The organism is Paenibacillus sp. JCM 10914 (genome assembly GCF_001315105.1).
Classification (GTDB): domain Bacteria; phylum Bacillota; class Bacilli; order Paenibacillales; family Paenibacillaceae; genus Paenibacillus_AQ.
In genome coordinates this window covers 1-57,671 of the sequence record NZ_BAZR01000028.1, presented here as the reverse complement: position 1 = coordinate 57,671, position 57,671 = coordinate 1, and the positions used below count along the sequence as shown (strand labels likewise).

Sequence of the window (57,671 nt, the reverse complement as noted above, 5' to 3'; positions counted from 1 at the left end):
TTTCCATCCATATACTGAATTAGAAGCGGTGCATAATCCGTTATATCCTCATCTATTTCTTTGTCATGAGCTCCCCCCGGCTCTATATGTTGATATGGAATGAGACGCAATGGCAATTTGACGACGCCAATATAATGAGGATCATCACTCGTAAATTCATGTAAAGGAAGCGTAGCCTTTCGAGTAAGGAGCAGATAACATTGAATCCATTCTTCGAGCATTCCGACACTCGCATAGTTAACTGCTGAACGGACAGTAGGTGCATATGCAAATTGCTTGTCATTTTTCTTAGAGTAGATAATTTTCTTAATGGAATCCAGAGACAAGTAATATTCGTCAGCAAGTTCTGAAATCGTCATTCCGTTCGTGTACTTATTGCGAATCATGATGTTACGCCGCTGCAGTTGATCCCTGTATCCCGACATTTCGCCCCAGGCTTTTTTATCCTCAGTTGGAATATACAGCAGCTTCCCCGCGGCATATTTCTGGACTTCCTTTAGCAACTTCTCTGGCAATATATCATTAGCATTTTCGTAATTCATACGATTATCCTCTATAACGCATATATACGATCCTTCAGTTCACGGATGGAGATCATGATCGTTCGGCAGGACTCCGTGTCATCAATCGACGCATGCCACCGCAGGACATCGATACCCTTATAATAAGCCATGCATAAGAAACGTTCTTTGAAGTCTGGAATGATGATACCTCTCTTCTCACCATACTGGAATAACAATTCCGGTATCTTCAGGTAAGGCTTATTCAAGTCCATAATCACAAAATCCAAGAGAAAGTCGCAAATGCCGGACCGACTCCAATCGGGAAAGCCAACCGTTGTCTTGCCATCGGTAATCATGAGTTCGAAGAACGTATTGTTGTTGACCAAGTAACGTCTTCCTTCGCAGTAATCTATTCTCTCGTTCATCTCCTGCAAGTAGTGCTCCACAAAATCACGATCCAACATGGTCGTATCGTATAATTCCGTCCAGTTCAACCAATATCCTTCTCGATCTTCCGCAAACGTATCATTCAGGTACTCCCTGCAGGTGTTGTAGCTTGTTCGCCCCCCTTCATCGAAGTCACCATAACCTGCTATCCCTGTAATATCAGATGCACTAATTTGTAATACTTTGTCAAAAAACAACTCGTGGCAGTCTGCAAACTGTGCTGGGTTTAATTGATCAGCAACAAATCCTTGTGGTGTAATGCTTACGCGATCAGCAACCATCGATCTGATCATATCGTCTTTGCTCATGTTTAATATCCCCTTTACTTGGATTGATCGTTTACACATCAGTTGCGCACCTGATATATCGTCATGATAGCATGGGTAAAAGAGTCCGATATAGGTAATGAATAGCTTAATTTAAGATTACATACGTAATAGAGCCGCATGGTATGCGGCCCTATAGTCAATTCATAGAACGATCTCAAACCCTATTCGCTTAACGCAATGAAGCCGGTATTTTCACTCCGAGGAGTTTGCCTTCCGCTTGGACGATCAGCATATCTCCCGTCTTCAAGGTTGACTCGTGCAGATCTGCCCCTGTTGTTACTCTAAAGGCAGGCTTCGCCGTCAGTATGTTAATGCCAAGCAACGTGCCGTTGCGCTGCGCTCGGTACATTCCTTTACCGTATACGTCAAGCTGCGAGATCGGAGCGTCACCGCTCAACTCCACCGGCTGACCGTTTGCCAGCTTAACGCCCGTCATTTCTCCTGTTTTATAATCCCTGTACATTAATCTTTCCTGGACCACGCCAAGCAATATCCACTGTTCGCCGTAAGGACGCCGCAAGATTCTCAGTGGAGCTTCGCCCGCTTTGTAATCGTCAAAACGATACTCTGCACCTGATTGCCTTGTTCGATATATAACTTACCGCCGCTTAAAAATACGCCAGAGTGGCCGTGCTCGTACGGTGGTTCCTGCTCCAACTTCCAGGTGAATTCGCGGCTTCCCTTCTGAATCCCGCTCTTGAGATTATACGCGTTCACGATCACTGTGCGATCCGGCACGGACTGATAATCGAGTAACAGAGGAGAATAGTAATCGATCGAATACACGAGGCCGTCTTTGATTGTCAGCGCTTCACCCTGACCGAAATGTCCCCAAAGCTTCTTGCCCGACTTCTTGTCATACGCATTCAACTGAACGGATGTGAGCGCTCCCTGAACCATAAACGTACGCAGAATGGCACCATCCGCTTCTTCCAAATAAGCGGTTCCATGTCCATCGGCTAACGGCTCGTTGGCCTTCCATCGTAGTTTGCCTGTCGCGCGATCAAATGCAAATGTCATGCTGCCATTAATGGCATAAAGCGTGTCGGATGTTGGAATCATTACCTCAGTGCGCAAACGTGTATCGATGAATGTGGATGTGCCGGACTTCCATTGCAGCTTTCCAGTCTTGGCATGAAGAGCAAACGCTTCTGATCAGCAGACAGCCCATATACGACGCCATCCCCATACGTCACATAAGGCAGCAGATCCTTGCCATAACTCCATAACCGTTTCCCTGTCTTCGCATCGATAGCAACCAGTTGTTTGCCGGCGAACGTAAATATTTTCCCTTCCTCAGCGATGGCATGGTGACCTTCATAGGTATCATACATATTCAGATAATTGTCTACCTGCATCGTCCAAGATGGCTTTATCGTCGGTACAGAGATATGTGAGGAAGAATGCCAGTTTCGGAGCGATAAATCGGCGGTTTCCGCATGGACTTGTGGCGGCACTAGAGCCATGATTCCGTGTAAAGTAAGTATGCTAGCGACAATACCCGATACAAGACGCTTGCTTAGTCGCTTGCTCGGATGTTGGATCCATGATTTCTTCTTGATCAACATGGATTGTCCTCCCATCAGTAATAGTATATTGTCCTTCGACAATATAACGTGTAATGGCAGGAAAATGTTTCAAGTAAACAGGTGAATACATAACCAGGAAATCGCAATCACACACGATTTTTTTGTCGCCTGATATAGATCAGTTTGTCGGGATTAACCGTTGCATAGATGGCTTGAATGCGGTCGTTGTGTAGCTGAAAAGAGAATACATACAAAATGTCCGCTCCCAATGACAGGACAAGCCCCCATTGCCCGTTGACCTGTTCGATTTCGGTAATCATGCCCGTAGGCACGAAACCGGATGTTTTCATGAGAAAACGGGCGGTACGCTCAGCCGTACGTACAGGAACCAAAGAACCGGGTACTTGCCCTCCGCTGTCTGCGGCAAACACAATATCATCGGCTAGCAATTCCATCAGTTTAGCTATATCGCCGTTTTGCAGCGCATATACGAATTGTTCGATCAGCAACCTCGTTCGAGTTGGATCAGGCATGGAACGTAGCTCGATCTGTCCAATCGATTGTTTGGCACGGCGATAGATTTGCCTGCAATTTGCTTCGCTTTTTTCGACAATATAAGATATTTCCGCATAATTGAAGCTGCCCACTTGCCTAAGCACGAATATCGATCGTTCTGTCTCCGATAGTTGCAGCAGCAGGATCAAATAAGCTGTCGCCAGAGATTCTTGAAACAGAACTCGCTCGGCGGGATCCTCGGTCAGCATCGGCTCTGGCAGCCATGGACCACGATAAGCTGAACGCGCCCTTGCGGTCTTGCTCATGTAATCCTTACACTTGTTATACACGATTTTGCATAGGTACGCTTTCTCATCTTTCACGTCCCGTCGAAAGCCTGCTTGCTGCACATCAACAAAAGTGTCTTGCACAATATCTTCAGCATCGTTGGCTGTTCCGAGCATTCTATAGGCAATTGCAAATAACAGGTCCTTATGGGTTTGGAAAAGAGTCGTCGAATCGATATGTACCATGCCCCCATTCTTAACCATAAATTATAAGGGATCGAAAGATTCGTGTCACATTTTCGTCCAAGTTTCGGACTTTATATGTATCAAACACGAGAAGAGGCGATTCTATGACTGAACCAAGACCGATCATAAAAGTGCTGCGTTACCCGGACGGACAAACCGTTACTTGTCTGGAATGGGATGAGGATGGTGCATATTTAATAGTTGAACACCGAATACATCGGGAGGGAGCGATTAACGGTCCCCACTGGCATCCGGATTTAACGGAAAAATTCACCGTCGTGGAAGGTACGATGCGATTCATGGTGGACGGTAAAGAGACTTTGGCCGGACCCGGTTCGTCACTGGTTATATCACCAAGGCAGATACATCAATTCTGGAAGGTAAATAAGGGTCTGCTTGTGATGTTGCACGAGGTCCGTCCACCGGGCAACCACTGGCAGATGTTCGAGTTATTACATAAGCTCGAAACGGAAGGGAAAATGAACCCACGGGGAATTCCTTGGAATCCACTTTGGATCGGTTTGGTCTGGGCGTCGATGGACGGTTATATTGCCGGCCCTCCAAAGCTTTTGCAACAAATTGTTCTAGGTGGCTTGGCTCGATTAGCCAGATTGCTGGGTTATAAGTTGTGATATTGTCCCCCATTTCTGACAGCGCAAAACTACGGCGCGCTCTATGAGCGCAGCCGCTTCTTCTTTCTTGTTTTGCCATCGGTTGGCTCCGAGCGCCTCCATTATTCTTTTAGCATGTGCCCCTGATCATTGGCGTTATTTTCTTTAAAATAGATATCATTCAGCACGTTCACGCGCACGTTTATTTGTTGCTCCAAGCTCGGAAACCATCTGGTCTTCCAATCCTTGATCTTCTCTTCTGTTAATTCGGGACGGAAGATCAGACCGACTCCGAGTACATCCGATTGCAAATCGTGTATCTTCTTGACGGTTTCGTTAAATTGCCCGCTCAGTTGCTTCTGCATCTCTTGCTCAATCAACGTCTTGCCTTTTCCTTCGGGGCTTTCGGTAATGACGACGTTGAGGAGAACATCCGTCAGGAGCACAGGTCCTTCGTCCGACCACTTGGTATGGTGTTTGATTTTGGTATTTTGGATTAGCACACTTGTATTCTGCGCTACTTCGATCGTTCCGCCTGAATATCTGCCTTTGAATAAATTAAATAACAAGGTCTCGTCCTGACTCAGTGTGCCAACCATCCGATCCTCGTCCATTATGGCCGTACCTTTAAAGGTAAACAAAGTCCGCTCCCCGTTCTTAAGCATCGGAATCGCCATGTCTTCGGAATAGGAGTTTTGACTGCGATAGGCTTCCCATATTCTGACGATCGACTGATTAGGAGTCCATCCCGCTTCCTCACTAAAAAAATCGTACGAAGATATTTCAGGTGTCGGTGAAATTTGATGATACATCGTCTTTTCAAAATCACCGTCTATGATTCCCACCATCCCCTTAATCGAGATATCGTTGGCTCTGACGGCAAAATTAATAATGTTGCCAATCCCCTTTTCGGCGATCTGCTTATCGATCAAGAGCAATCTCAGATGCACCATCTCAATGCTTTTCTCGGAATCCGTTCGTATCAAATCAATGGCTTTGCTGATCGATTTGGCCTCTTTATCAATAATTTGTGTTCTGCCTGAAGCATCCGGGATCTGCATCACGATTCTGTACTTCTGAGTTGTGCCTTTCCCCACCCCCATAACGACAGGGAGATACTGCTTGTTAATATCCTTCGTGTCCCAGCACCCCGCAAGCAACAAACTCATGGCCAGGGTTGCTATCATGATCTTTATCATTCGGTTGTTCATGCGCTCACCTTCTTTCGTCGCCATTGAGCTGCAACGAACACAATAATCGGAAACACTATGACACTGTATAGACAAAAGTAAGTATTCAGATTCAAATAGGAGTCCAGGACACTGACGTTCGGTATCCACAACGATATCAGGTACAGAGAGACACAGACCAAAGATATTACCCATATTCTGTTGATTCTCGGCGCAAATAACTGATGCACCAGCTCCACCAGCATCCAGAGTAATACGGATACCTTCAATACGCCCAGCGCACTGGAAGCAACCACATAAAAGCTTGGCAGCCAGTCAAATACAACCCACTCCAAATCAATCGTATCTGATGCCATCAACATCGGATATTGCAGATTGGCTACCGTTTCTTGTCCAAAAACGAGCAGCGGAACATACACCGATCCCAAAGCAAATACAAAAATGATACCGACAGCCAGCGCAACTTTACGAAACTGATCCCCCTGTTTGGCGGGGATCATGCCCAGGAACAGGAAGCCTGCTAAAATGACTGTGCACACATAAAAATCCGTATGGGAGAAAAATGACAGCTTGCTGTCCCATATCGGAAAAATATAACTGAATTTATAGTTTTTGATACTAATCAGCATGGAAAACAAGATGAATGGCATCAACAGTATACATAATCCAACGCTGGCCCTGACAAGTACCGTGAGTCCCTTCCATGCTGCATAGAAGCAGAGTATGATGAAGACAGCCGATGTTGCCGATGTCGGCGTTCTCTGAAGCAATACGGCTTTGATTTCTACGGACTGAAAATACATTAATAAGAGAAGCTCTATATAAAGAAAAATCAGCAGCGGCACAGCGATCAACCTTGTCCCCCATTTGCTTACCGCGCCATTACAGATATCCAACACCGTTTGTCCCGGGAACTTGGATAGTGCTTTTAAATACAACCACAGTACCAGTAACTCTACTAAAAAAAGAATCGCGACGGGGATCCAGTGCCCTTGGGAAGTGGCCGAGATGATGCGCTCGGGAAAAATGGAAAAGATCGAAGCAAGATGCAGTAGGATAAACAAGGTAAGGACTTGTGTTCTATTCATCCGGAAGCTTTCCTTTCACGCTGAAACTTAAATAAGGAACCGAGCACGTGGTCAACGAGGCAAAGTAGATTGTAATCCAGATCAATGCCGCTTCCAGCCCCCATATTCCGAATAAGGAACTGACTAGCATCACAACGTACTTATACATTCGAATTCCCGTTGTATTCATATATCCGGCCAACACAAAATTAGCAATCGCAGAGGCAACCAGAATAATAATCAATAGATTACTGACAAGTTTGGCCTGGACAATGGCTTGTCCTAACAGGATGCCGCCGATCATCGTAATCGTAGGACCGATGTTCTTGGGAAGGCGAATGGTCGCCTCGATGATCATCTCCAGTAACAGCATGACCAGCAGCATCTCAATCAATGAAGGATAGGGTACCCCTTCCCTGTTCTTGGCTACCGTAATAGCTAATTGGATCCGCAGTAGTTCCGGGTTAACGGAGTTAAGCACGACATACATGCCTGGAAGCGTCATGGCCAACAGTGCACCAATCGCTCGTATTGTCCGCAAGAACACTTGAAACAGATAAGGATAGTTGACATCCAGCGTGGTTGACCACAGATCGGTTATGATCGCCGGGAACGAAAAGGCAAACGAGAACTGGTCAATCAGGATGACGACTTTTCCGTTCTTCAGATTCTCTACCATTTCTCCCGGGAGCTCAGAGGAGACATAAGTAGGCGTGAGCGCGAATTTCGGATGTCCCAGAATACGCAGCAAATCCCGGACCGTGGTAAGCTCCTTGTCTTTATTTTGTTCCAGCTTTTCCTGAATCGATTGCACGACTTTCGGTTGGGCAATTCCCTCCAGATAGACGACGGCCATTTTCTTCTTCGATTGGACGCCCGTGGAACGGCTTTCAATAACCAAACGGTCAGACCTTAATTTTTTGCGGAACAATGCAATATTCGTATTAATATCTTCCGTAAAGGCGTCGTATGCGGACTGAAGCGGGTTCTCGCTTTCCGGAGAAGTTACCGGCCGGGATATATCGTGCTTCTCCGATTCAAGGACAGCGATTGACTTCCGGGCTAAACAAGATAAGCTTGCCTTGCAGCAGCTCATTGGACAAGCCGTCTAGAGACATGGATGAATCGCCCTCAAACGGCTTAAACTTCTGAATTAGGGAATCATCTTCATGCTCGATAGCCGCTTGATTAATGGCAGAAAGCGTCGTTGGGAGATTAACTAAGCTTTCCAGATAATAAGCTGCGAATTCCTCGACGCCAATTATTATATTCTTGCAGACGAAATCCGAGCTCTTCTTGAATCGTTCACTCAGTTGCTTTTCAATCTCACGAAGGTTCAACTTATCCGATTGCTGCAAATTTTACCACCTCTTGCGAAGTAGTATGTCGTTGTGCGAATAATTTATTCGCCCACGTATAGACCTAAATAAAAAAGCTGCATTTCCTGCAGCTTTTAGAAACTGAATCCATTTTTTATTTTTGTGAAGTCATCGGGATATAAACACTTTTATCGTAAGATTTAATATAGTGGAATTCGTCCAGCAAGAGCAGCTCCGGCCGCTCGGTAGTCTTGAACGAATACGTCTGCTCCCAGAGGATATTGCCGTTCTTCAGATCCCATGTTCGTGATTGGGATATTGATGATACAGGTACCGTCTTGCCCCCCGCCTGTACGGATACATGTTCCTTCTGCAAGAAGGTGAATTGTTTTCTGGCAATCACGATATCGTAACCAGTCGCGGTTCGGGTAACGCTGCGAATCCACAACTTCTCATCGCCAATCCGGATGGAATGATCGGATGGTGTGGCCAGAGAGATTGCATCTTCTACCTTCTGGTATCCGCTGGCATTTTTCAGAACAAGCTCAATGCTCTTGATATCGTCTGTCGGAAGCACGTCAAATTCAAGCTCAAATGCCGGAACGCCATGGGGGCCGGAATGATCAGACCGCATTCCCCATGACTTTACTTCCATGCCATTCACATAGAGACTCGTCTTGCCTGGGAACCTCGGGAATCCCTCATACTCCATTTCGAAATGCCCTTTCACGATGGTTGACGTTGGTGAAGCGATAATGGAGTCATAGTGGACAGATCCCCGATCGACTGAAACGGATTTGGCAATATCCTCTTTAATGATGCTTTTCATCGCTTTATTCGCCTCAAATTTGAAGGAGACCGGGTAAGTAGCTCGCTCTCCATTCTCCAGCCACTCACTGAAAGTGACGGTTAACGTTCGCGAGAACGGACTGACAGGCTCAAATTTATATACGCCCTCGAACTGAGTCTCGTCTGCACTATGGTTGCCACCTCCCTCTTTAATAGTTGAATTCGTCATGAAGCCTTGTATGCCGTTCACGTTATAACGAAATGATCCGTTGTCCATAAATACAGAGCCGTCGCTACGATTGATGGTGTAATACATCAACAGTGCATTATCATCCGCAATCACCCCATTGATCGTGATGACCGTACCATCGGCCAATGTTTTGCTTTTGTTGACGGACTGACCATAGCCTTGTTCCGCCAATTCCGCGAAGCTGAGCGAGCTGAGTTCAATTTTGTTAAGCAACATTCCTCCGTAATAAGCAAATGCCGGATATTGATAGGCCCCAACGAGCAGCAGGAGTGCCGCGGCCGATGATAATCCCCACGTAACCACCCGATTCATTTTTTTCTTACGCGTAGGAACAGCAGTCAAGGCCAGTCGAAGTTTGACTTCAAGTCCGGGCGGGGCCTGCACCGTATTCCGGTTCTGCTTGTGTTCCTCTAATCTCTCCTCGATCGTCTTCATAACGATCACCTCCGATCATGGCTTTCAGTTTAAGTATGCCTTGCGAAATTCTCGATTTGATCGTGCCCATCGGTGCACCGGTCATGTCCGCAATGGTCTGATAAGGCAGATCATGAACATAACGAAGTTCGATTGCTTCCCGCTGTCTTGGGTTCAGATGAGACAGTAACTCCTGCATATTCATATCCGACTCCGTCCAGCGGTATGGATTAACCTCGGTTAATGCAGGTAACGTGGATTCTTGCTCGTCCCCGAGTGGAAGAAATCGCTCCTTCTTGCGGAGTAGCGTTTTGCAGCGATTAACCAGAATGGTCTTGCTCCAACTGTAGAAAGCCTCCCCCTTATGCAGTTGACCCAGTTTCTCATACAACGTCACGATCATGTCCTCCATCGCATCCATCGCATCATGCTCGTTCCCCATGTAGCTGTAAGCTAGACGATAATAAACGTCCTGTTCGGCCAGGATGAGTTGCAATAATGCCTCTTTGTTGCCTCTTTGGGCTTGTCTGACAAGACGACTTACATTCATGTTGTCCCCCCTCTTCGTAGATAAGAGATCGCTGCGATGACAAAAGTTCATTTCGCACAAAAAAAACCTCCACACCCCATGTCGACAGGAAAAATCATCCTATCCCCAAGAGGTTGCGGAGGTCTTGAATCCATCGGTGCTCAAATTATGCGCTTAATGCAGCTTGGACGCATTCTGCTGTTGCGTTATTCTCAGTTTCTCCGGGGTTACGTCGTCACCGTTCGGATCTACAACTTTCAGGGTAGACATGGTGGATAACACTTGCCCTCGGATCGCTAATAAATATTCCTGACGAAGCTGCTGCTGTTCGTCTTGTTCGGCTTGGGTCAGACCTTCGTTTTTTTGCTTGCGGCTAAGCTCGTTAATTCTATGCAATGAAGGAATGGTCATCGTTATCATTCATCCTTCCTTAGATCAGGTTGTACCTGTCAGTTTACTGTAAAATAGCGATACGTGCAATAGACGCATTCTTTCAGAGCTTTATAGCCATCAAAGAACCTCTCATCATGGACGTGGATAACATCCATACCTGAGAGGCTCTTTAACTAGAACATGAGTTATGGAGTAGAAGGCCTGGATAGTTCTACGACCTTGGTGGCAACGTTGTTAACAAATTCACTGTCATGTTCAACGAACAACAGCGTCGGCTTGTATTCGAGCAGCAGCTCTTCAATCTGCATCCGCGAAATGACATCCACGAAATTAAGCGGCTCATCCCAAATATACAAGTGGGCTCTTTCGCTTAAGCTTCTGGCAATTAAGACCTTCTTCTTCTGACCACCGCTATAGGTAGACATATCCTTCTCGAATTGAAGCCTGGAGAAATCAAGCTTGCGCAAAATAGATTTAAACAGGCTTTCATCGATTCCGTGGCTCTTGGCGTAATCGGACAAATCGCCATGAAGATGGGACGTATCCTGGGATACGTAAGATAGCTGAAGCTGGGCGTCTTTCTGGAACCCTCCGTCGTACGAAATATCCTCGCCGCAGATCAGCTTCATGATGCTGGACTTGCCGGAGCCGTTCGCACCGGAGAGTGCAATTCGCTCCCCTTGCCCGATCTCAAGCGACACATCCTCACATACTCTGTTCCCATCGTAGAAGATCGCTACATGATCCAGCTCAACGAGACGCTCCTTGTGAAACGGCAGCGGCGCAATGTGCAAACTCTCCGCACTCTCAATATTCTTGAGGAGCTTACTCTTCTCTTCGATCGCGGATTGCTGCCGCTGTTCAATAGCTTTGGAGCGTTTCATCATTTTGGCTGCTTTATGGCCGATATATCCTTTGTCAACTTTGGAGCCTGAATTTCTCGTGCCGTTCTTGGTGCTCTCCACTTCATGCGACCAGCCGCTGGTTCTTTTGGCCGATTCCGACAGGCGATGTACGTCTCGCTTCAACTTCTCATTCTGCGCCAGCTCGAATTGATCCTGGCGGTGCTTGTTCTCCCACCACGTCGAGAAATTCCCCTTCTGGATTTCAATATTCGTCTTGTTAATGGATAAGATATGATCCACGCACCGATCCAGGAAGGCACGGTCGTGCGAGACCAGAATATACCCGCTTTTACGACCAAGGTAATCGGCAACCAGCTTTCTTGCATGCATGTCGAGATGGTTCGTCGGCTCGTCAATTAGCAAGAAACGGTTCTCCTTAATGAATAAGGTGGCCAGAAGCACCTTCGTCTGCTCGCCGTTAGACAGCGTCTCGAACGGACGATACAGCACATCCTCCGAGATTTTCAACCAGTTAAGCTCTCGAACCAGCTTCCAATGCAGGTAGTCCGGGTATACCTCTTCGATTACGTCAATGGTGAGATTTTCTTTATGCTCGACCTCAAACGGGAAATATTCGAATTCAACGCTTGCGGAAATCGTCCCACTGTATTCAAGCTCTCCTAACAGGAGACGAAGGAATGTAGTCTTACCTCTGCCATTCCTGCCTGTAAATCCCAATTTCCAGTCGGTATCAATCTGAAAATGGACATTCTCAAAAATATTATCGTAAGTGCCTTCATAGGCAAATGTCAGGTTTGAAACATGAATCTGTGACATTTAATATCGACCTCCTGCTGAGTATTGGCGAGAATGCACGCATACGATCTCGCCTGTTACACGGAAGTCATAAAAAACGCCGGAGAGCACTCATTCAACCAGTGCTTCCCGGCGCTTACGCAAATCCAACCCTATTACAAATAAACCTGAGCGGACAGTCAACTAGATTGCTAGGCCATTATCGATATGGGGGGATAAAGTTCCGGTAACTGATTGTTTATCAAGTGAACCATGCCAAATAATCGCGGAGCTGACAGGTTCACAAATACATCCACAACCTCTAATTCCGTCATCGTTTTATCCCTCCCTTTAAGTTTCATTATTATGAACACAACTTAGCATATCCTTTGATGAAGGTCAAGATTATGGCTGGTAACAAGATAGGACAAACAAAAACCCGCTTGGTTACAAGAGGGTTTTTGGTTTGTCTGCGAATATCAGGGCTATCATCCAGATGGGTACGTATAGTAATCTTGTGCATGCACCACTTTGAATCCTACCGATTTATATAAACCTAAAGCGTGTTCATTCTTCGTTTCTACTTCCAAGTGTACCGAATATCCGGCGGAGCTTTGTTCTTTGGTGACTTGACGCAGCACCCGTCTGCCTATTCCTTTGCCTTGATGTTCTGGCAAGATTGAAAATCCATAAATCCAGGCTTGCCCTTCTTCTCGGGTCACCCGCAGTTTACCTACTGTTCCTTCATCGTCAACGTCTATCATGAGGATAACCGTATTATCTGGTTCGATGTTGCTTTCCATCACGCTTGCATCTTCTTCGTCCAAGCCGAACGCCGTAACGGATAATCGTACACGCATTTCGTAATCTTCCGGCGTTGCTTGCCTTAGGACAATTCCGCCCATGTCTTCAAGAAACCTTTCTTGCCACTCCATTTGAAACTCCGAGAATGAGTACTCGGCCCCCTGTTTGCTCAAAAAACCTTTTGCCGTGTCGGATCCCGCAGGCGCGTTCAACAATATTTTCTTGTATCCGTCGGTTTTTATTTGTTCCATTCCTTGCCCGAATAATCGATGGAAATGCCCCTTCCGCCGTTCGCTAGGTTTCACCATGCCGCATACTTCGACGGTAGATCCAAAGGGATACAAACCCAAGAATGCTGCTAGTTTCCCATCTTCGTAATGAAAGAAATCCAATTGATCCGATTTGCGGTCTCTAAGCATTTCCCAGTTAAGTTTCAGTTGTATACCATCATAATTTTCACATGTGGCTTGCAATTGTGCTATATCTTCTAATTGTTGTGTTGTTAACATGAAGTCTCCTTTTAGAAAAAGCCGGGGGTTACACGGCTCTAATATCTATATGTACCGTCTAGCCTGAGCATTAGCAGCCTTCAACGATTCATATTATTCTATTCTACCCACGTTGCTTCCGAAAGCTTCAATCTGGGTTAATGCGGGAAATAGCGCCTCATCGCCTTTGATCAAGCGTTTGAGCACCAACCATTCTACTTTACGGGGCTGGATGTCAAAATACTGGATGCTGCGGTTTTGCTGCGGATAAAGTTGTTCCTCTGAGCCGTCGGAGAAGGCAACCGTCACTTCTCTCCACCAACTATCATGAGGAAAATCGCCGCGTAAAACGAGACCTAACCGACCCAGTTCTACCTTCCTCCCGAAATCCAGCGTCAGCTCCGCATCGGCTTGCTGATTAATCCCCCAAGATTGATACGGGTATTCACCATGGCTGAAATTGGCATACACGCCATCAATCGCATTGCGAGCGAAGAAGGTGGGGTTATTCCTGGTTTCGACATTCGCATGGGCATGCGGGTAGGCACTGGAATCATGCTTCTGGTCGTGAGGATTCAATGCCAGATTACGATACTGCGTTACCTCACTCTCCATTGCATACCTGGCCGTGACATAGTGTTTCCTGCCGGTAAAAGCCTTCTCGGGATAGGCCTGCTTAAACGATAACGGAAGCTCATATTCCCAGACTTCACCTTTTACATAGATCAGTGACGGACTAAGCGCTTCATCCATCTGAACGACCAAATACGATTCTGGAGCTTCTGTCGTAATTCTATATTTGTCGCCAGCATTGTACTCCAGATGCTGACAAGCCAGATGCGTAAATCCTTCTGCTTCCCGTTCCATGACGTAACGATTAGAACTGTGCGAATCTTGATACTCTTCTACTCTTACCTTGCCGTCGCTATTCAATAATTCAATCTTGATGGTTGGCATTGTCCTTCACTCCTCACCCATGATTAAATGAACTCAAATGGATTAATATGAACCCATAAGAACATTATAGGCCTGCGGAAGCGAAGGATAAAGCGTTATTTGTGACAAACCGAATATAGATTGCTTGATATGCCTCCGTGTCAAGTATTGTAGGCCATACTCCTCTCTCAGATAAAGCCATCCCAATTATGATGCCTCCTAGTTAAATTACTCTGAGTGTATCACCAACTAATTAATAAGAAGCAATAAAGAATAGTTATAACTGTTCTTTATTACAAATCTTCGATTAATAAATGATCATGTATTGGATCATACAGAAAAAAGGCTTGGAGACCATCTCCGCGCCTTTTTTCTAGCCCTCGATTCCCTCTTTTACCAAGTACTAAGTTCTGTTCTTTTCCACTGATTCTCCGTAACGCAGACATATACATGTTCGTCATCCCATGCCATCTGCCCTTGACTGCACGCATCTGTGGATGAAGCAGGCGTGTATTTCTCACGGATTCGAAGTTTGTCGCCGTTGACATCCAGCTTCGTGTCAGGGTCATTCGTCCCAACTCCAATATTACCGCTGCTGCGTTGGATGGTAAGCGGGGAGTCGATGACTTCGCCATTGTCATCATAACGAACAAACTGCATATTCGCACCGGAATTGTCACCCGGTTCTTCCGAACTATCTGCCCGTACGGCCCATCTCGTTGATGTCTCATTATCTTCCCCAGCTACACTGAACTGAAGATCCCGGTTCGTCCCGCGTTCTCCTGCCACTCGCAAGATTCCGCTCATGACGTTGAAATTAGACGAATGCGTTCGGATTTCGCTGACATCGGTATCGAAAGGAATTTCAAACCGGGTGAACAATTGGTCCGGATATTCACCTTCCGGAGACATCGTAGTCTCGAAAGAGATATGCTTATGGTCACGCTGCTCAGGGTTGTTGGCTTTGTCGTGCGAGATGATCGCTGATTTATTCATCCCCTTCTCATCAACCCAGACGATGGCCGGTTTAGCTCTGTCTGCCGTCCATTGCAGCCGAATCAGATCCGACTGATGCCCTTCATCCTTGATCCATTGCTGATCAGTAGACAGATGCAGCCGTTCATTATGTGGAACGCGGATATTATTATCGGATTGTTCGAGCTCGCTAAGGTTGAACTCTGTATCTTGCTTCTGATCTGCACAGCCCATGCCCATCAAGCAGAATGCGCCTACAATCATCATGATCGTCCTGAATAGTTTCACTTACGTTCCCTCCATCAACTTAGATTCGAATCATGTCTGATCGTATATGATTCGACAGCGATCGTATACCCACTTCCACAACAATCCCGGAAAAATGATTCTTTCCGTCTATACCGTAAATGGCGTGTTCAACCAATCAAGATAGTCCTAAAATGCAAGAAACAGAAAAAAGCCGCCGATACGGCGACTTGCACATGCATATGTTCATACTAACATGACATGATCATCAGGACCCAATTCAGCATCGGTTTCAACCCGTTTCATCGGACACAAGCCCCATCTTAAGCTTAAGCTCCGGTATGGTTCCTTTTGAATACATTTTCTCCTTTTAACCACAGTTCGCTATCCCGCAAATTACTTCATTATTTGTTCGGCTAAGCCCACTTATCAACGGCATCCAGCAAATTCGAATGGGATACCAATCCTTTTTGCAGAAGCGGATTCGGCACGGTGCGATTGTACTTCATAATCTTCTCGTTAATGTCGTCTAACTCTGCGTCTGAGAAGATGTTATCTGGTCGATCCAGCAGACGCTTAATATCGGCTACGATTTCTTTTCGCAGCACGATCCATGGCGGTTGATAGTTCGCATTCTTCATAATTCCAGTCAACACATCGCCATCTTCGATCTTAATCGGCTTCCCTTTGAGCGGTAAATCATCAAAGCCGCCTTTTCTGGCGAATTCGTCAATGGCTGATTCCAGCAGCTGACCACTTGTCGACGTCGAACGTCTCTCGTTGTCATCCTTCTCATCCATACCCGTCACCTCTTTCATTAGGACTGCATTTCGTCCTCGACCCGCTTCATAAATTCCTCGGCTGCGCTGTAACCGAGTTGCTTCAAATACCAATTATTAGCCGCTGCTTCGATCAAGCTGGCAACATCACGGCCCGGTTGTAACTGAACTTCGATATGCGGGATTTGAATACCAAGGTATTCCGTGAATTGAGGAGCTGCTTCCAGCTCATTATTTAATGAGTTATCCTGCCATGGTGATAGCTCAATGTCCAGCACGATACGCGTCTCATCTTGAAAGGCCGAACGCCCATACTGCCGTACAACGTTGATCAGCCCGATGCTCCGCAGCGCCAGAAACTCGCGAGTCGTCTCGTTATGCGTGCCGAGCAGCGTTGATGGCCCCAGCTTCTTGAGCACAACGATATCGTCAGCCACGAATCGGTGACCTTGACGGATCAACGTGTGCGCTGTCTCGCTTTTACCAATTCCGGATTTCCCTCTGAGCAAGATTCCGATACCTGCCACATTCACGCATACGGCATGAATGGACATCTCCGGCGCTAAAGCTTTTATCAAATATCCGTCAAGCTTGGCAATAAAATCGGTTGTCCGCTCCTTCGTCCGCAGTAACGGAATGCCTTCTTGATCACAGAAGAGCTTCAAATAAGGGATCTCTTGTTGTCCAGAGGTCACAATAAAACACGGCGGATGATATTTAACAATATTTCCGATATGAAGCTTGCGTTCATCTACGCTCAGCGTTAACAGATAGTTAATTTCCTTGCGTCCGAGTATCTGCACGCGCTCCATTGGAAAAAAATCAAAATACCCTACAAACTCCAGTCCCGGCCTGTGTGTCTGAGAACGGGTAACTAAACGATCCATTCGATTGGATCCAGCAAGCACTTCTAATTGAAAAATATCCGTAAGGTTTTGAACGGTGATCGATTTCAATGTTTGTTTCCCCCCTAGCGACTAAGGAGTACCCATACCCCTGATATATTGCAGCATTCGGATATATTCAACGATTACTACTCGCTTTCCTGCAACTGTTTATAATCTTCTACCCAATGTAGGCCATTTTACGCTTGTTATGATTTGGTTGTGGCTTCATATAGCCGCTGTAATATCGTAGCCGCTTCGGCTCTTGTCACTAACGCTTTAGGGCGAAGGTAACCGTTATTGCCCGTCATGACGCCCATGCTCGTTAATGTAAAGAATGCATCAGCCTTAAATTCCTGGGAATCCCCGTCGTAGAAATACTCATTATCATACCCTTCGTTGTACTGGTCGATGTATAGTACGGGATAATATGCCGAGAAGTTGTCATAATAACTAGCTTGACGAATTTTGATATCCTTGAATTGTTGGGCAGCTAATATCACTTCTTCAACCTCAGGATGAAGCGTCTGCTGTTTATGGTCAGTCACGATGGAAGCCATCATCATGACATCCCAGCGTGTCAATGGCTTATCGGGTTTTACGTAGAACTGATAATCCGGGTAGGTACCGCCCACATCCTCTGCAAACAGCCAAATATAGTCACCGTTAAAGATTGCGGCAAAATCTTTATTAGCCCAATGCTTTCGAGCATCCGTAAACTCGGAGGGTTTGCCGGAAGAATGATTGATCTCCGGAAAAAGCTTTTGAAGCATATGTACGAATTCCGCTTTCGTTATCGTCTTGTCCGGCTTAAAGGATCCATCAGCATAACCTTTAATCACACCTCTATCCGCCAAAGAACGAATCGATTCCTGTGCCCATTCATATTTCGTTCCGGCGACGTCAGGAAACGTCTGGAGCGCATATGCAGTTTGACCAAACAATAGTGCTGTCGCTACCACCGGAGTGATGAGCCATTTCTTGTTAAACATTCCTTCTCCACTTCCTCTATCCCCAATTTATATTTGAAAATCAATTATAGCAATGTTATATCGGCTTTTTGAAACGAAATGATGAGTTAAAACTGAAAAAAACACTCAATCAGAGTGTTTTTCTCTTACGAAAGGAATCTCACAACGTCAGATCTTGTCCATACCTTGCAAGGAACGCTTCCTTCTCCTTATAATCCTTCATTACACTTCCAACACGCCGCCAGAAAGATCGATCGTGATTCATATGCAAGAGATGGCAGAGCTCATGAATAACCACATAATCGATGACTTCGATTGGCGCCATGGCGAGGCGGTAGTTAAAGGTAAGATGTTTTGCTGAGCTGCAGCTCCCCCACTTCGTTCGGGACTCCTCAATCGTGAAGGATTTGGGCGTTACCTTCAGCTGCTTCTGATAGACCTTAAGACGCTCCCCAACCACCTTCTTACAGCTCGCGAAATAGAACTTCTTCAGATCTCGTTGCAACTCTTCTTCCGTCCGTCCCTTCGTCTCGATTAACTCATGCAGTGCATAATATCGACCAAGATGTAGAAACTTGCCTTCCTCCTCGTACTCCCTGAGCTTCGGTGCAGTCCGAGCCTCCTCAATCGCTTCAAGCTGCTTCAAAATGGGTTGCTCATGCTGAAGGACCGCGTGCATGATTACCTCATCAGTTGTATGCTTTGGGGCTTTGACCGTGATTAATCCTGTAGGGTGAATGTGGATTGAGAGTTTTTGGCGTTGGCCGTATTCGATATGAATTTGTATCTGTTGGTGCCCTAGTTCAATAATCATCATCAACATCGTTTCCATAAAGTTTTTATCTCTATATTACCTGCCTGAATCGATTTCATCCATCATTCTTCTGAAATTCTCAACGATCTCCACGGAATGGGTATGGTGCAAGTAATGCCCGCCTTCAAATGTCATCACTTTTCCGTATACAGATTCCTTAGCTTGCTGCTCATGTAGTGGTATCCAGCCTTCTATGTCTGAATTACTCGCTTGTACAAAGAGAATAAGTGGAAGATCACGAGGAAATGTACTATCTTGAGCACCTCTAAAATTAGATGAGATATGTTTCATTTCATTCAACATGGTGGCATTGGTGCCGTTTTTATTCGATAGCATGCTCATTTGTTCTTTCGTGTAATCATCAAAGGCGAGTCCGGCATATGGATCGCCGCTTACCTTCTTGATCAACCTCAGCAGGCCTGATTTTTCTAAAAATGCAAACGTCTTTAATGGAAATTTAACATCCATTCCCGGTTGTGTAGGAACACTGCTATCGATCCCGACAAATGCACTGACTTCCTCTGGATATTGGTTCACGTACTCCAGACCGTATATGCCAGCAATGGAATGACCCATAAGGATATAGCGCTCAACATGAAGCTGCTGTAATCCTTCATGAATCTCACTTACGATATTGTCCGTCGTTCGCTCTTTATCCGTCTCATCACTTAATCCATAACCGAAAGGCTCAATGACGATAACTCTGTAATGAGGTGATAATTCATCTACAAGCGGCTTGAAATCAAGTGCGGGTGCTGCCGTTCCATACCCTGGGAGGAGTACGACGGTTTCTTCACCTTCTCCTTGAATCAACACATTCATATTTTTATCATCAACCGTTATGTGCTGCCCATAAGACTCTATTCTTTTTTGCTCCGACTGATTACTAAATACATTAACCAAATACACAATTCCTAGAAAAAGCACGATGCAATCAGTATGCCACCTATTATTTTAAGCAGACGACTTCGCAATTTATGGGCACTCGTCCTGTTCTTCGTATTCATTTCCTCTGTCTGTGGCACGTTCATCTTCTCCTGTCTTAACCTGTATTCAGCTGCCTTGTCAGCTCGCTAATCAAAGTTTAAACGACGAAGATGTACTCCCTATGACGACAATATGAACGGAATATGAACAGATTCGAACGCCTATTCGTCCGACGAAATGGTTGGTATCGTGATCGGCAAGTTAACAATAACGGTGGTGCCCAGGCCTGGCTCGCTTTCCACTCGGATTTCACCTTGATGCAGCGCGACGATCTGTTTAACGATGGCGAGTCCCATACCGCTGCCGTCATATTGGCGACTGTGAGAGCGATCGGATTTGAAGAATCGTTCAAATATTCGTTTTTGATCCTCCAATGGAATACCAACGCCCGTATCAGCAATTTGAACGGTTACTCTTCTGATTTCCTGTTTCAGTCTAACCTTGATCACGCCCCCAACCTCGGAGAACTTAATGCTGTTGCCGAGAATATTCGTCCAGACCTGATTAAGTTGGTCATGATCTGCCGTCACTCTAACACTCTCTAACTCAAGCTCAAAATGGATACTGCGGGCAGACCATTGTGGTTGGAGTGCTACAATGACCCTCCTGATTTGTTCATCCAGGCTGAATGTGACGAGCTGCAGTTGCTGTGACTGAGATTCAAGCAAGCTCAGTTTGAGCAGACTATCGCTCATTTTGGACATTCGATTCGCTTCAGCAATGATGATGTCCAGATAGCGACTTCGTTCAACGTCGGTGAGATCGACTTGTTTGAGTGCTAGTGCATAGCCGGATATTGACGTGAGCGGGGACTGGACCTCATGAGAAACGTTGCTCACAAATTCCCGGCGCATGTGCTCAAGTTGCTGCAGTTCGTGCATCATGTCCTCAAAACTCCGAGCCAACGTGCCCAACTCGTTCGTCTGCTTAATATTTAGCTTGACGCTGAAATCCCCGGCTGCAATCCGTTTAGTTGCTTTGGTCAGCTTCTTGATCGGTCTTACCAGAAAAATCGAAGCAACCAGAATCAATATACTGCCTGCAATCAATGAATAGGAGGCAAAAATCCATGCCCACTTGATGACAAAAGACGATGATGGCGGGGCTAGCATTTCCAAAAACATTGCTTTCATGCCCATCTCCGTCTCCAATGGAAGCCCTAAGAGAACTTTGGCGATACCATTCGGTGTGTCTTGAATAACTCCTCCATCGAGCACCTTATTCACTTGCTCCATCGTCACTGCGGCCGGTTTATGTCCATCCAGCTTTCCGTAAGACTGAAACTGGCCTGTGGCTTCGTAAATTCGAATGTGATATGACTCAAGCTGCTGCATTTCACTTACGAAATAATCTGCTTCACGTAATGGCAGATTCTTGTATAGATGGACGACATCTTCGCCAAAGTTCCGCAGATTGATCTGGGCATTCTCGTTAAACTGTTCTTTATATCCCCACGTGGAAACCATAAATGCAATGATCGTGCCCGCAATGACGGACACTAGAAAGGTCAGGACAACCCGAATATACAAGGATCTGATCATTCGTAAATCTCAAGCCGATACCCAAGCCCGCGCACCGTTTCAATGCGAAAATCTGGCGTGGTCGCAAACCGCTCACGCAGCCGTCTTATATGTACATCTATCGTTCGATCATCTCCGGCATAATCTATACCCCAAATCTGATCGATCAATTGCTCACGCGTGTAGACTTGTCCTGGTGTTCCAGCAAGCTTGTATAGCAATTCGAACTCTTTGAGTGGCAACGTGAGCGACTCTTTCCCTCTCATTACCTTATAAGTCTGCCGATCGAGGGTGACGTTGCCGAACTGTATCATCTGCGTAAAACCAATTTTATAGCGTTTCAGTAATGCCCGGACACGAACCGTAAGCTCCAGCGGATCGAAAGGTTTTGTCAAGTAATCATCCGTTCCCAATTCGAATCCTTTGACTTTCTCCCATGTCTCGCCTCTGGCAGTCAACATAAGTAGCGGAAGATCCGGATTCGCTCTTCGAAGCTCCTTGCATAACGTCCACCCATCCATTATCGGCATCATGATATCAAGCACAACCAGATCGACATGCGTTGAGCCGTAGACGGTCAAAGCTTCCCTGCCATCCGCAGCTTCCACCGTTGTATATCCATCGTTACGCAAAAACAAACAGACAAGCTCGCGAATGTTCGCGTCATCGTCAGCAACCAGTATAGTCGGCATATACTCCCTCTCTTCCTCTCCATCTCTATAGAAGTAATCATTATACTATAAATGCTAATCCACAGACTGCACAGGTTGATTCTATTTTTTATTCTTTCCCAATTGTTTGCAACCATTATGTATGATATTTTTAATTAATCATTCATCTAATTAGATTAGTATCAAATTATTTTATGGAGGCTATTCTATGTACCAAGAGGAAAGACGTATTTTAGATACAGCATATTCGTTTCATGAACCGTTCGAAATTACTATCCTGCACCAAGGAGAAAATGCAACTTTTCTTGTTGAAAAAGATTCGTCTTCTTTTATATTGAGGAAGTACAGATTGGGACGATATAACGAAGCTCAAATCATGGCCGAGATAACATGGTTAGAGGCACTTGGTTGTTATTTGAATGTACCGCATCCTTTAAAGAATCAGGATCAACTATACTTGACCATCTTCCCGACTCCAACTGGAACCCAGTACTACGCTTTATTTAATTATATTGTTGGAGAGTCTGTCGACTCTCCAAGCTTTCAAGACTACCATAATTTAGGAAGAACTCTAGCCTTACTGCATGAGAAGTCCGATATCATCTTACAAACTTCAACGAAGGATTGGATTGGATATAACAGACCGCGTTATGACCAGAATATCATTGAGGCATCTCTTCACTGCCTCTTGGAAGCTCCATTCTTGGATCGCAAAGATAAACAACAGTGCCAATCGCTGTCTGATTCTTTAATTGAAGCATATTCGAAATATATGTTGACTGATGAACTGCATTTTTTGCACGGCGATGCGCACAGCGGTAATATCTTGCGTTCGAATGGGCTCCTCCATTTATTAGATTTTGATGAATGCGGATTTGGCCATCGTGCGTTTGATATGGGAGTTCCTAGACTGCACATGATCTCGGCAGGAAATGTAGAACAGTTGTGGGGCTCGTTTATGAACGGCTATCAACAAAAGGTCACCGAGGACGAGATCCGGACTGGTACAGCTATGCGAATCTTTTATATGGCAGGAAAAATACCGCAAAGGCTAGATATTGAACACCTGCGTCATCAGCCTGAGCAATATATAAAGAAATATCTGTTGTATTTAAAAAAAGAATTGAGTGGTGACACAGCAATTTAATGTGGTTCATCCACAATAGATCATCCAGGCCGTTGATTCAATTAAACAGATGGTGTAATGGTTTGGTTATCTGGCACCGGCTTGTTGCGCCACAAGATGAACAACGAGAATATCACGATGACGAGACATGCTATATAAACATGTCGAAATCCTACAAACTGAGCTATGAAGCCACCGCCCAGATTGCCGACCAGTCTTCCAATGATCGAACCGTTGTAATAAAGCGTCGTCGATACGCCTGGTGAATCAGGTAATAAATCCGTAAAGAAACTAAGACCAATCCCCATGACGATCGCGACATAGATAGCCTGCAGAAGCTGAGCAGCTATCAATTGCCATGATTCGGTGGAAATACTTAATATGCTGTAATACATAAGCCCCACTAGGCATCCGATCATCATTAAGGAATGGTTGGAGATTCTTCTTCCCAGTGAGCCTAATAACAACATTAAGGGGATTTCCAGGCCCGCTGAGACGCTAACAACGAATCCGACATCTGCAAATGTCCCTTGCAGTTCATTGATGATGAATAGTGGCGTAATGATTCCATTCATAGCATGAACCGCTAATAGTAAGATAAGAGCGATGAGTGGCAGCAGGATTCGTTTGTTCTGAATCGATGAGCTAGCCTTGCTAGTTTGCTTTCGTTCATGGACAGAAGACTTTTTTCGATGCAGGAACAATAATATGAGAAAAGCAATCGTAAAAAAGATCGCGGCTGTTCCAAGAAAAAGCCCTTTATAACCAAGCACACCTAAAATTACGGTACCTATTAATGGCCCGATGAGGAATCCGAGTGATACGAGCGAACGTAATGCAGACATTGCAAAAGTTCGATCGTTCGTACGGCTTGCAATGGCCGACTCCTGTGCCGAAGCATAAATTTGCGGCATCGCAGAAGCTCCGATGCCACTAAAGATTGTAACAACGATCAATAGTGAGATGAAGTTGTCAAATACTAGGTATGAAGCATATCCTAGCGCTGATGATGTCAAGGCAATTATAATCAGAACTTTACGATCTAGCCCATGATCTGAACGTTTCCCGACGAACGAATTGACTACAACGCCGCTTAATGAACTTATTCCAATAAACAGGCCAAACGCTCCTGCGCTCATTCCCAGATCTTCGGTCGCGTACAAAGATAAGTATGGCTGTGTAATCGAAATGCCTATGCCCACCAAAAATATACATATCACGAATAAACCATAACCTTTAATGGCAAATAAATTTTTGATCCGTTGCAACATCCTATTCTCCTCCTTAGCCCACACAAGGCTTGCACTTTACATCAGCTCAGCGTTTTATCTGATTATGCAATAAGTAACAAGGCCACCGTTATCCCATTCATCGCAGATGTTTGCCTAATCCTCTCATGGCATCTGTACGACTGACCCTTTTCGATTATAATGGTAATAAGAAATGGCTAAACAGGAGGATCCTATGTCCGAACTCATCTACCGTCAGCAAGCAGAACTCGCTGCGATCATCAATCGTCATACGGAGCAGGAAGGTGTTAATACGACAGCGATCCCATCTTTATACGTGATTCGCCGGTCTCATACTACCCCGCCCAACCATACGGTGTATAAGCCTTCGATCTGCATGATTGTTCAAGGCGCCAAGGAGGTGTGGCTGGCGCAGGAGCGCTATAGGTACAGCCCTACCGATTATTTGGTTGCTTCGGTAGACTTGCCTGTTACAAGCCGAGTGGTGGAGGCATCTTCCGAGGAGCCTTATCTGGCAATCAATCTGGTATTTACTCCATCGCAAATTCTGGAGGTTATAGGAACAACAGATCGTCAGACTGGCAAAAAAGTTAACGCGAAGCGAGCCTTGTATGTTAGTCCTACCGAGCCAACCATGCTCGATGCAGTGATCCGTTTAGCACGGCTACTTGATCATCAACAAGACATTCCGGTACTTGCACCGTTAATTACGAAAGAGATTTTATACAGGGTTATGCAAGGACAGCATGGAGGGACTTTAGAGCAAATCGCATTTGAGGGAAGCTCCACCAATCGCGTCAGACACGTAATCGAGCAAATAGTGATTAACTATACACACTCTTTAAGAATCGAGAAGCTGGCGGAATCCGTCAATATGAGTGTCGCTTCGCTGCATAGGCATTTTAAAGAAGTTACCGCCATGAGCCCGATTCAATTCCAAAAACAACTTCGACTGCAGGAAGCCCGGCGATTATTATTGTCGGAGTCAACTGACGCCGCGGATGTTGCATACCAGGTCGGTTATGAGAGTCCATCGCAATTCAGTCGTGAATATTCTCGCATGTATGGCTTGCCGCCAAGAGAAGATATTAAACGACTTCGAGGAATCATGTGAATAAAATTGTATTTGTCGCGAGAAGCAAGACCATAAAAGTAGGCCAACCTTTAATAACGGGTTGGCCTACTTTTAGGAATGGGTTGTCTTGCAAGATCAAGGATCCCTTGGGACAACGTATTATTGAAATGTAATAACTATAGCTCAGTCCTAAGCAATGAATGTGAACATGCTGTCTGGAGATCACGCCAGCAGCGATTCACCTCACTGTCCTCCATCGCTGCGCTTAGACCGAGCAGTGGAAATACCTGCTCGCCGCAATGACGGGCTACGGAGGCTGCATGTAAACTGCTGGAGGAAACTTTGGTTTCGGTTTCAGCTGACAACTGACCTCGCTCCTGCAGCTCTGTCCAAGAAGCTTCAATCGCTGCATAATATGACGTTATTGCTGCCGTCAGCGCTGTTGAAGCACTTGTGATGGTATCCCTGATATGAGCTGCACTCCCTCGCTCGATAGCAAGCTTTTCGGCGGCGGCCAAGAGATGCTCCGCGATGCCCGTTGCAACAGCTGCAAATGAGACTTGAGCAAATGGCAGGAACGGATATTGGTAGATGAGTTCACTCTGATAACCCTTGATCTCATTCAGTGAGAAAGACATCGATTCCGGAATCATCACATCATGAGCCGTTATCGTATGGCTGGCTGTTGCTCTTAATCCAAAAGCATTCCAGTCTGGCTCTACCTGTATCTCATCCGCACGAAAGATGAAGGAGCGGATCTCCGGTTCTTCCTTATCGATAACACCGTTACGTTCTATAACCGCATTGGCGGTAAATGTTGTCGCATAGGTCGATCCGCTGCAGTATTTCCAACTGCCACTTACTCGGTATCCACCATCTACTCGTTTCGCTGTTCCCGTTGGCATGCCGCTGCCTGCAATGACCGCCTCACGTCGAGCGAACACCATCCGATTCACGTCTGGATTCATCAAGGCAGCAAAAAATCCTCCGCCTGCACCGATCGTAACCAGCCAGCCCAAATTACCGTCCACTCTGGAGGCTTCCTGGAAGATTCTTGCCGCATCGGGCAGCGTTGTCATTCTCCCTTCCAGTTCATCCGGAACGAACAAGTGAAACAATCTGAGATCATATATAATATTCAATACCTCAGGAGGTACCTGTCTGCTCTTGTCCATGTCCAGCGCCAAGGATCGAATGCTCTCAATTTGTTGTTCATAAAATAACATCACTACACCACTTTCTGTTATCGATATCTAGTTGTGTTCCTGCTCGCCTAAAATTCGCGTAAGAGAATCAAGTAGCAGAACCCTCTGCTTGTGATGATTATGATAAGATTCCCATATATCATCTGTTAATCCCATACCTTTAAGCTCTTCCATGATGTCACGCTCAGTCAGATGAGTATCCATCATATTCTGCATAAGTGATTGTAGCCTCACGGCTTGGAGCCGCTGCTTCTCATCACGTTTCGATTCTTCATCCACCGCTTCGGTCAACGATACACTGTACTTGGCCATCTCGCTCAGATCCCCCGTATAAGTCAGGACGCTTGCCTTAATTAATTCGCGCACGCGATATTCGATATATCCATCCGAGACGCCAAGTTCATGATGTCCGATCACTTCGCCGATGACGCGCGAAGATCTCTTGAATTCTCCGGATCGGGCTTTCACGCTATACACACTTTCCATAATCATCGCATCATAATGCGATTCCGGTACCGTTCGCAACACACCCTGTTCCAACACGCGCAGCACCCCGTTCTCCGCACGCAGTCGGTTCCAGTCTGTACAATAGCCCGCAATCTCATCTGGCGACAACTTCCTCTCTTGACTGGAACGCTCCATGGCGATGGCAAGTTGTTCGGGTACGATCTCAAACGTACCTCTATAGGTGATGGTCGGATATAACTCGTGCAAGATCGCTGTTGGATTTATGATAACCATATCCGAATGACTCGGAATTTGAGAGAGTAGTCTCCTCAGACCCGTCTGCTCCAGTGCCGAACCGCCTGCCCAGATCGTACACGGCAGGTCCAGGAGCTGCTGCGGCCAGAGCATCCACTGCACTGCAGAGTGAACCAATGCTGATTGCAGCCGTGCTTGATTGGAAGGGCTATAATGCGCAGTAAACCAATTACGTCGCAGTTCATAGGAAGCTGCGTATTGATCATGATCTGGAAGCAGCCCAACTGAAAGATCGTCAGGGAGTGAGATTACGATCTCATCCGGTTTGGAGCGTAACATGATCTCAATCGAACCAGCCGTGGATAGATCGAAGGCGACATGGACCCGCGTAACCTTGCCACGATAAGAGAGCGATTCCGCAAGATAAGCCTCATTGCCAATGCTCCACTCGTGATCAAACCTGTCGAGAAAATCTTCCATACTCCGATGTTTCTCTATGGCTAATTGCCGAGCTGATTGTGTATTCAGTAAATCCTTCAACTTCAATAACTTCTCATAGAAATGGTTGATGGTCGTGCTCTTATCGCTCCGATATTCATGATTGCTCATCCGTTCTCGGACGGCTATACCCGGGTCATATATCTCTCGTCCGCGAGAGCCTGCATATGCGAAGGTTCGGGCAATGCCTATAGCTCCTATCGCATCCAGACGGTCCGCGTCCTGAACCACTTGTCCTTCGAGCGTATGCATTCCCTTCGCCGTTCCACTGGAGAAAGACATGGTGCGTATGATCTCCAGAACATGTTCTATGTCACGGTTGTCTGTGCCTGCTGCGATTAACCATTCGCCTACCCGTGCGCAGCCTGCTTCCTTCGATTCATTCAGTTTCTCATCCGCAACGTCATGTAGCCATGCTGCCAACTCACATATGTATTGGTCTGCTCCCTCCAGCTTAGCAAGGACACGTGCGAAACGGACAACCCGCAGTATATGCCATTCGTCATGCCCACTCGCATCATCCTGATGGAACTCCCGGGCAAATTGTTCAGCTTGTCCGATGATTCGTAGATTGTTCGGGTTCATTAACACGTCTCCTTTCCCATGAACAGGCTCGTTTATGGTTAGTCTGTATACTGGCTGATGGGGTTGTACCCATGCAGATCTGATTGGTCCTACATATCGTAATACAACAATACACCTTCTACGAGAGGAGGCACATCTTGAAACGTACTAAGCCCAATCGTCAAAAATCAATACTACGCCGACGATCTGCTACTCGTATTTGGGACCGAAGGCAGCATCAGCATTCAAAACCGAATTCTCGAAACGTATCGAGGCTCTCCGATCATTCATTAACGGAGAATCCAGGCAAACTCTGCTATGATGTGATCCGCCTCGCTCGCATCGATTGGCAATCGGGATGGCAGCGGCCACAGCAATTCAGCGAGCAGTTCGCGCAAGCAGGACATCGTGTATTCTATGTAGCACCTGAGTTTATCAACCTGAGTGATGATGAATCGGCGCGTCAAGAACTCGATCAACACATCACGATCAAGAATATCGATCGTAACATCTGGATCGTTACACTGTGCGCAAACCGTCCTTTGGATTTACATGGCGGTGAAGATCTCACTGAAACGGATGTACTCCTCATGAAAGAGGCCATTGCGTACATCATTACGAAATTCCAATGCTCCGTATGGATTACGATTGTCGATGACCCGTTCTGGTCTCCACTGGTATGCGAACTAGACCAACAACTGCTTGTGTTTGATCATACGCTGGCCCAGTTTCAGGAATCTCTCAACTGTCCGATCAAGCAACACCAAGAAGAACTCCTTCTTCAAGCAGCCCATCTCGTGCTCACCGAATCGGCTCGATTGTATGATAGAGCTTCCAGCATGAATCCAGCTACCTTCATGGTCCGCAATGGGGTGGATCTCGAACATTTCATCACCAGCAATTCAGATCTCGCTCCCGAATTTGAAGTTATTCCTGAACCCGTCATCGGCTGTTATGGATCGCCTTCAACCGAAGTTGACTACGAGCTCATTAAAGTGTTGGCCGAGCTCAGGCCTGACTGGAATTTTGTCTGGATTGGCGCAATTACAGCCGAGGGTCCTGCAATGATGGATGTACCAGAGAACGTATGGCTTCTGGAAGATAAACCTTATCATGAACTTCCCGGATACTTCCGTGCTTTCCAAGCAGCCCTTCTGCCTTATAAACTGAATGAAAAGACGCAATCAGCCCATCCTGTTCAATTGTATGAATATATGGCCCTAGGTGTGCCTGTCATCTCAGCGGAACTTCCTGAAATCATCGATTCCGATGCCGAGGTGATTTCACTAGCCCGCTCGCCACTATCTTTCATACAAGCCATTGAGGCTGCACTGGATGATGAGAACGCCGCACTTAAGCCGAAGTACCAACAATTTGCATGGAGCAACCGTTGGGAGCAACGATATCAGATTCTGCACGAACGCTTCCTTGAAATGCTCCAATCCCCCACATAACAACAGGATTTTCGTGATGCTTGTCAAATTACCTTTATCGTCTGTCAGCGTTACGTAGAGGACTTAATGGTGAACTCATCCTTCAATATGGAGTACAGATAGGAATCATGATAACTGCCTTTATAATGAAGATGCTGCCTGAGATGTCCCTCCTGCTTCATGCCGATACTGCGCATAACGCTTGCAGAACCGATATTGCCTGGTCGGCAAGTAGCATAGATCCGGTGTACATCAAGCTGTTCAAATCCGAAGCGACACAACGCTTTAGCTGCTTCAGAAGCGTATCCTTTTCGCCAATAATTCTTGTTCAGGCAGTACCCAAGCTCAGCGTTTCGATTCATCTGATGAAGGCCAACGCCCCCAATCAGTTGACCCGAATCCTTAAGCACAAGGGCTAATTCATAACCAGTTCGAGGACGCTCCTCTTGCATCTGTATCATATCTTCGAGAAATTTCAACGTATCTTCCTTCGTATTGGGTCCCCACATCGTAAATTCGGTTACTTCGGGATCAGAAGCGTAAGCGTGAACTCCATCAAAATCGTGATTCCCGAATTCCCGGATAATTAATCTGGCTGATTCTAACTGCATCGTACGCACTCCCTTTTGTTACAACTTGCCTAATTGTACCATAATCGACACCAAAAAAGCCTGAGTAGACGCTACTCAGGCTTGCTTCACATTATGGCTTCATTAGGATACCCTATCGACTTGATTCTCTTCCGCACCATGGGTGCTGTATTTATGAAGAAATCGGGAGATCACCCCATGCTTGGGAGAGCATAAAAAGCTTACAATAAATACAATACCGGTAGCAAATGCCATGGAACCGGAGATTGAAGTATCAAGCCATACCGCGATGTAGTATCCCATAAATGCGGATAAAATTCCAAACGCACCACTTAGTACAATCATCGTGGACAATTTGTCAGTCCATAGATAGGATGCTGCCGCAGGTGTGATCAACATCGCAACGACCATAATCGCGCCGACCGCGTCGAAGGAAGCTACGGTCGTGATCGATACAAGCGACATGAATACATAGTGCATCAATACGACAGGAATCCCGATACTTGCCGCAAGTGCCGGATCAAAGGACGTAATCTTCCACTCCTTATAGAAGAAGGCAATCACAATCACTACAATCAGCAGAACCACACCCAACATAAAGGTTGCCTTCGGCACTTCGCCAAGTAAAGGAACATGCATCACATTCCATGGGACGAACGTAATTTCGCCCATTAACGCATGCTTCGTATCCAGATGAGCATTACCGACCCGTGTGGCGATCAAGATAACCCCGATGGCGAATAACGTAGTGAACACCACCCCGATGGATGCATCTTGCTGAACCCCACGCGAGTGAAACCATTGGACTAACACGGCCGTGAGCAATCCGGCGATAATGGCACCGATCAACATGTGCGGGCCGCTGAGCTCCCTAGTAATCAGAAAGGCAACTACAATACCAAGTAATACCGTATGCGATATCGCATCGGCCATCATTGCCATCCTGCGGAGAATTAGGAATACGCCCACGATCCCGCACGATAAGCCAACCAATGATGCGGTAAGCAAAATCCAGCCTGTATAGGTCATTCTTTATTCCCCCTTCCTGACGGCAGGCGGTGAAGACGTCCAGCCGGGTTCGGTCTCAGCCTGTGCTCTTTTCTGAGAGCGTAATTGCAGCGCTTGAATTAAGAGCCCCTTTTGTGAACCAAACACGAGGGATACGGTGAACAATACGGATGAAGCAACAACGATGAACGGACCTGTCGGCCAACCTTTTCCGAGTGTACTTATGAAAGTTCCTGCGAATCCGGAACCACCGCCGAAAATAGCCGAAAGTATGACCATCCACTTGAACGAGTTCGTCCAGTACCTTGCGCTGACTGCCGGAATAATTAATAAGGCTGCCATCAGAATCACGCCAACGGCTTGAATTCCAATAACAATGACAAGAACCAAGACTGTATTATATACCATGTTCATAAGCCGGCTACTGAGACCGAGTCCGCGTGCGAAGTCCGGATCGAACAGAAACAGCTTCCATTCTTTGAAAGCGATCGTCACTACGATAATGACAAGAATGGCTAGCGATAACATCGTCGTTACGTCTTTTTGTACCATCGACGCCGCTTGGCCGAAGATAAAATTATCGAGTCCGCTCTGATTACCGCCGGACGTCCGATTCACGATGGTCAGCATCATGATCCCGAAACCGAAGAAGACGGACAGGATAATGCCCATTGCAGTATCCTCCTTGATACGGCTCGATGTTCGAATCCAGTGGATCAACCAGGCTCCGATCAGGGCACTAATAGCTGCGCCGAAGATCATGACCAACATATTCTTACTTCCTGTGAGCGCAAATGCTACGACCACACCGGGCAATGCAGCATGTGATAAAGCATCGCTCATCAGACTTTGTCGTTTCCAGTAAGCCAGACAGCCGATCATGCCGGCTGCCATCCCCAGAATTAATGTACTTAATAATACCCACTGGGTATTCGGAGAAAACAGTGATTCCATCACATGTTACGCCTCCTTCATCCAGCGAAGAGAACCGCCATACGTGCGGTAGACATTATCTTTAGTGAATACCTCTTCAGTCTTGCCATGCGCAACCACAGTCCCGTTCAGCAGAAGCACATGGTCGAAATAATCTTCCACCGTCTGCAGATCATGGTGAACGACCATGACGGTTTTGCCGGATAGTTTCAGATCATGCAATGTTGTCATGATGGCTCGTTCGGTTGCCGCATCGACCCCCGCAAGCGGTTCATCCATGAAATACAGATCAGCATCTTGCACCAGCGCTCTTGCGAGGAAGACTCGCTGCTGCTGTCCGCCAGACAACTGGCTGATCTGTCGATTCGCGTAATCCGCCATCCCCATCTGCTCAAGTGATGCCATCGCTTGGTCTTTGTGGCTTTTCTTCGGCCATTTCAGCCACCCCACTCTACCGTATAAGCCCATCATGACGACATCCAGCGCGTTGGTCGGGAAATCCCAGTCAACAGAACCGCGCTGCGGGACATAACCGACACGTGTCTTGGTTTTTGCGAGCGTGGAGCCGAAGAACGAGACGTTCCCCGACAGCTTCGGATGCAGTTCCAACATCACCTTAAGCAAGGTGGACTTTCCTGCGCCGTTAGGTCCGACAATGCTCGTCAAAGAGCCTTGTTCAACCTGGAAATTGACGCTGCGCAGCACTTTGTTTTTACGATAGGATGCTGATAAATCTTTAACCTGAAGTACAGACATATTACTCACCACTTCCTGTTAGCGCATGATAGATCGTCTCCACGTTATGACGGTACATTCCGATGTAGGTTCCTTCATCCGTTCCCGCTGTGCCCATCGCATCCGAATATAACTCTCCGCCCAGTTTCACCTTTAGGCCCTTCTTGGCAGCTCCCTCGATAACAGCATTGATCGAAGCGGGATTGATGCTGCTCTCCACAAAAACAGCTGGAATGTTATGTTCTAAGAGCGTTTGAATCGTTTCATTAATATCGGACAACCCGATCTCATCTTCCGTGCTTAATCCTTGGAGTCCGACGACATCCATGCCGTGCATCCGGCCAAAATAACCAAAAGCATCATGCGCGGTTACAATGACTCGCTTCTCTTCCGGTATTTCAGCGATTTTCGCGGTAGAATCGGCCTTCAATTCGTCAAGTTGCTTAAAGTATTCCAGTTTATTCTCCTCGAAATAAGTTGCATCTTCCGGGGAGAAGTTTTTCAACTCTTCGGTTGCAGACTCCAGTGCTTGCTTCCACAGATCAATATCGAACCACACATGCGGATCAATCGCTAATTCTTCATCCTCAAGCAACTGATCCTCAGGGATCGAACTGGTAATGGCGAGTACTGGTTTATTTTTGCCAATCTGTTCGAATATTTCCGTCATGTTCCCTTCCAGATGCAGGCCGCTGTAAAATACAATATCACTTTCGTCCAATTTCTTAATATCTCCATGGGTCGCATTGTATAAGTGCGGATCAACACCGGGTCCCATCAGACTTTGAACGTCCACGCGATCCCCGCCAATGACGGACACGGGTTCAGAAATCTGAGCAATCGTTGTTACGACATGAATTTTCTCCGTGCTTTGTTCCCCAGTTGATCCTTGTGGCGTCTCTTCACTTGAATTGCACGCAGACAAGACCAAACTGATTGCAATAATTAGAGTACCTAATATACTCCTGCTTTGACGTTTCTTCATCTCCATCCCCGTTCTCCCCCTGCAAATTCTAATCTTTAGTTTAACTTTTTTCCATTGAAATCATCCGTTTAAAAAAGCACGTCCTGCCATCGACCAATAGTTTTGCTCTAACGCAACTTTAATTGCTATGTACAAAAAATAATCCATTCCAGCCCATTTGTCAATGATTATTTGATGAAACTTATATCATCAAACAGAAATCATTTATGTCTTCAACTTATAATTCCTGTATTTACAAGCATTCTTCGTTCATACTGCGTCGGTGTTTCTCGAGGGCAATATAATTAGACAAGTTTAATTTTGTTGATTTCACACTTAAAAAAGACGACTCGCTATGTTAAGCAAGCCGTCTCAAATAACATTAAAAATTAAGTTCAGTTCCGCGCACCTTTGATTAGACCTTATTATCCAAAGAATCTTACATGCGCGAACTTCGTTTTGATACGATCCCATCTTTTTCGCGCAGGGCTGCGTTGATCGGATGCAAGCTGGATCCCTGCCTGTCTGGCAATCGTCTCCACAACCTCATCAATCGATAGTTCATCGGTGTCGATATATTGCTCGAATGTCTCATGCCGAAAGCCGCTGATGCAACGATCAATTTGCTGTGCAGCCCATGATCCTGCCCCCTCACCTCTGCTGCGAAGACGCCGGAGCAAGATCTCCTTGGAAGCTCGCAAGGTAAAAAAACGCACATCAATTCCATCTTCGCGCAGCTTTCCGACAATCTCCTTAAAATATTCCGGGTCTGTCACGGTCATGGGGGCAATGATAACCTGATCCGACGTATCATTCATGTATTTGAGCATCTTATAATTAAATTCTCTCCACATCGGATAGTGTTGAAAATCTCCCTGCTTAGCATCCGGTGGTATATTATCGCGAATGAAATACCCTACATTCTCCGGGTCATATACAAAGGAATTCGGAAGCCTCCGCTGAAGCTCGAAGGCGGACTGTGTCTTGCCCGAGCCGAACGCCCCGTTAATCCATATGATCATAAAAGTTGCTCCTTTATCGGCAAGCTCTTGTGAAAGCTTGATTGATATCATCTTAACTCCTTAAGAAACATGGATGTTTTTCTCCTTGAGATAGCGGGAGCGCATGTTGATAACCACTTGATTAACCAACTTGATTTTATGACATGTAATGAACTGTAAGGCTAACATAACGACGTAACCTACCCCAATATAACCAAGACCGTTACCGCGCTCATAAAAAGCAGATTTCATGCTCAAGAGCCTCCCTAAAGAATGATATTACATACATAATTTCTCATTTCCTTGATTTTACATGATGTATATCCGCGGAACAAGAATTAAGGAGGATCGAAATGAAAGCGGCAAATCCCCCTTTTGCCATATTGAAGGGGATTTATTATGTAACGCTCACGATATTTGGGTACCGTTAGGAAGTTCTACATCCGGCTTCAACAGGACCACATCCCCCTGCTCCGGCACTCCCCCAAGTACCAGCACTTCCGAATCAAAGCCAGCGATCCGCCGGGGTGGAAAATTAACGATTGCCGTTACTTGTCTGCCGACAAGAGCTTCCGGATCATAGCGTTTCGTAATCTGCGCACTGGTTTGCTTGATTCCGAGCGGACCAAAATCGATCTTCATCTTGATTGCAGGTACTCGTGCCTTGAGAAACGGCTCTGCCTCTACAACTGTACCAATCCGTATATCCAATTTCGTAAAATCATCTATAGTTGCCATGCTTCATTTCTCCTTATATATATTAATTTATGAACTAACGTAACATTGATGTTCAATATCTTCAAGCACTGTCCTCGGTAACGATTGATGCCTCGATGTGACCCCTTGAGTGATCCGTTCTCTTCCATGTGGTGGCCGACCCAGCAATTGTCAAAGAGATTTAGGAAGTTAAATCCCCGATCAGATGGCAATGGCTGCTGCTTCATTCTTCCTGATTATGTTATCATTACTACCGAGGATACTTGAGCGAGCATTTGTTTATGAAGTTTCATATGATAAGTTTTCATCTGAATTGACGACAAGGGAGAGATGCGAACTATGGCACACAACGAAACTCAACGACCGTCACGAGTGGTTATCATCGGTACAGGGGCGGTTGGCGCAACGACTGCGTATACTTTGTTCTTACGCGAAAGGGTATCTGAGTTGGTGTTAATCGATGCGAATCACGATAAAGCTCTCGGTGAAGCCTTGGACATGAACCATGGTCTTCCTTTTGCAGGAGGGGTCAAGTTATGGGCTGGAGATTACAGCGATTGTAAGGATGCGGATATCATTGTCATTGCAGCAGGCTCCAACCAAAGACCCGGCGAGACTCGAATTGATTTGCTGAAGCGGAATACAGCCATATTTGATGACATTATCCAAAATATCGTGAAATACAATGATCACGGCATCATACTCGTGGCTACCAATCCAGTGGATATTCTGTCTTACGTTACTCTGAAGAAGAGCGGTTTCCCTGTAAATCGGGTTATCGGTTCGGGAACCCTACTGGACAGCGCCCGGTTTCGCTATTTGATCGGCAAGAACAAAGGGATTAATCCGCGCAGCATTCACGCCCATATCGTCGGTGAACATGGTGATTCCGAGCTGCCACTGTGGAGCATTGCCAATATAGCCGGCATTGGCATCGAGCTGTCGGATGATGAAAGGGATGATATCTTTGACCGGACCAAGAATGCAGCATATGAAATCATCAACGCCAAAGGTTCGACCTCTTATGCCATTGCGTTAGCGCTCGACCGGATCATCGTTTCCATATTGCAAAATGAAGCATCTGTTCTCAATGTGTCGACACTGCTTAATGAATACCACGGCGTATCTGACGTATACTTAGGTGTTCCTTGTGTGGTTGATCGCACCGGGGTGAGGGAAATTCTGAACCTCGAGTTTAATGACGAAGAACTGGTTCAATTTCATGCCTCCGCTAATAAGCTGAAGGAGCAGTTATCCAAAATCTTTGAATAGTCCATACCCATAAGCGCGCCATGATCGCTGACACGACTTCACCCCACCGTAAAGACGCCCAAGTCAGGTTGGCACAGATACCGACAATCGTGAGCACCTTTGAGCAGTAATAAACGCACCCTCCACTAGAGGGTGCGTTATTTTTTTGATCTATGCCATATTTTTACCGGCGCAGCGAATTCGTGCTGACCACCCCGTATCGGGACAGCAGCTTTCGACCCAGCAATCCGACCACCCGGTCTGTCAGGAATCCCATTAGTCCCAGGCAGATCAGTCCGACAAAGATCCAATCCGTACGGAAGAACAACCGCGAATTCCAGATCAGGTAACCTACTCCTTCATTGGAAGCAATCATCTCCGCTCCGATGATGGCCATGAACGATGTTCCCATCGCAAGCCGGATTCCGGTAAACATAAACGGTACCGTCGCAGGTATGATGACATGGAGCACAATCTGCCACTCGGAAGCGCCCATGCTGCGGGCGGAACGGATCTTGTCTTCTTCCACAGACAAGACTCCGGTCAAGGTGTTAAGTACCACTATAAAAAAAGTTGCATACAGAATGAGCATGACTTTGGATGTCTCCCCAATTCCAAACCAGACCAGGAACAACGTGATGAATGCAATAGGCGGAATGAATCGGATAAAATTAAGAAACGGTTCGGCAAAGGTCCGAATCGGTCCAACCTTTCCGATAATAAGTCCGACCGGGATCGCAATCAGGCTGCCCAGCGTCCACCCGAGCAGCACCCGGTACGAGCTGATTCCGATATATTGAAGGAGCGTGCCATCCGTCAACAATTCATATCCGCCTTTCGCGGTATAGATCGGCCCTGGCAGGATTTCGGGTCCGTATGCCAGTGCAAGCAGCTGCCATATCCCAAGTCCGGCCATCCATAACAGGATGTGCAGCGACCATTTTTTTAGTTTATTGGCCATAAGTTCTCCTCCTTCCTTCTATTCATCGAAATGCGATTGGATTTGGTTATGCAAGGCGTGGAAGGCCGGGTCCGATATATCTCGCGGATAGGTAAGCGGCACCTCGTAAATATCGGTAATCTTGGAGGAGGGACCTGCTGACATGATGCCGATTCGTCCACCTAGCAGAAGCGCCTCTTGAATGTCATGCGTGACGAAGATGACGGTTTTGTCCGTGTCTTTCCAGATTCGCACCAGCTCTCGCTGCATCGTTCGACGTGTCATGGCATCCAATGCGCCGAACGGCTCATCCATGAGCAGAATGGCTGGATCGTTAGATAACACGCGCGCAAGCTGCACTCGCTGCTTCATCCCGCCGGAGAGCTCTCTTGGATATTTGTTCTCATGTCCGGCCAGGCCCACAAGCGAGATGAATTGATCGGATATTTCCTTTCTCTTCGCCGCGGGAATTCGTTTCATGCGGAGACCGAACTCTACATTTTCTCTGACGGTCAGCCACGGGAACAACGAGGAATCCGCCTGTTGGAATACGACCGCTCGGTCCTGGCCCGGACGTTCCACCTCTTTCTCTCCGACCTTAACTTGACCGGATGTCTTGGAGACAAAGCCCGCGATCAGACTGAGCAGCGTCGACTTTCCGCATCCGCTCGGACCTAGCAGAACAAAGAACTCTCCGCCCTTTACAGCCAGATTGACGTCCTGGATAATATAGTGCACATCACCTGCCGCCGCAGGCTGGGCATAGCTTTTGTTCAACCGTTCAATGTGGATTTCATTCTGGCTTGACGCAGCTCTCATCGCCTTCATCTCCTTACTTCAAATCGATTACGCGGTCCGGGAATGCTTCTCTGACCAAATCCAAATTCAATTTATCGTTCAGTTCAAAATCCTTCTCTATGATCCCGTTATCCACCATATAATCCTTCTGACCCTGTAACCCTGCATAAGCTTTATCCGTAAAACCAAGGTTCCATGGATTCTTCGGCAGATCCTTTAGCGTTGCTTCTTTTGGCTGCTTGACTTCTTTGTACATGATGTCCGCTGTTTCCTCCGGATTTGCCTGAGCATATGCAGACGCTTCATCCAGTGCCTTTAGAAACTGTACGAAACCTTCCTTATTGCTGTCCAGCAGTTCCTTCGCTGCGATCAATCCTGTACCGAGCCGTACCGGCGTCTTCGACATGTCCGACAGCTCTTTGGCTTCGGCAAGCGCGCCAAACTTCTCGTTCAACACCGCGCCGTATACCCATGCAGCATCGATTTCGCCTTTTTTGAGCGCTACGTAAGCTTCGTCAAAACCTCCCTGCCCGATCAACTCCACATCGGATAATGAAACCCCGTTTTCAGCAAGATAAACATCCCACAGATATGGTACGAACGTGCCTCTTGAGAAACTCAGCCTCTTCCCTTTAAGATCGGCAGCACTCTCAATCTCTTTGCGGACAAATAGCTTCCATTCGCTTGCACTCAGATCCGTCGCAGTTCCGGATGAAGCGAAGATGGCATAATCGCCTTTGCTGACCGCATTCAACAGTGGAAAATCAGCACCGAAAGCCACATCCACCTGCTTGATAAATAACGAGTTCACACCTTCGGCCGGCGTAGCAAAGTTCACTAACTCGGCATCAATCCCATGCTTGTCGAAGAATCCTTTGTTACTCGCTACTTGAAATACGGTATTCGTGGAAATATCGGCAATTTTAAGCTGAAGTCGGCTTCCTTGCTGCTCGCCTGAGGCTTTGCCGCATCCGCCGAGTACGCTGACGACGAGAACCGTACCGAGCAGCAGAAGATTCCATTGCTTCAACATATGTTGGCGTCTATTCATCGCGATCCCTTTCTTTCTGCACCGTTTCGTCTGTTCTGGCAACACACAGCGCGCCTTCGCCATAGGATATCGTGCCTTCAACTTCCACACTGGTCACGGCACCTCGAGGAGCTGCGCCCGGAAGACGGTAATCGGCTACATCGATCGGCACAATTTCCGTCTCCACGGGCAGTTCGAGCTGAGGCACCCACTCATAAGGAACCCGGTAAGCGCGATACACCATATTGGAGTTGCGGCTGTTCTTATAAGGAGAGATATATTCCCACACCAACTCATGCGCTTGCGTCACTTCGAATATGCGGCCGTCTGCCCCTTCGGTGATCAGCGTATTGCCGTTGGGAAGTCGCTGAGCCGAGCTGATATACGGACTGTAGAAGCGATAGGAGTCGAGCGGAGCCTGGAAACCGGCCTCCGTCGGAGTATACTGCCATTCAATCTCGAGGGTGACCGGGTTAATCTCCAAAATGCGGGAATGGTCGCGACGGGCGATTTTGAGTCCATCCTCCGATTCCGGATTCGGCCGCCCATATCCGCCCCAACCACCGTTGTCGAAGATCAGAATATTGCCTTCTCCGGGAAGACCTCTCGGTATGAGATGAGCATGATGCTGACCGATGATCCAGCCGATATGCTTGGTTTCTTCCGTTGAATAGTCGGGACCAAGCTTCCAGACGATGCTCCCCGTTTTTTTATCAATGATGGCAATGATATTCGTCTCTCGTGCGTCCCAGATAATATTATCGGGATGGAATCGTTCGTCGCCTGCATCATAGAATTTGTTCGATCCGAGCACCGAAGCTGAGTTAATATGCATCCAATCCCCCGCGTGGGCACCGAAGCCACGGGTATTCGGATCACGGGACAATGCCTGCTTTGCATCCTCATCAAATCCTAGCTCATGAAAGTGGTCGCTGACCGCCCACTCCCAGATGACGTTTCCTTCCCAGTCCACTTCGATGATCGTGTCATCTAGCAGCTCAATGTCGGATATTTCAGGGCGACTGACATTTTTATGTGCCAGGATGAGCGTGTTGCCTGAGTCTATCTTCGGGTCCTGCCCCGGAACATAATAACCAACGGGATTTCCCTCGCGCTGATAGTCATGATGCTGGCGTGCCATCCATTGGGCTGGATGTCCGGGATCCTCTATGTACTCATAACGGTCGAATTTCCAGACGATGTTGCCGTCCCAGTCCACCTGCACAAGATTGGTCTCATCCTGAAATCCGTATTTCGGATCGCGCTCAGATGTGCTGCCTAGGACATATCCTCCCGGAAAGAGCTTGTTCGGAAATCCCCGGAGCCCTTTCCACAAGCGAACCTCTCTGCCGTTCATGTCAATCAACAGCGCGCCCGTCTCCGCCGCCTGATAAATCGTGTAACCGCTCCATGCTTTCTCAGGGTTATATACCGTTGTGCCTGTTGGAAATATCGTTGGGTGCCCCATACTTCTCTACTCCCTCTCTGTTATGAATAAAGTCGTTCGTTAATACGAGATGAATTGATTCGTTCGTTTCTTTGCACTTGGATTCGATGGCTGCTCGACCTCCGCTGGTTCGGTTGGTGTTGGCGTCAGTTGGAGCACAGAGTCGGCGAACCCCTCCAGATGATCATTCAATTGTTTAAAAAAGCGGATCTGTGCCTGAAGCTCATCTTGCGCGAAAGAGCCGAACAGGAATTCAATCATGTAAGCCCCAACGCTTTCATTCCGCTGCAGCATCTCTCGTCCCGCCTCCGTAATCTCCAAGACGATCGACCTTCGATCGGTCTTACTCCGCCGTCTTACCGCGAATCCATGAGTCTCCAGTTTGTCGCATAATGCCGTTACCGCCCCGGAAGTGAAATCGAGTTGTTCCGCTAGTTCGCCAAGTCTTTGTTCCCCTTCGCGAAGGATCGTATTCAGGATGAGCAAGCCGGGTAATGAAATGCCTTCTACCGAAATTTTGTCCCGCTCCTTCACGAATCTGCGGACGGTTCTGCGGAAATACCAATCTGCTTCCTCTAACAAAGCCCAGTTCGTCTGTTCCATGCCGCTCCTTTCTCATGCCAATTACTGCCGTAACATACATAAAGGCTCCTGTCCCCTCTGCCATCCGCTGCAATAACGGAAACATAGAGGAACCAGGAGCCTTTGGTGGACCAATCGGCTGACCATATTGTTTAATACTAAGATAATGAACATTCATTAAATGATGACTGAATGATATTGCTTGTCGCTTAGATTAAACCAATTAATACCACCTGTCAAGTAGGAATTTAACAAATAAATGAGGACTCGCTATCAGGCAAGCCCTCATTCGTACCGTAACCCATCCGATACAAGAATCGGTACTAACATATGAATCGAGATGACCGTATTCTTCTGGTCGTCTGCTGTCCGTTAGACAGATTTAAAAGGCAGTTGCCATCATGCAACTGCCTTTATGTTACGCGTTATTACCTGGCTTCAAGACAAGTGCAGGTCTCGTTAAGGAGAAAATGGCGAATGCGAGCGAAACCATCACGACAATCCCACCAACCCAAGCCGTACTGGTAACTGTCCCGCCTTGATCGATTACAAGTCCCCCGATAGCCGAACCCATGGCAATCCCGATTTGCAAAGCTGAATTGTTGAAACTCTGCTGAATATCCGACGAGCCCGGGTCGACTTGAATCAGGTAATTTTGGAGGGGCGGTGCCAGACTCCAGCTTAGTGCCCCCCATAACATCATGACGATGATGAATACGCCTAGCGAGAAAGTAGAGAGCGGCAGCAAGAACAGTACCAGCATGAACGACGTAATGATAAAGATGATGCTTTTATTTGACCCAAGTCGATCAGCAAGCGCTCCGCCGAACGCCCCGCCTCCGACGGCTGATAAGCCGAACAAGAAGTAACAAATGCTGATCCAAGAAGGAGTTAACCCGAGCTCCGATTCTAGAAATGGCGTGAAATACGCATATACCGTGTAATGACCTGCCAGCATGAATAATGTTGCTAAATGAGCACCCACGATCTTCGATTTACCAAGTGCCTTGAGCTGAACCGATAGCGGTGTTACGGCATCTGGCTGGATGCGGTCCAGGAAGACAGAGATCAAGATCATGGAGCCGATCGATAAGAGCGCAATCCCAAGGAACAACACGCGCCAGCCAAATGCATCGCTAATCAAAATTCCGAGTGGCACGCCGAGAACCAGCGAAGAACTGATTCCCATGTAGATGACGCCCAGTGCCTTAGCTCGATGTTCCGGCTTGGCTACCTTCGCCGTTATCGTGAGAGACAGCACAATGATAAGAGCGGTGCTCATTGCCGTTAACACCCTAGCTGCCATGAACATTGGGAAGTTCGGACTGAGATAGGCGAGGATATTCCCGACAAAAAACACGGCTAGTGAGATAAGATACAACCGCTTGCGTTCGACCTTGGCGGTCAATGCTAGCAGCACCGGACCAGAAACAGCAAATACAAGTGCAAATACGGTAATCAATTGCCCTGCCGTACCTAGGGTTATATTCATATCATGCGCGATCAGCGGCAGGATGCCGCCTACGATCAATTCGACCAAGCCAACGGATATCGTGGATATGGCAAGGATAAGCACTTTCAGATTCATTCGAAGAGAATCCCCTTTCTTAGATGTCTATGCCTTTATAAAGTCATCAAAAAATCCCGATTACAAAAAATGAAATCATTTTCTGTAATCAGGATTTTACGGTTCCTGGTAGAGACCCTCAGACCATATTAATGAGGTTATACATAGAAATTATCATATTCTGTTCGAAACAATTGTTGTTAAATTTATCACACTTTTAACATAAGATCAATATGTATTAGTGGAATTCACTTGATAAAAACGTTTCAATCGATCGTATCCGCTCGATCTTACTCATACTCCTTCAGAAACGCGCCAATGCGGCAAGCCGCTTCACGCAGCAACGCTTCCTCTTGCACAAGGGCAATCCGCACATACCCTTCGCCTTCCGTACCGAATGCGTCGCCAGGGATAACGGCTACACCTGTTTTTAGCAGCAATTCGCGCGCGAATTGCCTGGAGTTCCAGCGCCGCGACCCTTCTCGCAGCGACTCGGGCAGCCTCGCCCATAAGAACATCGTTGCTCGTGGTTTGTCGACATGCCACCCTGCTTCAGCCAGCACGTCCACCAATGCATTACGGCGCGATTCATATAACGGAGCCGCTCCCAATCGCTCGCGTGGCACCTGCATCGCCTGCTTCAGTGCTTGAATGGCAGCCGCTTGAATCGGCCTGAACACACCAAAATCAATGTTGCTCTTCAGCGCACGCAGGGCACTAACGGCATCCGCATTACCCGTCAAGAAACCGATTCGACACCCAGCCATATTAAAACTCTTCGAGAAGGAGTGAAACTCGACCGCGATGTCCATCGCTCCCTCTACTTGCAAGATGCTAATGGGCTGATAGCCGTCAAAGCCCATCTCAGAGTATGCAAGATCATGGACCACTAGTACATCCCATTGCCTTGCTTTATCGATTAACTTCTGAAAGAATTCCTCGTCAGCCTGTACCGCAATCGGGTTACCAGGGAAGTTAAGCAGAATGAAGGTCGCCTTGCTCCACACTTCATCTGGAATACTGTCCAAGTTAGGGATAAATCCATTCTCCTCAAGGAGTGGTAGATACCACGGAACGACTCCCGCCACGGCCAATGCGCCAGCATAAATCGGATAACCCGGATTGGGAACAATAGCAATATCCCCAGGGTTACATACTGCTTGTGCGAGATGGGACAGACCATCCTGCGAGCCCATTAGAGACAGTATCTCCGTCTCTGGATCAACTTCAACACCGAAGCGATATTTCATCCAGCAGCCGACTGCTGCCGGAATTCCAACGTTCCTCTCGTGCCGGGATAGTTATAATTCGTCTCTTGAAGGGCTTCTTGACTGAGACTTTCGCGAATTTCACGGGATGGTCCCTGATCCGGGCTGCCGATGCTTAAATCGATCAGCTTCTTCCCCGCTTGCACCGCCTCTTGCTTCCACTCTCCAACCTCTGCGAATATCGACGAGCCGAGATGTGACAGCTTGTTCGCTCGAAAACGTGCCTGCTGTGTAGGTTCAATAGGTTGCTTTAGCAAGGAGTTCACCCACTTTTTTTCTTCTAGTATAGCATGAAGGGACCAAGCAAGCCGAGAGTGAACAAGTATGTAAACGCTTTATTATCGTAAAAATGAATACCTTTTCGAAAAATGATACAGTAAAAACGTTTTAACAAGATGGTAAGATAATCCAAGAAAGGAGGTTTATTGATATTGATAACCGCAGGGATTAATTAATGAAAGGGGATTATTCATGGGATTGTGGAAACTGAATTTCAAAAAAACGTTACTCGCGCTAACTATGGTATCGGTTCTATTAAGTGGTACGACCGTCGGCTTCTCTTCTGTTCAAGCAGCAGGGCCATCTGTAGAGGTATGGCTGACCCGAGATAATTTAAGCACTGCCCTGCAGAAGCAGAGCAATGTTACCTTCCAGCCTGATAGTCCGGGCAATCAGAAGACGATTGATGTCAATGAGTTTGTGCAGTATCAACAGATGGATGGTTTTGGAGCGTCCATGACGGATGCATCCGCGTGGCTAATCAGCCATCGACTCTCCGACTCCAAACGGGCTGAAGTCATGGAGCGTTTGTTCGGGCAGTCCGGTATCGGACTAAGCTTGCTGCGCCAAACGATCGGCGCCTCGGATTTTAACTGGGAGATGTATAGCTACGCCGATACGGCCGGTGACTGGAATCTGAACAATTTTAGCATCAATCGTGATAAACCTTATATTATTCCGACGGTTAAGGCAGCCATGGCTAAAAATCCGCAGTTGAAAGTCATGGCATCACCGTGGAGCGCCCCAGGCTGGATGAAATCTACCGGCTCTATGATTGGTGGATATCTGAACCATAATTCGTATGAAGTTTATGCCCAGTACCTGCGCCGGTTTATTCAGAGCTACCAAGCGGAAGGCATTCCGATCTATGCCATCACGCCTCAGAACGAACCTTTGTATAACGGTTCAACGGAATACCCGACCATGTATATGTCCGTATCGGATCAAACCAAGTTCATCCGTGACAACCTTGGGCCTGCCCTGCGTAACAACGGGTTACAAACCAAGATTATCGCTTACGATCACAACTACGATCAATACACTTTCCCTAGAGACGTCTTGAATGATGCTGGGGCGGCTTCGTATATTGCAGGCAGTGCCTTCCATCATTATGGTGGTGACGTTTCGGCCATGACCACCCTTCATAATCTGCACCCGAACAAGGATATCTGGTTTACCGAGGGCGGCTTTGGCTCTTGGAACGACGGATTCAAGAATCAAATTCGCGAGATGATCAACGTCACGCGTAATTGGTCCAAATCCTATATCCTGTGGAACATTGCACTTGATCAGAATAATGGTCCTTCCCTGCTCGGCAATAGCATCAATTACGGTATGCTCCGCATTCGTTCCGACGTGAATGATCAGGTTACGTACAACAATCAATACTACGCCATGGGACACTTGAGTAAATTTGTAGTGCCAGGAGCGTATCGTATCGACTCGAACACGTATGCAAATAGCCTTGATAACGTAGCATTCCAGAACCCGGACGGCTCCAAAGTGCTTGTGGTGGCCAACTCGGAGAACCAGAATCAGACCTTTAAAGTACGCTTTGGCAATCAATCATTCACTTACACCATCCCTGCTAGCTCTGCTATGACATTCAAATGGTATGGCGATGCCGTTCGCGACATCATCTCCTTCAAAGCTTCGGCCAACGGCAAGTTTGTAGTAGCCGAGAACGGGGGCAACAGCCCATTGATCGCGAATCGCGACAGTGTCGGTGGTGCATGGGAATCGTTCGAACGGATCAATCTCGGGAACGGGAACTACGCCTTTAAATCGATGGCGAACGGCCGCTTCGTAACGGCTGAAAATGCAGGGGCCTCCCCATTAATTGCTCGCAGCGGCTCTGTCGGGACGTGGGAGACCTTCCAGGTTGCTAATGTCAGCGGAGGCGTCACATTACGCGCAGCTGCGAATAACCGTTTTGTCAGCGCCGATAACAGCGGTGCCTCTCCGTTGATCGCGAACCGCACGTCCGCGTCCGGATGGGAAACGTTTCAGATTACAGTGCACTGATCTACCTCAGACAAGTAAAAGCTTACGCCGTTTCATCAGGGCGTAAGCTTTTAATGTTAGGGAGGATTGAAACGCTTATTCTGCCAGCATTTTCTTGGCAAAGCTTAATACGTCCCATTTGGCGCTCTCAGCCCAGATCGTATAGCGGACTTGATGATCTTCATCGATCCATTCGAGGTAATCCCGACCCTTCTTATTGTTCGTATACGTACATTCCACGCCATGTATGACGATGGTTTCTGTTGTTACGTCAGGGTTATCAATAGGTACCGGCGTTCCGCCAATCGGTTCAGACCGTTGAATATGCGTTGCCACGACATCCAGTTTCACTTTGCCTTTTTCGTAGCTTAAGAGTGCTGTATCTGCTTTATCCGCTTTAAATGGTTTGCTGAAGTAAACTTTTTTGTTCCCTTTCGAAGCCTCGGCTTTTAATTGCTTCTCAAGCTTTTGATATACATCCGAGGTCTTCGCAGGATTCTCCAAGTAGAGAATCGCCGACTTGTATTGATACCCGCTCGGCAGCGTATCTGGTTTAGTCGGTGATGGGGCTAGCATGACTTCCGCTTTCCCTAGGAACTCCTCATAGTTGTCGTACACAAAGCCTTTGCTTATGAATTGAATACGGTCCAACGGATTACCCGATTGATTGGCAATATAATAAGCTGCGACTTCTCCAGGCTTGAGTTTCTTACTCCACTCTTCAATCTGACCATCAATAGATACGGACGTGTTCTTCTGAGCTGCTGCCTGTTTTGCGGTATTAGCTTTACTCTGATTTGGTGCCGCTTCTGCAGCGTAAACATTCACTGACCCGATCATCATCATTGCTGAAAGCATGAGTGCCAATTTTGTCTGCTTCTTCATTTGCTTCGTGCTCCTTTCGGCTCATAGCCTATGTGTGTTTGATTTTCACTACGTATAACACCTTGTTCACACGAAAGGAGACACTGATTTACATTTTATTTTATTAGTTACAAATATTATTCAATGATCATACTCTCGGCAATTTGGATAAACTCTTCATTGGATAGCGCACTATGCATGATATCATTGATCATATACAAATCCCTCTCGTCGTCGCTTCTCCAGGATAATGACCTCTTCGAAGAGGAAACCGCAGACAGAATCATCTCCTTCCCCTTTACCGTTACTCTTATCGCTTGATCAGATCGAATCTGTGGACTTTTAGTATCAGAGAAGACAACAAGATTAAAGGTTTTTTCTCCGTTCCGGAAATACATCACGGTTGAGTCCGCTTTGGTTGTATTCATAATCTTATAGTACAAACCTTGTACTTCATCGGTCTTTTCCGATGATGCTTGCAGCTCATGCATTAAGCTCTGATATTCCGGTTTATTCGCAAACTTATATTCAGTAGGCAATCCCCGCTGAACTACCCCATAGTCAAAGACATATCCCTCCGGAAGATACGATGGATTCAGGACCACCGGCGCTTTCATCTCTACCATGTCTTTAGCTAGATCATCATAATGCTTGCGCTCCATAGCATGAAAATAATATTCAATTTGGGGCTCTTTGGAATAACGTGTGTCCTCTATGTAATAAGCTGCTAATTCACCCGGCTTAAGACGCTTGCTCAATTCTGACTGCGCTTCTTCCCTACGCTTTTGCTTATAATCCGAATCTGTATACTGTATAGCAGGAATGGTAGAGAGAATGATTATTCCTTCCTTGTTCTTGATTTGAAGATACTGGTTGTTCGCATATACCGTTAGCGACGACAGCACCAATATCGCGGTCAGTGCGACGGAGAGCAATTGCTTCTTGCGTCGAGGCTTATCTTCTCCTTGCCGTTGCCGATGAATCTCCCTGACCTTATCCATGATGGCAGGCGTTACATTCAGCTCGGCATCATCAATGGATTGTATCTCCATGCTTCTCAGTCGTTGGTCCTGTTCCGGGTGTTCTGAATTCCTCATGGTCCCGCCCCCCCTTTTCCTTAATCAATTTCATGACCTTGTCCCTCATCCGCCCATATTTCTTTTTGACCGCAGCCGTGTTCTTACCTAAGATCAGTGCAAGTTCAGCGAATGGCCGTTCCTCAAAAACTCGAAGAATCAACAAATGACGCTCCTCGGCGGATAGCTTCTTCATCGCGTACTCCAGCGGTTCACTGAACCACTTCCGTTCCAGCGTAGCTTCCACACTTTCGACCATTGCCGCTGATTTTAGCACATGATTGAAATGCATTCGAACTTTGCGCTTTCGCAGCAAATTTAAGCAGTGATGATAGGCGATTTTGTACAGCCATGCGGAAAAGGAGACTTTCTCTTCGTACATATGTATTTTGGTGAATGCTTTTATGAATATTTCCTGCACTGCATCCTGCGCATCTTCTTTACACCCGAGCATTCGGCAGCAATATATGTAGATTTGCCTTTTATATGTTTCAACGATCGGCTCAAAGCTATCCACTTCCCCAGCCTTCACCCGTCGCACGCATACTTCTATCGATTCCAAGACAAACGCGCACCCCGCTTTCCTGTAATACGGTGTATAACACTTCTGCATGCAAAAAAGAGACAGAATCCAAAAAATAAAATCGTTACACATAAAATAACCCCTTACAAGTTGCAAGTAAGGGGTTAATATGAAATGCATTATTCTTGTTTGATCAGATCCGTCACTTAGCGCACAACCTCAGGCAGCGGCGTGAACAAGAGGTTAATCGGCAAGTTACTACCCGGTGCGGCTGTCAACATAATCTCGACCTTCTGTTCATACTGCCCTGTCCGGTAGAGAACGGCTTGCTCGCCGGTCGCTACTTGACCCAATGAGTAGATCGGAATGATCGAGCCATTAACCGTTGCGTAACCTGAATACTTACCACCGCGAGGATTAAAGGAAATTAACGTCTCCGCTGCTACACGGTCGAGCGTGATTTTGTACAGCACTCCGAAGTTACCGGTATTGTGCGTAATGTCACCCACCATCGGGTCCCTACCTTGCAGATTCGGATCGTCGAAGTTATCTCCCAGAATCAGACGCTGCGGTACAGCTCCAACTAGATCGGAATACTGAATGATACGTGTTGAATCTGGATAGGTTCCGCGATTATGCACGCCGTCCCGATCGAGAATTGGCAATTGACCGAGCACTTTCAATGGGTCTGCTTTGTCGTCGATCATGATCACATCGAACTGTAACGGCAGATCGCTGTACATATCCGAGTACAAGGAGATCACATGGCCTTGCTTCATGCGGATTGCACTCAACTCGGTCATAACGAGCTTCTGCTCGCCTGGAGCGAGTGTGACGCTCATCTGCTTCGACAGGTCCTGCATGGACTGGAAGTAGTTGAGTACGGAACGTTTCCCCGCAGCTGTTGCGATTGGAGATGGCCCTGCAAATCCTAGATAATCTTGTCTAAGTTCCACAGGAACCGTGTTCTTATTCGTTGCAACAACATACATCTTCACATCTTTATTCAAGTTGTTCACATGGTGAATCATGAATCTCATATCCCCGCTCGCCGTTTCACGATACACGATACCTTCGCTGTTTACGGTTTCCGGGCTGTTGCTGCGGATCAATGTGCTTGGTTCGTTGAAGAAATCATAATTGATCTTCGGCCGGGATGTAACTGCTTCTGTGAATGAATATTTCTCCCCTGCTGGTATAAAGAGCTTGTTGAAATCATCTTCATTATACAACGTCTCTGAATTTACATATATGGTCTTCTCGTAGCTTGAGCTTAGTCCCTTCTTGTCCGTTACCGTCAAACGAATCGTATGAACACCTGGTGTGAAGAAAGCATAAGCATTGTTCTCCCACTTGTATGTCAAATCCTCGCTCTTATCCTGATCGTCGGAACTGAGGTTTGTGTACGTAATCAGTTCACCCATCTTATATTCGGACTTGTCCGTCTCGAACATCGCCACTGGAGGCAAGTTCGGTTGGAGAACGGTAATCGTCTGACTATATGGATCACTCCATGTTCCGGTCGAATCCTGAACCGAATACGTTACGACATATTGGCCGGGTTGATCGAACATCTCACGATTGCCTTCCCAGCGTTCATCGATAATCTCGCCTTCGGCATTCTCCACCTGCGGTGTGTAAGTAACTGTGGTCTGTCCTGCAAAAATCTCTTTCGGTCCGACTGTAAACTTCGCCACCGGCTTGGTTTCGAGGCTCATGATTACGCGCTTACCGACATTATCAACTTTGTAAGGAATTTCGAGTGCCTGCATAATCGCCGTCAAAGGAACCATAAACGTGTTCTTGGTCTGATACGAGGTCCCTTTCATAGGTTTGACAACACCATTAACGGTATATTTGTCACTGTCCGTCTTAAAGCGAAGCTCATTGCTTCCCTTGGTTATGATGGTTTCTTTGGTCTTGCCATCATATTTCACGTTGAACCCTACGCGATCCACAAGTGCCCGTATCGGTACATACGATACGCCTTTAACCACTTGCATCGGTTGCGGGGAGTTGTATGTAACACCATCATGGACCATTTTGGTACTGTTAAAATGAAGGATGAGTTCTTTACTACCGCTTGCAACTTGATTATTGGCTTTAACCTCATTAGCTGTATTTTCAGTTGCCTGAGCTTCATTCGTAGCTTCCTGAGCCTCGCCAGAGGTCGTTTCTACCGGTGCTTCCGAATCCGTGGCTTCATCACCAGTCGATTCTTGCGTGTTGACTTCTCCGGTCTGATCCTGGGTTTGCATGGTTTCCTGGGTGGCTTGAATCGGTGTCTTGTCTGCGGCGGTTGCATCCGCGCTTACCGGATATGCTGCAGCAATATGAGCGACAGCCAATACGGTAAGCAGTGAGCGTTTCTTTAATTTCATTACATGACTCCTTCTGATACTTTTTTGATATTTTCCATAAGGTCACTCTATTAGACGTAAATTTTGGCAAAAAAGTTTCTCTCGAACACCAATATATTTGGAAAAAATCCCGTTCCATAAAGAATGCCTCCCCGCTTCCTAAACGGAAGCGAGAAGGCATATGACATTAAGTGGATATGCTAGGTCTCATCAGCTCACGAGGATCTGATTCATCTCGGATATCTCCGACGATTTCCTCCAATATATCTTCCATCGTTACAAGACCAACAAGCTCATGGGCTGCATTCGTCACGATAGCCACATGGACTCGGCTCTGCTGCATTTTGATGAGAACGTCTTTGATCGGAGAAGACTCTGAGAAACGCGGCATCGGATGGACAAATTCTCGAAGTTTCGAGTTCCTTCCGGCCGCAAGACTGGTCAGCATCTCTTTCGTATTAATAAATCCGATGATTTGATTCTGCTGACCCGCTTTGGTTACCGGATACCTTGTGTAATCGTGTTGATCCAGCACCTGCATAATGTTATCTAAGGACATGCCTTGCTCAAGTGTAATCATGTGTTCACGTGGAATCATAATCTCTTGCAGCTTGCGCTCGTCAAAAGCAAAGATGTTCTTCAAATACTCAAGCTCCGTCTTGTTAATCTCACCACTCTCATAACTCTGATCAACGATCCATTTCAATTCCTCTTCGGAGTGGACCGTTTCATGACCGGCGGGCTTTACCCCAAAGAGACGGAGTAATAAAGTCGCGGCTCCATTCAGAGCATAGATGAACGGGTACATAATCCGACCGAACCAGTACAACGGTGTTGCCAGCATTAACGTCATCTTCTCAGCGAACTGAATAGCCAGCGTCTTGGGTGCCAGCTCGCCCAGGACAACGTGCAAGAACGTGATGATCGATAAAGCGATCGCATACGAGAGCACTGTCGCTACAGCGGCCGGGACATCGAATCGCTCGAACAACGGATGGAGCATCCGCTCCACCGTCGGTTCACCAAGCGCACCCAACACGAGCGCTGTAATCGTAATACCCAGCTGACACGCTGACAGATAGTAATCTAGCTCGTGGGCTACTTTTTTGGCCATAATCGCTTTCTTGTTGCCATCTGCAATCAACTGGTCGATTCTTGACATTCTGACCTTCAATATAGCAAATTCGGCGCCGACGAAGAACGCGGTCAAACCGATGAACACGGCCACTAAAACTAAGTTTAATCCAATTATTCCGTCCAATGATTTCCCTCTTTATCGAGGGATTCACCTCCACATTATATTCATCTCAAGTTGCCGGGTGATCCTACCACTATTCCGATACGCTATATTTCAATACGACTTGTTTGATCTGATAATTATCCGTCTCGGCTACAGTCCAGAGGTGCTCATCCTGCTTAATCTGATCCCCATCCTGAACCGTATTCTCGCTTCGGTATTGGATCCATCCACCAATCGTATCGACCTCTTCCCGATCCTCGAATACCAAGCCGAATCGACGTTCAAGATCATCCAAGAGAACACGACCGTTGATCATATATTCCTGATCTCCTGTCTTCTGTATATCCGCAACTTCATCAGCATCAAATTCATCTCGGATTTCTCCGACAATCTCTTCCAGAATATCCTCCATCGTCAGGATACCTGATGTGCCGCCGTATTCATCGATAACGAGCGCCATATGGACGCTCTCCTGCTGCATTTTCAGCATGGCTTCATGAATAGGAGTCACCTCAAGCACGATCGGTAAACTGCGGATGAACTCTTCCAGTTTATATTCTCTTCCCGCAACGATATGCGGCAGCATCTTCTTCGCATTAACAACGCCAACAATATGGTCCTTGTTACCGTTTTCCGTCACCGGATAACGGGTGTAATTGTTCTCGTCCATGACGCTGATAATCTCGGCATCGGACATGCTCTTATCCAGCGTTACCAATTCCATCCGAGGTACCATGATATCCTTCGTTACCCGTTCGTCAAAGGCAAATACGTTCTCCATATAGCAAGCTCGGTTTGATTAATCTCGCCGCCTTGGAAACTCTGGGTCATAATAATTCGCAGTTCGTCCTCGGAGTAAATCTCTTCGTGCCCGGCTGGCTTTACACCAAATGCACGAAGTAAGACCCGTGAAGTCCCATTTAATGCCCATATGAACGGATACATGATTTTACCGAACCAATAGAGTGGTGCTGCAAGCAGCATCGTCATCTTCTCCGCGAATTGAATCGCCAGGGTCTTCGGTGCCATCTCTCCGACAACAACGTGCAGGAACGTCACGAGAATAAAGGCAATCGCATAAGACGCGATCGAAGATGTGGATTGTGACACGTTAAGCCATTCAAATACCGGATACATCAAGCGCTCCACTGCTGGTTTACCGATGGCACCAAGTCCGAGTGCCGTTACGGTAATTCCGAGCTGACAAGCGGAGAGATAATAGTCGAGATCGCTCGCTACTTTCTTGGCCATAACCGCCTTCTTATTGCCTTCCGCGATTAATTGATCGATACGCGACATTCGAATTTTGACGACCGCAAATTCAGATGCGACAAAGAACGCTGTAAGCGCAATCAATATAGCGAGTATGATTAAGTTCATGATGGTAATAATGTCCAATTATTTCCCTCTCCTGAGGGATTCACCTCCAGAAATAATTACAGCGGCTGAAGAGGCATAGGATGTTGCTGATACCGCCCGTAACCAGCTGCATTGTGTGTAATGTGTTGATTGAAATCGGTGTTGGACGAACGGAATTAATTCCGCAGCTTCAGCAAAACAAAATAACGCCTTCCCAATGTGTTTCCTCCTCTCCGACTGTCATGATTTCTGTCTTACAAACCAAATTATATCATGATACCTCCCAAACCATCCAGTTGTACGTCATGGTTCGGGAGGCAGCCAGCCGGTGGAATTCACACAATGCTCACTTGATTTTTTCCTGAATTCCTCCTAGTTTTACCATCTATTCAGGACGATATTCGGTTTGGATAACAATCAAAACAAGTAGATACCCCTAAAGTCGTCTGAACTTGCAAAGGTCCCCTTCTTACTTCTTGCAGTGGATGGATGCGCGGTTTTCCGGCAGTTCACTGGTGATCACCAATGAAAAAAATTCCTGCAAATATGCAGGAATTCATGGACCGAAGATTCGATATATACTAAAAGCCTGCAAATGTGCAGGCTTTTTGCTCATTTTATGGCTAATCCGATGAATGGAAGATGAAAACCTGCACATACGCATCTTTTTCTGCTAAAGTGATCAAATCCACTGAAAATACCTGCACTTTTGCATCCTTTAGGTAAACACGGACAAATGTGCCAGAGACAGCGCTGCAGGCATCATCTCAAATGATCCTGAAGATTGGTCGCTGCAATGATCTTCTTGCCGGAAGGAGAGTACCTCCATATATGTACACCTGTATCGCCAGTAGGAACGTATACCTCGGTATGATAGGGAAGATTCATGAAACTGCGGAACAGCATCGAGATCATACCGCCATGAGAAACAATGCACACGCTATTAATAGCAGACTCATGATCAAGTTGATCCAACAACTTGGCGATGAACGTCTCAGCCCTGGCCCGAAAATGAATATCCGTTTCCCCGGCCTCGATCGCATCATAACGTTTGCGGCCGCCAACAGGTATCGGATATTTGCGCAATGCCTCTTCCCGCAGCATTCCGGCAATCACCCCGTTATTTAATTCCATCAAGTCCTCATCGTATACGATCGTAGTTTGTGTTGCTAACGATATTGCCGTTGCCGTCTGTTTCGCCCGCTCCAAGGGGCTGGAGAAAATCGCATCAAGCTTATAAGCATGTTTCATCCAATCCGCCAACTGTTGGGCCTGTTCCAAACCAAGCGCCGTTAATGAAAAATCAGCTCGCCCTTCGCATCGATTCCATATATCTGCTTCCGATATACCATGGCGAACCACGATGATCTCTACGATACGCTGCTTTTCCATAGCTCCCGTATCCTCCTGAATGCTAATGGTTCTTCCTATTTCGAACTTCCTTAATTAATAAGTCCAGTCTTGCAATGATGCGTTCATCGTTGTGCTGCTTTTTCTTAAGTCTTACTTCAATGATTATGACTTCAATAATTAAAAAAACGATTAGAACATAGATCAAGATGACAAAGCTCCTTCCATATATGACATCAAGTTATGCCACATCAAGGAGACGCAGACGAACTACAGAGCGAAAATCCCTTGTTACCTGAATTTACAGTCCGCCGCACATACCCTAAGATCACCTTGCCATCTTGATATGCTGGCAAGGTGACAATCTTATGGCCGAATATTAATCCATGATGTTACTAGTATAATATTCAATAATGTCTTTGCGACGAATGATACCGATGAAGATCTCGCCTTCTTCTACTACAGGCACAAAGTTCTGGTCGGCTGCCAATTCCAGCATGTCATCCAGATTGGCTTGAATGGAAACGCATTCATTATAGATGCGGCGATTGATGTCGGATACCTGAACGGTGTCCAGATTATCAAACGTCAATCCCGGTGTATTCTTCATCTTCCAAAATAAATCGCCTTCGGAAAGCGTGCCTACGTACTTATCGTTCTCATCAATGACGGGTATTGCTGAATAGTGGCTCTTCTCCAACATATCCATCGCCTCTTGCATATTGGCCGTTGCATGGATATAGGCTACCTTGTCTTTGGCAAACAGAAAATCAGATATTCTCATCATCCGAATCAGAACTCCCTTCTATCATGATCTGGTTCAACGTATCCCTTAATTTTATACGTAATTCGGGATAAAAACCACCCATAAACATGACAGAGAGATTACACTTTGTGATTTGTTTCGTTTATTTTCGTGCCGTAATCAGCAAGAACATCGGCCGATGACGTTCTTCTTCCCACTCCGGATGTGCTGCAAGCTGCTCCTCGGAGGGGCCCCAATCTTCGACGTGAGTAATAATAAAACCAATCGATATCAGCATGTTCAGATAAGTTCCCATCGTTCGATGCTGCTTCACGACCCCTTGAGCCAGCCAGTTTGTTGTGCGTACGCCTTCATATTGATAGCTGTCAACGGGCCAAGTCTTATGCCCATCCGGATGCTGTATCCAGCCCGCGTTACTGGACGCGGTATAGATCGGATGCTCCACCGAGCACACCAAACTCCCTCCGGGCTTCAGCCCGTCATACGCTTGCTTCAACAATCCCATCAAATTCTCAATATAATGGAAAGCGAGTGAGCTATACACCAGATCATAGGCCGCAGGCGCTAATTGGAGAGATTCCAAATCCGCTCTTTCGTATCTAATATGTTCGTCCTGAGTCTCCGCCTCTGCCCTTGTCAGCATATTCTCGGATACATCAATGCCAAGTACTGAGACCGCACCATGCTGCCTTGCCCAGCGGCAAAACCAGCCGAGCCCGCAACCCAAATCAACGATCTGGGCCCCCTCAAGACGGGGAAGCAAAGACCGAATCGTGTCCCATTCTCCAGCTCCATCCAGACCGTGTACAGAACGGCTCAATTGACTGTACCCCTCAAAAAATTGATGATTATCATATATATTTTGAGTCATGTCATTACTCCCCTTGCTCACTTTTATGTTTTGTCGCTTTCTCCAGCTTCTCGCCCAGTAATGCCAGCGCTTCGCGCAATATATCTAATGGAACTTCGCGATACCTCTCACCTATACTTATCTCCGTACGGCAGCGTAGTCCTTCTTCATCCACGAGATAACTAATTAATCCCACCCCCGTC

Annotated in this window: 54 protein-coding genes, 3 pseudogenes and 1 riboswitch (1 of these 58 running past the window's edge); of the genes and pseudogenes, 6 read left to right on the top strand and 51 right to left on the bottom strand. The window is 46.7% G+C overall.

Annotated features, from left to right (window positions below; translation table 11 throughout):
- The 6 genes from JCM10914_RS32005 to JCM10914_RS22725 all read right to left on the bottom strand — a co-directional run.
- Positions 1-542 carry the 5' portion of a CD3324 family protein gene (locus JCM10914_RS32005; protein WP_023965116.1) on the bottom strand. It extends 154 nt beyond the left edge of the window, so only the first 542 of its 696 coding nucleotides appear in the window; its start codon is at positions 540-542; its stop codon lies off the left edge, out of view.
- A gap of 11 nt (positions 543-553) precedes the next feature.
- Entirely contained in the window at positions 554-1,258 is a 705-nt protein-coding gene (locus JCM10914_RS22735; protein ID WP_023965114.1) for a hypothetical protein, read from the bottom strand.
- Positions 1,259-1,448: 190 nt separating this feature from the next.
- Positions 1,449-1,715, bottom strand: a complete 267-nt coding sequence (locus JCM10914_RS30860) for a hypothetical protein (protein ID WP_231638740.1) — start codon at positions 1,713-1,715, stop codon at positions 1,449-1,451.
- Positions 1,716-1,804: 89 nt separating this feature from the next.
- The gene (locus tag JCM10914_RS30855; RefSeq protein WP_231638741.1) at positions 1,805-2,368 is read right to left on the bottom strand and encodes a PQQ-like beta-propeller repeat protein; all 564 of its coding nucleotides are present in this window, start codon (positions 2,366-2,368) and stop codon (positions 1,805-1,807) included.
- Complete coding sequence (locus JCM10914_RS30850) at positions 2,341-2,847, bottom strand: hypothetical protein (RefSeq protein WP_023965108.1); 507 nt, start codon at positions 2,845-2,847, stop codon at positions 2,341-2,343. Before JCM10914_RS30850 ends, JCM10914_RS30855 begins: the two co-directional genes overlap by 28 nt.
- 107 nt (positions 2,848-2,954) lie before the next feature.
- Entirely contained in the window at positions 2,955-3,836 is an 882-nt protein-coding gene (locus tag JCM10914_RS22725; RefSeq protein WP_052019900.1) for a sigma-70 family RNA polymerase sigma factor, read from the bottom strand.
- Between the two features lie 104 nt (positions 3,837-3,940).
- On the opposite strand from JCM10914_RS22725, the gene JCM10914_RS22720 reads away from it, so the two are divergent.
- On the top strand, positions 3,941-4,468 hold the full coding sequence (locus tag JCM10914_RS22720) for a cupin domain-containing protein (protein ID WP_023965104.1): 528 nt from the start codon (positions 3,941-3,943) through the stop codon (positions 4,466-4,468).
- 101 nt (positions 4,469-4,569) lie between these two features.
- Here the strand turns inward: JCM10914_RS22720 and JCM10914_RS22715 are convergent, their stop codons facing one another.
- The 18 genes and pseudogenes from JCM10914_RS22715 to JCM10914_RS22630 all read right to left on the bottom strand — a co-directional run bounded on the left by JCM10914_RS22715 (position 4,570) and on the right by JCM10914_RS22630 (position 22,134).
- On the bottom strand, positions 4,570-5,658 hold the full coding sequence (locus JCM10914_RS22715; protein ID WP_036719647.1) for a Ger(x)C family spore germination protein: 1,089 nt from the start codon (positions 5,656-5,658) through the stop codon (positions 4,570-4,572).
- Positions 5,655-6,725, bottom strand: coding sequence for a GerAB/ArcD/ProY family transporter (locus JCM10914_RS22710; RefSeq protein WP_023965100.1), 1,071 nt, complete (start codon positions 6,723-6,725; stop codon positions 5,655-5,657). The genes JCM10914_RS22715 and JCM10914_RS22710 overlap by 4 nt, the downstream gene beginning before the upstream one ends.
- Positions 6,718-7,800, bottom strand: a complete 1,083-nt coding sequence (locus JCM10914_RS22705; protein ID WP_081739875.1) for a spore germination protein — start codon at positions 7,798-7,800, stop codon at positions 6,718-6,720. The genes JCM10914_RS22710 and JCM10914_RS22705 overlap by 8 nt, the downstream gene beginning before the upstream one ends.
- Positions 7,742-8,062, bottom strand: a complete 321-nt coding sequence (locus JCM10914_RS22700; RefSeq protein WP_023965096.1) for a hypothetical protein — start codon at positions 8,060-8,062, stop codon at positions 7,742-7,744. The genes JCM10914_RS22705 and JCM10914_RS22700 overlap by 59 nt, the downstream gene beginning before the upstream one ends.
- Before the next feature lie 115 nt (positions 8,063-8,177).
- On the bottom strand, positions 8,178-9,497 hold the full coding sequence (locus tag JCM10914_RS22695; protein WP_036719644.1) for a DUF4179 domain-containing protein: 1,320 nt from the start codon (positions 9,495-9,497) through the stop codon (positions 8,178-8,180).
- On the bottom strand, positions 9,424-10,026 hold the full coding sequence (locus JCM10914_RS22690) for a sigma-70 family RNA polymerase sigma factor (protein WP_023965092.1): 603 nt from the start codon (positions 10,024-10,026) through the stop codon (positions 9,424-9,426). The genes JCM10914_RS22695 and JCM10914_RS22690 overlap by 74 nt, the downstream gene beginning before the upstream one ends.
- Before the next feature lie 153 nt (positions 10,027-10,179).
- The gene (locus JCM10914_RS22685) at positions 10,180-10,416 is read right to left on the bottom strand and encodes a DUF896 domain-containing protein (protein ID WP_023965090.1); all 237 of its coding nucleotides are present in this window, start codon (positions 10,414-10,416) and stop codon (positions 10,180-10,182) included.
- Positions 10,417-10,583: 167 nt separating this feature from the next.
- Positions 10,584-12,080: an Lsa family ABC-F type ribosomal protection protein gene (locus JCM10914_RS22680; RefSeq protein ID WP_023965088.1), complete on the bottom strand. Its 1,497-nt coding sequence runs from the start codon at positions 12,078-12,080 to the stop codon at positions 10,584-10,586.
- Between the two features lie 446 nt (positions 12,081-12,526).
- The gene (locus JCM10914_RS22675; protein WP_023965086.1) at positions 12,527-13,351 is read right to left on the bottom strand and encodes a GNAT family N-acetyltransferase; all 825 of its coding nucleotides are present in this window, start codon (positions 13,349-13,351) and stop codon (positions 12,527-12,529) included.
- A 93-nt stretch (positions 13,352-13,444) separates the two neighbouring features.
- Positions 13,445-14,287: a hypothetical protein gene (locus JCM10914_RS22670; protein ID WP_023965083.1), complete on the bottom strand. Its 843-nt coding sequence runs from the start codon at positions 14,285-14,287 to the stop codon at positions 13,445-13,447.
- 372 nt (positions 14,288-14,659) lie between these two features.
- Entirely contained in the window at positions 14,660-15,529 is an 870-nt protein-coding gene (locus JCM10914_RS22665; RefSeq protein WP_023965081.1) for a hypothetical protein, read from the bottom strand.
- Between the two features lie 374 nt (positions 15,530-15,903).
- Positions 15,904-16,287 carry a DUF1992 domain-containing protein gene (locus JCM10914_RS22660; RefSeq protein ID WP_023965079.1) on the bottom strand — a complete coding sequence of 128 codons (384 nt, stop codon included), beginning with the start codon at positions 16,285-16,287 and terminating at the stop codon, positions 15,904-15,906.
- 17 nt (positions 16,288-16,304) lie between these two features.
- On the bottom strand, positions 16,305-17,222 hold the full coding sequence (gene hprK, locus JCM10914_RS22655; RefSeq protein WP_023965077.1) for an HPr(Ser) kinase/phosphatase: 918 nt from the start codon (positions 17,220-17,222) through the stop codon (positions 16,305-16,307).
- Between the two features lie 137 nt (positions 17,223-17,359).
- Entirely contained in the window at positions 17,360-18,142 is a 783-nt protein-coding gene (locus JCM10914_RS22650; protein WP_023965075.1) for an S-layer homology domain-containing protein, read from the bottom strand.
- Between the two features lie 139 nt (positions 18,143-18,281).
- The gene (locus tag JCM10914_RS22645; protein ID WP_036719673.1) at positions 18,282-18,935 is read right to left on the bottom strand and encodes a M48 family metallopeptidase; all 654 of its coding nucleotides are present in this window, start codon (positions 18,933-18,935) and stop codon (positions 18,282-18,284) included.
- A gap of 36 nt (positions 18,936-18,971) precedes the next feature.
- A pseudogene (locus tag JCM10914_RS22640) lies at positions 18,972-19,960 on the bottom strand (alpha/beta fold hydrolase).
- Between the two features lie 123 nt (positions 19,961-20,083).
- Positions 20,084-21,463, bottom strand: a complete 1,380-nt coding sequence (locus JCM10914_RS22635) for a cell wall metabolism sensor histidine kinase WalK (RefSeq protein WP_023965069.1) — start codon at positions 21,461-21,463, stop codon at positions 20,084-20,086.
- Complete coding sequence (locus JCM10914_RS22630) at positions 21,460-22,134, bottom strand: response regulator transcription factor (protein WP_023965067.1); 675 nt, start codon at positions 22,132-22,134, stop codon at positions 21,460-21,462. Before JCM10914_RS22630 ends, JCM10914_RS22635 begins: the two co-directional genes overlap by 4 nt.
- A gap of 187 nt (positions 22,135-22,321) precedes the next feature.
- On the opposite strand from JCM10914_RS22630, the gene JCM10914_RS22625 reads away from it, so the two are divergent.
- Entirely contained in the window at positions 22,322-23,260 is a 939-nt protein-coding gene (locus JCM10914_RS22625) for a phosphotransferase enzyme family protein (RefSeq protein ID WP_023965065.1), read from the top strand.
- Between the two features lie 41 nt (positions 23,261-23,301).
- Here JCM10914_RS22625 and JCM10914_RS22620 read toward each other — a convergent pair whose 3' ends face one another.
- Positions 23,302-24,510 (bottom strand): sugar efflux transporter, encoded by a 1,209-nt coding sequence (locus tag JCM10914_RS22620; RefSeq protein WP_023965063.1) that lies wholly within the window; start codon positions 24,508-24,510, stop codon positions 23,302-23,304.
- 193 nt (positions 24,511-24,703) lie between these two features.
- Here JCM10914_RS22620 and JCM10914_RS22615 point away from each other — a divergent pair, with 193 nt between their 5' ends.
- Entirely contained in the window at positions 24,704-25,603 is a 900-nt protein-coding gene (locus JCM10914_RS22615) for an AraC family transcriptional regulator (protein ID WP_023965061.1), read from the top strand.
- A 137-nt stretch (positions 25,604-25,740) separates the two neighbouring features.
- Here the strand turns inward: JCM10914_RS22615 and JCM10914_RS22610 are convergent, their stop codons facing one another.
- Positions 25,741-26,790 carry an acyl-CoA dehydrogenase-like protein gene (locus tag JCM10914_RS22610; RefSeq protein WP_023965059.1) on the bottom strand — a complete coding sequence of 350 codons (1,050 nt, stop codon included), beginning with the start codon at positions 26,788-26,790 and terminating at the stop codon, positions 25,741-25,743.
- A gap of 27 nt (positions 26,791-26,817) precedes the next feature.
- Positions 26,818-28,554, bottom strand: coding sequence for a DUF3658 domain-containing protein (locus JCM10914_RS22605; RefSeq protein WP_023965057.1), 1,737 nt, complete (start codon positions 28,552-28,554; stop codon positions 26,818-26,820).
- 137 nt (positions 28,555-28,691) lie between these two features.
- Between JCM10914_RS22605 and JCM10914_RS22600 the strand changes: the two genes are divergently transcribed.
- Complete coding sequence (locus JCM10914_RS22600) at positions 28,692-29,987, top strand: glycosyltransferase (RefSeq protein ID WP_148300246.1); 1,296 nt, start codon at positions 28,692-28,694, stop codon at positions 29,985-29,987.
- 50 nt (positions 29,988-30,037) lie between these two features.
- Here JCM10914_RS22600 and JCM10914_RS22595 read toward each other — a convergent pair whose 3' ends face one another.
- The 8 genes from JCM10914_RS22595 to csaA all read right to left on the bottom strand — a co-directional run bounded on the left by JCM10914_RS22595 (position 30,038) and on the right by csaA (position 35,935).
- A complete protein-coding gene (locus tag JCM10914_RS22595) occupies positions 30,038-30,577 on the bottom strand; it encodes a GNAT family N-acetyltransferase (RefSeq protein ID WP_023965053.1) in 540 nt (179 codons plus the stop codon).
- Between the two features lie 102 nt (positions 30,578-30,679).
- Positions 30,680-31,585 (bottom strand): metal ABC transporter permease, encoded by a 906-nt coding sequence (locus tag JCM10914_RS22590; protein WP_023965051.1) that lies wholly within the window; start codon positions 31,583-31,585, stop codon positions 30,680-30,682.
- Positions 31,586-31,588: 3 nt separating this feature from the next.
- On the bottom strand, positions 31,589-32,521 hold the full coding sequence (locus JCM10914_RS22585) for a metal ABC transporter permease (RefSeq protein WP_023965049.1): 933 nt from the start codon (positions 32,519-32,521) through the stop codon (positions 31,589-31,591).
- Between the two features lie 3 nt (positions 32,522-32,524).
- Positions 32,525-33,253, bottom strand: coding sequence for a metal ABC transporter ATP-binding protein (locus tag JCM10914_RS22580; protein WP_023965047.1), 729 nt, complete (start codon positions 33,251-33,253; stop codon positions 32,525-32,527).
- Position 33,254: 1 nt separating this feature from the next.
- A complete protein-coding gene (locus tag JCM10914_RS22575; protein ID WP_081739878.1) occupies positions 33,255-34,217 on the bottom strand; it encodes a metal ABC transporter solute-binding protein, Zn/Mn family in 963 nt (320 codons plus the stop codon).
- Between the two features lie 404 nt (positions 34,218-34,621).
- Positions 34,622-35,218, bottom strand: coding sequence for an AAA family ATPase (locus tag JCM10914_RS22570; protein WP_036719666.1), 597 nt, complete (start codon positions 35,216-35,218; stop codon positions 34,622-34,624).
- 60 nt (positions 35,219-35,278) lie between these two features.
- Positions 35,279-35,449, bottom strand: a complete 171-nt coding sequence (locus JCM10914_RS29035; RefSeq protein WP_023965041.1) for a hypothetical protein — start codon at positions 35,447-35,449, stop codon at positions 35,279-35,281.
- Positions 35,450-35,605: 156 nt separating this feature from the next.
- Positions 35,606-35,935, bottom strand: a complete 330-nt coding sequence (gene csaA / locus JCM10914_RS22565) for a chaperone CsaA (protein WP_023965039.1) — start codon at positions 35,933-35,935, stop codon at positions 35,606-35,608.
- Between the two features lie 318 nt (positions 35,936-36,253).
- Here csaA and JCM10914_RS22560 point away from each other — a divergent pair, with 318 nt between their 5' ends.
- Positions 36,254-37,186 carry an L-lactate dehydrogenase gene (locus tag JCM10914_RS22560; protein WP_023965037.1) on the top strand — a complete coding sequence of 311 codons (933 nt, stop codon included), beginning with the start codon at positions 36,254-36,256 and terminating at the stop codon, positions 37,184-37,186.
- A gap of 163 nt (positions 37,187-37,349) precedes the next feature.
- Here the strand turns inward: JCM10914_RS22560 and JCM10914_RS22555 are convergent, their stop codons facing one another.
- The 7 genes and pseudogenes from JCM10914_RS22555 to JCM10914_RS22525 all read right to left on the bottom strand — a co-directional run bounded on the left by JCM10914_RS22555 (position 37,350) and on the right by JCM10914_RS22525 (position 45,039).
- A complete protein-coding gene (locus JCM10914_RS22555; RefSeq protein WP_023965035.1) occupies positions 37,350-38,126 on the bottom strand; it encodes an ABC transporter permease in 777 nt (258 codons plus the stop codon).
- A gap of 18 nt (positions 38,127-38,144) precedes the next feature.
- Positions 38,145-38,924 carry an ABC transporter ATP-binding protein gene (locus JCM10914_RS22550; RefSeq protein ID WP_023965033.1) on the bottom strand — a complete coding sequence of 260 codons (780 nt, stop codon included), beginning with the start codon at positions 38,922-38,924 and terminating at the stop codon, positions 38,145-38,147.
- A 13-nt stretch (positions 38,925-38,937) separates the two neighbouring features.
- Positions 38,938-39,954: an ABC transporter substrate-binding protein gene (locus tag JCM10914_RS22545; RefSeq protein ID WP_036719629.1), complete on the bottom strand. Its 1,017-nt coding sequence runs from the start codon at positions 39,952-39,954 to the stop codon at positions 38,938-38,940.
- Entirely contained in the window at positions 39,947-41,401 is a 1,455-nt protein-coding gene (locus JCM10914_RS22540; RefSeq protein ID WP_023965029.1) for an aryl-sulfate sulfotransferase, read from the bottom strand. The genes JCM10914_RS22545 and JCM10914_RS22540 overlap by 8 nt, the downstream gene beginning before the upstream one ends.
- Before the next feature lie 39 nt (positions 41,402-41,440).
- Positions 41,441-41,983, bottom strand: a complete 543-nt coding sequence (locus JCM10914_RS22535) for a MarR family winged helix-turn-helix transcriptional regulator (RefSeq protein ID WP_023965027.1) — start codon at positions 41,981-41,983, stop codon at positions 41,441-41,443.
- Between the two features lie 397 nt (positions 41,984-42,380).
- The gene (locus JCM10914_RS22530; protein WP_023965025.1) at positions 42,381-43,550 is read right to left on the bottom strand and encodes an MFS transporter; all 1,170 of its coding nucleotides are present in this window, start codon (positions 43,548-43,550) and stop codon (positions 42,381-42,383) included.
- Between the two features lie 65 nt (positions 43,551-43,615).
- A riboswitch (purine riboswitch) is annotated at positions 43,616-43,715 on the bottom strand.
- 104 nt (positions 43,716-43,819) lie between these two features.
- Positions 43,820-45,039, bottom strand: a pseudogene (locus JCM10914_RS22525) (aminotransferase class I/II-fold pyridoxal phosphate-dependent enzyme).
- Between the two features lie 229 nt (positions 45,040-45,268).
- Between JCM10914_RS22525 and JCM10914_RS22520 the strand changes: the two are divergent.
- Entirely contained in the window at positions 45,269-47,101 is a 1,833-nt protein-coding gene (locus tag JCM10914_RS22520; protein ID WP_023965019.1) for a glycoside hydrolase family 30 beta sandwich domain-containing protein, read from the top strand.
- Positions 47,102-47,176: 75 nt separating this feature from the next.
- Here the strand turns inward: JCM10914_RS22520 and JCM10914_RS22515 are convergent, their stop codons facing one another.
- The 9 genes and pseudogenes from JCM10914_RS22515 to JCM10914_RS22470 all read right to left on the bottom strand — a co-directional run bounded on the left by JCM10914_RS22515 (position 47,177) and on the right by JCM10914_RS22470 (position 57,489).
- Positions 47,177-47,965 carry a hypothetical protein gene (locus JCM10914_RS22515; RefSeq protein WP_023965017.1) on the bottom strand — a complete coding sequence of 263 codons (789 nt, stop codon included), beginning with the start codon at positions 47,963-47,965 and terminating at the stop codon, positions 47,177-47,179.
- A 116-nt stretch (positions 47,966-48,081) separates the two neighbouring features.
- Complete coding sequence (locus JCM10914_RS22510) at positions 48,082-49,041, bottom strand: hypothetical protein (RefSeq protein ID WP_052019897.1); 960 nt, start codon at positions 49,039-49,041, stop codon at positions 48,082-48,084.
- Entirely contained in the window at positions 48,977-49,582 is a 606-nt protein-coding gene (locus JCM10914_RS22505) for an RNA polymerase sigma factor (RefSeq protein ID WP_081739877.1), read from the bottom strand. Before JCM10914_RS22505 ends, JCM10914_RS22510 begins: the two co-directional genes overlap by 65 nt.
- Positions 49,583-49,749: 167 nt before the next feature.
- Entirely contained in the window at positions 49,750-51,924 is a 2,175-nt protein-coding gene (locus tag JCM10914_RS22500; RefSeq protein ID WP_023965010.1) for a stalk domain-containing protein, read from the bottom strand.
- A 166-nt stretch (positions 51,925-52,090) separates the two neighbouring features.
- Positions 52,091-53,164 carry a hemolysin family protein gene (locus JCM10914_RS22495; protein WP_036719626.1) on the bottom strand — a complete coding sequence of 358 codons (1,074 nt, stop codon included), beginning with the start codon at positions 53,162-53,164 and terminating at the stop codon, positions 52,091-52,093.
- Between the two features lie 70 nt (positions 53,165-53,234).
- A pseudogene (locus tag JCM10914_RS22490) lies at positions 53,235-54,541 on the bottom strand (hemolysin family protein).
- A 723-nt stretch (positions 54,542-55,264) separates the two neighbouring features.
- Positions 55,265-55,894, bottom strand: coding sequence for a histidine phosphatase family protein (locus JCM10914_RS22480; RefSeq protein WP_023965002.1), 630 nt, complete (start codon positions 55,892-55,894; stop codon positions 55,265-55,267).
- Positions 55,895-56,231: 337 nt separating this feature from the next.
- A complete protein-coding gene (locus JCM10914_RS22475; RefSeq protein WP_023965000.1) occupies positions 56,232-56,639 on the bottom strand; it encodes a CBS domain-containing protein in 408 nt (135 codons plus the stop codon).
- A 121-nt stretch (positions 56,640-56,760) separates the two neighbouring features.
- Positions 56,761-57,489, bottom strand: a complete 729-nt coding sequence (locus JCM10914_RS22470) for a bifunctional 2-polyprenyl-6-hydroxyphenol methylase/3-demethylubiquinol 3-O-methyltransferase UbiG (RefSeq protein WP_023964998.1) — start codon at positions 57,487-57,489, stop codon at positions 56,761-56,763.
- Positions 57,490-57,671: the final 182 nt, after the last annotated feature.

Excerpts from the sequence above, each read along its gene's own strand:
- JCM10914_RS22735 (WP_023965114.1), bottom strand. The coding sequence starts at position 1,258 with ATGAGCAAAGACGATATGATCAGATCGATGGTTGCTGATCGCGTAAGC.
- JCM10914_RS30860 (WP_231638740.1), bottom strand. The coding sequence starts at position 1,715 with ATGACGGGCGTTAAGCTGGCAAACGGTCAGCCGGTGGAGTTGAGCGGT.
- JCM10914_RS30850 (WP_023965108.1), bottom strand. The coding sequence starts at position 2,847 with ATGTTGATCAAGAAGAAATCATGGATCCAACATCCGAGCAAGCGACTA.
- JCM10914_RS22725 (WP_052019900.1), bottom strand. The coding sequence starts at position 3,836 with ATGGTACATATCGATTCGACGACTCTTTTCCAAACCCATAAGGACCTG.
- JCM10914_RS22720 (WP_023965104.1), top strand. The coding sequence starts at position 3,941 with ATGACTGAACCAAGACCGATCATAAAAGTGCTGCGTTACCCGGACGGA.
- JCM10914_RS22715 (WP_036719647.1), bottom strand. The coding sequence starts at position 5,658 with ATGAACAACCGAATGATAAAGATCATGATAGCAACCCTGGCCATGAGT.
- JCM10914_RS22710 (WP_023965100.1), bottom strand. The coding sequence starts at position 6,725 with ATGAATAGAACACAAGTCCTTACCTTGTTTATCCTACTGCATCTTGCT.
- JCM10914_RS22705 (WP_081739875.1), bottom strand. The coding sequence starts at position 7,800 with ATGAGCTGCTGCAAGGCAAGCTTATCTTGTTTAGCCCGGAAGTCAATC.
- JCM10914_RS22695 (WP_036719644.1), bottom strand. The coding sequence starts at position 9,497 with ATGAAGACGATCGAGGAGAGATTAGAGGAACACAAGCAGAACCGGAAT.
- JCM10914_RS22690 (WP_023965092.1), bottom strand. The coding sequence starts at position 10,026 with ATGAATGTAAGTCGTCTTGTCAGACAAGCCCAAAGAGGCAACAAAGAG.
- JCM10914_RS22685 (WP_023965090.1), bottom strand. The coding sequence starts at position 10,416 with ATGACCATTCCTTCATTGCATAGAATTAACGAGCTTAGCCGCAAGCAA.
- JCM10914_RS22680 (WP_023965088.1), bottom strand. The coding sequence starts at position 12,080 with ATGTCACAGATTCATGTTTCAAACCTGACATTTGCCTATGAAGGCACT.
- JCM10914_RS22675 (WP_023965086.1), bottom strand. The coding sequence starts at position 13,351 with ATGTTAACAACACAACAATTAGAAGATATAGCACAATTGCAAGCCACA.
- JCM10914_RS22670 (WP_023965083.1), bottom strand. The coding sequence starts at position 14,287 with ATGCCAACCATCAAGATTGAATTATTGAATAGCGACGGCAAGGTAAGA.
- JCM10914_RS22660 (WP_023965079.1), bottom strand. The coding sequence starts at position 16,287 with ATGGATGAGAAGGATGACAACGAGAGACGTTCGACGTCGACAAGTGGT.
- JCM10914_RS22650 (WP_023965075.1), bottom strand. The coding sequence starts at position 18,142 with ATGTTTAACAAGAAATGGCTCATCACTCCGGTGGTAGCGACAGCACTA.
- JCM10914_RS22645 (WP_036719673.1), bottom strand. The coding sequence starts at position 18,935 with ATGATTATTGAACTAGGGCACCAACAGATACAAATTCATATCGAATAC.
- JCM10914_RS22635 (WP_023965069.1), bottom strand. The coding sequence starts at position 21,463 with ATGATCAGATCCTTGTATATTCGGGTTGTCCTGACCTTTCTAGTGTCC.
- JCM10914_RS22630 (WP_023965067.1), bottom strand. The coding sequence starts at position 22,134 with ATGCCGACTATACTGGTTGCTGACGATGACGCGAACATTCGCGAGCTT.
- JCM10914_RS22625 (WP_023965065.1), top strand. The coding sequence starts at position 22,322 with ATGTACCAAGAGGAAAGACGTATTTTAGATACAGCATATTCGTTTCAT.
- JCM10914_RS22620 (WP_023965063.1), bottom strand. The coding sequence starts at position 24,510 with ATGTTGCAACGGATCAAAAATTTATTTGCCATTAAAGGTTATGGTTTA.
- JCM10914_RS22615 (WP_023965061.1), top strand. The coding sequence starts at position 24,704 with ATGTCCGAACTCATCTACCGTCAGCAAGCAGAACTCGCTGCGATCATC.
- JCM10914_RS22610 (WP_023965059.1), bottom strand. The coding sequence starts at position 26,790 with ATGTTATTTTATGAACAACAAATTGAGAGCATTCGATCCTTGGCGCTG.
- JCM10914_RS22605 (WP_023965057.1), bottom strand. The coding sequence starts at position 28,554 with ATGAACCCGAACAATCTACGAATCATCGGACAAGCTGAACAATTTGCC.
- JCM10914_RS22595 (WP_023965053.1), bottom strand. The coding sequence starts at position 30,577 with ATGCAGTTAGAATCAGCCAGATTAATTATCCGGGAATTCGGGAATCAC.
- JCM10914_RS22590 (WP_023965051.1), bottom strand. The coding sequence starts at position 31,585 with ATGACCTATACAGGCTGGATTTTGCTTACCGCATCATTGGTTGGCTTA.
- JCM10914_RS22580 (WP_023965047.1), bottom strand. The coding sequence starts at position 33,253 with ATGTCTGTACTTCAGGTTAAAGATTTATCAGCATCCTATCGTAAAAAC.
- JCM10914_RS22575 (WP_081739878.1), bottom strand. The coding sequence starts at position 34,217 with ATGAAGAAACGTCAAAGCAGGAGTATATTAGGTACTCTAATTATTGCA.
- JCM10914_RS22570 (WP_036719666.1), bottom strand. The coding sequence starts at position 35,218 with ATGATCATATGGATTAACGGGGCGTTCGGCTCGGGCAAGACACAGTCC.
- JCM10914_RS29035 (WP_023965041.1), bottom strand. The coding sequence starts at position 35,449 with ATGAAATCTGCTTTTTATGAGCGCGGTAACGGTCTTGGTTATATTGGG.
- csaA (WP_023965039.1), bottom strand. The coding sequence starts at position 35,935 with ATGGCAACTATAGATGATTTTACGAAATTGGATATACGGATTGGTACA.
- JCM10914_RS22560 (WP_023965037.1), top strand. The coding sequence starts at position 36,254 with ATGGCACACAACGAAACTCAACGACCGTCACGAGTGGTTATCATCGGT.
- JCM10914_RS22555 (WP_023965035.1), bottom strand. The coding sequence starts at position 38,126 with ATGGCCAATAAACTAAAAAAATGGTCGCTGCACATCCTGTTATGGATG.
- JCM10914_RS22550 (WP_023965033.1), bottom strand. The coding sequence starts at position 38,924 with ATGAGAGCTGCGTCAAGCCAGAATGAAATCCACATTGAACGGTTGAAC.
- JCM10914_RS22545 (WP_036719629.1), bottom strand. The coding sequence starts at position 39,954 with ATGAATAGACGCCAACATATGTTGAAGCAATGGAATCTTCTGCTGCTC.
- JCM10914_RS22540 (WP_023965029.1), bottom strand. The coding sequence starts at position 41,401 with ATGGGGCACCCAACGATATTTCCAACAGGCACAACGGTATATAACCCT.
- JCM10914_RS22535 (WP_023965027.1), bottom strand. The coding sequence starts at position 41,983 with ATGGAACAGACGAACTGGGCTTTGTTAGAGGAAGCAGATTGGTATTTC.
- JCM10914_RS22530 (WP_023965025.1), bottom strand. The coding sequence starts at position 43,550 with ATGAATCTGAAAGTGCTTATCCTTGCCATATCCACGATATCCGTTGGC.
- JCM10914_RS22520 (WP_023965019.1), top strand. The coding sequence starts at position 45,269 with ATGGGATTGTGGAAACTGAATTTCAAAAAAACGTTACTCGCGCTAACT.
- JCM10914_RS22515 (WP_023965017.1), bottom strand. The coding sequence starts at position 47,965 with ATGAAGAAGCAGACAAAATTGGCACTCATGCTTTCAGCAATGATGATG.
- JCM10914_RS22510 (WP_052019897.1), bottom strand. The coding sequence starts at position 49,041 with ATGAGGAATTCAGAACACCCGGAACAGGACCAACGACTGAGAAGCATG.
- JCM10914_RS22500 (WP_023965010.1), bottom strand. The coding sequence starts at position 51,924 with ATGAAATTAAAGAAACGCTCACTGCTTACCGTATTGGCTGTCGCTCAT.
- JCM10914_RS22480 (WP_023965002.1), bottom strand. The coding sequence starts at position 55,894 with ATGGAAAAGCAGCGTATCGTAGAGATCATCGTGGTTCGCCATGGTATA.
- JCM10914_RS22475 (WP_023965000.1), bottom strand. The coding sequence starts at position 56,639 with ATGATGAGAATATCTGATTTTCTGTTTGCCAAAGACAAGGTAGCCTAT.
- JCM10914_RS22470 (WP_023964998.1), bottom strand. The coding sequence starts at position 57,489 with ATGACTCAAAATATATATGATAATCATCAATTTTTTGAGGGGTACAGT.